Here is a 56106-nt window from a genome sequence, read left to right on the forward strand (position 1 = left end):
TCACTTTGAAGAAAGACTTCTTCAGCGGTCATAGTTTTAGTGGCAAGGGGTTTTCCGGTCAGACGTGCGACTACCTTTCGGGATTGTTCGAGAATGACTGCATCAGGTTGATTGCCATTTAGGAGACAATTTACCTCATAGACGCCTAACATTTCATCGAGGACTTGGCCGACAATGGCGTCAGACTCTTTCTCCCAGAAGGCCCGCATTTTTCTGGCTTTTGACGAGCCATACGTCTGATATTTTTGACTATGAATCTCAATCCCGTAACGGGTAAAAAACTCCTGGAATGTTGTGTCTGAATAATCCAGAACGTAACCGCTCTGCATCCCAAGAATTTTTTCAAGGTATCTTTTGTCGATCTCTGTAAGAGCGCTCATGCCGCGCCTGCCTTTTTCTTATTCTTCGATCCGGGCCTGGCGGTCATTTTGGTATAGAGATCGAACAGTTTCTCCAGCCTTTCCGTATCATTGCGGAAACGGCGGCCAATGTAGATGCGTTCCAGCACCTCATCATTACGGTCGTGCGCCTCACGCAAATCAGCGGGCATTTCTTCGGGGTCATACAGTTCCGCAATGGTCGCGGGGAAATGAGCCTCGCGTGCCAACAGGATGTCTTCAGCGCAACGGGTCAAGTCGGCTTTCATCTTGTCGGTTAATTTGGGGACAGGGAAAGTGTTCCAGCCCAATGTGTTGGAATAAGAATAATCTGTTCTCATTCTTACACAAACCGTCCCTATCCACACTATATGCAAGCGCGAAGCTATGAGAGCCATATTCCATAATTGGGCGTCATAAAGAGCAAAATTTCTATCACCGATGATAGTATCATGGCCCTCAAGCCCTATGGGTAGATAATAGCGGTTTTCCGAACTCACTCGCGCAACAACGAGGGACGATTTTTGAGCGACTGACTGTATTTGACGAAAGCGGTGGGGAAAATTCGCCGCAGGACGAGTCTCAAGCGCTTTGCTTTCGGCCCTCATTTTAGAAACAGCCTCGATGCGCTTCCCTATTTCTGGTATTTCTTCTGCACTGATCCTATCTTTGTCGTTAATCCACAGACAATATCTGCTCTCGCCACGGATAAATTCCTGGGCGCCCAGAAACCGCTTAATGTATTTCTCGGCCGACGGATATTTATTGAGAAGTTCACGCCGTTCGTCTGACGTGAAGAAGAAGTTACCTCCATCCGTTGGCTTATTCCCCCACTCCATCAAGCCTCTGCCATCTTGCGGTTTGGAAAGAGGGCTGATTATGATGTCCGAACCAGGAACTAAATAAGCGTTAATGTTCTCAACCTCCTTAACGATGGAAGTTCCGTCATCGGAAGGTCTGTAAAGACGCCGCGCTTTGGAAGCGTGATTCGAAAGGCCAATAATCGCTACAGTCACCCCCGCCTTGTTGCTTGCGAGATTAGCCCATTTGAACGAAGTGTGAGCAAAAGAAATTTCATGGCCAGTTCTGAAAATTAGCGGCCAAAGAATAGGGACTTGCTGTCCCTGGCAAATTGAATTGGTAGAGACAAAAGCAGCTCCGGCGTTGGTTTTTGTGCCATAATCGGCCGCTTTCATAAACCAGCCAGCGACATAGTCTAGAGACTTCCAGCTTTTTGTGCGATGGCCGAATATAGACTCTAGTTCGCCTTTCTGCGCCTCATCCTGCCATGTAGAACCGAGATAAGGAGGATTTCCGCAGATGTAGGTTTCCCCTCCCTCATTCTCGAAATCGATATGCGGCTGATCTAGTGGGGAATGAAATAGATCATCTGCGCTGTATTTCACTCCGGTTCCGGTCGGCGGGCAGATGCTCAGCCAGTCCAAACGAAGAGCGTTACCGCAGGTGATCCAATTTTCCGCGTTTAACGGCAAAAACTCAGCCAGAGCCAATTTCTGCCCCCGATACAAAACGTCACACTGAAATTCAGCAATGATCAGAGCAAGACGCGCAATCTCGGCCGGGAAGTCGCGCAGTTCTATTCCACGGAAATTGGTCAGGGGGATTTCTGATGGCCGGTCAGTCTCTCCACGAAGGCGGTTAATCTCTGCCTCAATGGCTCGCATCTCCTTATAAGCGATGACAAGGAAATTTCCGCTGCCACAGGCCGGATCGAACACCCTGATCCTTGCCATACGCTTGCGTAGGTTCAGGAGCATCCTGGCATTGTCGCCAGCCTCATCTAGTCGTGCCCGCAGGTCATCCAGAAAGAGAGGATTGAGCACCTTGAGGATGTTGGGAACGCTCGTATAGTGCATACCAAGAGCGCCACGTTCCTCATCATCTGCCACGGCCTGGATCATAGACCCGAAGATGTCCGGGTTGATTTTCGTCCAGTCGAGAGTGCCGATATGGATAAGATAGGAGCGGGCGATCTTGCTGAACCGAGGCACCTCAGGGCTGCCCGAAAATAGACCGCCATTAACGTAAGGGAACCTATCAGCGTAACGAGCAATGCCAGCTTTCTTTCGCTCTGCCGTAGGGGTGTTCATTGCACGGAACAGTTCGCCAATCACCTCGTGGGTGTTAGACGAATCTCGCTCGGTCATTGTATCGACCGTGTTCGTGAAAGAGTGACCATCCTGAAAAATATCCGTGTCTTCGGCAAAGAAGCAGAAGATCAGGCGAGCCATGAAATGGTTCATGTCATGTCGGCGGTCGGCAGTTCCCCAGTCGAGATTGTCCTTGAGTAATTCGACATACAGGCGATTCAGCTTGCTGGTCGCGCGAATATCGAACGAACTTTCGCGGATTTGTTTGACCGTCGTGATGCCGGCTAAGGGCAGGAACGCGCCGAAATGATTCGGGAAGTCCGTATAGGCACAGGCGACGGTCTCACCTGTATCCAATTCCTCCGCCTCGAAGGTCTCACCATCCGTCGCCAGGATGAACTTGGCTTTGGCCTTAGACGTGGCTGGGCTATCCCGGAGGGCGGTCAAAGTCCGCGTCACCTCACCGGGCTGGCAGGTCGCAATATGGATGTTATTCCGCTGGAGAACGGCGCCTGGGATGTCAGAGGCATTGGTCGAGCCTTTGGCGGCCCGGAGACGCTTGATGGTGGTATCTTTGTTGCCGAAGGCCAGGAGGAAAAGGTAAGGGAACTCTTCCGCATCAAATGGTTGCTCCGCAAGCGCGGATACGGCTTCTTCAATCTCTACGGCGTTCATCGCCTACCCAATCCCATTTCTATCTCGACAGTCACCATATGATCGGCTGACCTTACATCGGATCAGGACGCCGGGCTATGGGACGTAATCGTGTTCTGGGTTGCGGTCTGGCAGACTAATTTGCACGGGGAAGACGTAAGATCGAACGAGAAACGGCGGCTCAGAGGCCGCCTTCTGGGATGGTTGTCACATGTTGCGGTTACGAGAAGGCAGGCACAGACTCTTTCGTCAGGATCAGATACATCTCGAAGCGGCCGGGAGACATCTCCCGCTTCCCATACTCCCATCTCTGCCACGACCTGAGATGGACGCCCATCATGTCGGCGGACCCCTGTTGGGTCAGGCCCGCATCCTTCCGCGCAGCCTTGATTTCAGCAGGCGTCGGGAACGATGACTCTGCGGTCATGTCGTTCTCTTCTTCGTCTTGATGATGAACAGATCGTAGAGCGCCCTGGGCATGGGGTGCCGTCCGTATTCCCATTTCTGCCACGTCGAAAGCGTTACTGCGACCAGGGCGCCGGCCTGCTTCTGGGTCAGGTCGGCAGCCAAGCGAGACGCCCGGATTTCGCCGGGCGTCGGGGGTGTGGGGGCGAGCATCTAATAATCACACATCTCTGTGACGGGGCCGAGAAGGTCGCAATCAAGAAGAAACGGCGCGATAATCTCCTTCTCGATGATGTTATCAAGTACAAAATCCGCAACGCTCAGAAGTTCTGGTTCGGCACCATCCTTGCCCCCTGGAGACCACCGCATAGTGGGAGTTTCAATTTTGCAATCATTCCTCCGTCCTTTCAGGCTATGGAGTATTTCCGTCCACAAATCTTCGCCGCAAACCGCGTGAGGAATTACGCAGTGCAACGGTATTTTGTAAGTCCATTTCAGATCGACACCCACACGCATATTCTTCGCATTAATCTCAATTATATTCGTGGGCGTCCAGAACACCGCCTGCGATACCGTCCATTCTTCAGCGTCCGATAAAGCGTGCATGGCTTTATCCAGCGGCATCAGCATCTGGAGTTTCTTAGCCCGAACAGCAGCGGTTTCTCTTTTTGTCTCCGCCTCTTTTATTGACTTGATGATGTCGGCGTTTCTCTCCGCGAAGCAAATGTCATCGCCACCGTATTCTTGAACGAGCCAATCATAGATAGCCTCGACCTCCTGGTGCGGGCATGAGTTATTAAAGTCATCCTCCGTTGTGCCAGTGATTAAGTAGTCCAAAATGTTCAGAATTACTCCCGCATCGAGCAGGCGACGCAGGTCGCCGAGACTGTCGAACGCTGTGCTTCCGATTGTGTAATTCTCACAAAGTTTCTTACGCTCGTGATATGTCATGTCTGACAAGGACATCCAGCCCTGACTGAAATCACGATCAACGAGTCCCGTCCAGACGATGGACGCTCCAGCATCCTTGTTTTCGGCAAGTATCGTTATACGTTTTCCGCTCCAGCACAAATCCTTATCGCTATCGAACGTCACGCTTGCAAGTTTCCATCGCAGCGCATCTCTGACGACGACGGAGATGTCATCGTCGGGATCGTAGTAATCGTAGTCCTCAGGACGCCCCCCGCCGAGATTGTTGATTCTTGATTTACTCCAGTCGGACGGACGCCTTCCCTTTTTCGTCAACCACGCGCCGTAAGCGCTGGAGAAGGGGATTGCGTCGAACTGCTCGTCTGTCAGGGGGGCGAATAACCTCCTGACTTGAGCCTTCACCTCTTCACGATCTGATTTCGCAGTCACGTTCCATTCGGCGGCCTTGTCCACTGAATTTGTCATTTGTTTAGAACCTTACTTGATCCATTCAGTATGAGAGAAATTCCCATACCGCTGACATCTTAGTGTTCAGCCGCCTTTTCGGCGGGCATTGTCGGGATGGCTTCTCGCTTCCGACACTACTTATATACATCGCATGGCTACAAAATGCAAGTAGATTTGGAGTTTATTTTCAAAAAATAGCGTGTATCCAGGATAAAATCTCTAAACGATGCCAACACTCAGCAGGTAAACATGTTTACCTCATGGCGATATTGCCTGGGTATTCGGATTCCAGCGGTGATGACATGCTGCGACCTGTCCATGACATGACGTTGACGGGGTGTGTCATGGGGATGACTTGGCCCCAGTGCGTCGCTCCAGGCTGCACCATCCTGGAGTGGTTTGCTGTCCCCGACATCGCCAATCGACATTTAGTGCGCCCAGAATGCGTCGGCCTTACGTGAATATTATGTTGTTATCGAGATGAATGCCGACTTCAGCATGATGGCGGCGCGGTCCGGGACGACGAATGCTCCGGAGCCACGCGCCCGGCGGCAGCCGGGCGATCCCATCGCCTCCTTCGAGGCCCCCTTCGCCTACCGCGTAACCGCCAGCCCCCCCCCAGAGACGATTCCCACGATCTCCGGATTCCTCCAGGAGATGCTGAGGGACCTGCGAACCGAGATGCGGCAATGGATTCTCGACGATTCCGCCGAGCCATCGCAGAAAGTCGCCATGGATCAGACGGACGACGGGAAATCGGTGCGCGATTTATGAAATCGGCGGAGACATCAGGTATAGAATAGGGCTTGTGCAATCGCACCGGTGCCCCGACCGCATGACCGGCCGGGGCTCACTTGCAACGATGAGAGAAGCATCATGCAAGCCGACCTTTTTAACACGCCTGATCGCAACCCCTCAAATTCCGGGCTGACCGCTTTCGATTTCGAGGGGGTTCCCGTCCGCGTCACCGATATCCATGGAGAGGCATGGTGGCTGCTGACGGATGTGTGCCGGGTCCTGGAGATCAGCAACACAGGGAACGCCTCCGCGCGGCTTGATGGCGACCAGAAGTCCACTATCCGTATCGCGGATAGTGGCAATCTCAACGCCGATCGCGTCATCGTCAACGAATCTGGCCTCTATTCACTCGTGTTTGCCAGCCGCAAGCCGGCGGCCCAGCGGTTCAGGAAATGGGTCGCGTCGGACGTGTTGCCGGCGATCCGGAGGACCGGCTCATACCACCTCCGTCCGGCCCCAGAACCTGCACCGGCCCGCCAGATGACCATGGCCGAGATGACCCTGGCCGTGATCGGCAACCTGCAAGGCCAGGTCGCAGAACAGGCGGCCACGATCCACGCCCAGAACGCCCTGCTCGATACCAGCATGCCCAAAGCGGCGGTCTATGACCGGATCGCCGACGCGGACGGCAGCCTATGCATCTCAGACGCCGCGAAAACGCTCGGCCTCGGTCCGCAGTCGCTGTTCCGGTGGATGTCCGCGAACGCCTGGATATTCCGGCGCGGACGTGGGGCGCCCTGGCTCGGACGTGAGGAAAAGGCGGAGAATGGCACAGGCTACCTGACGCACATCGTGACCACCGTGCTGCGCCCGGACGGCCGCGAAATCGTAACGAAACAGGTCCGGGTCACCGCCAAGGGTCTCGCCCGGCTGGCCCGCCTGGTGCCTGGTGCGCGGACCCATGCTGCGCCTGTCGCGGCGACCCCGGAGCCGGTTCGGCACGGGGGGTATTTCCACGGTCGCCGCCGTGGCCATGCGGGCACGGAGCCGGAGGATATCGACGCCCTGGGCCGGCACGACGGCACCCCGCCGCTCTGGCTCAACTGACAAGTTAAGGCCCCGGTTCATCGCCGGGGCCTTTCATTCTACTGGGAACGCCCCTCCGCCTTGGATTCCGGTCCTGCTTTCGCTTGATGCTGCGCAAACGATCGATCTGCCGCCGCAATCTGCTTGTCGAGTGGCGTCTGGTCTGCCGCCCGCACCTTAGACAATGAGGTGGATGGCCCGGAAACATTGTTGGGGGCGGCCTTGGGACCAGCCTTGGGCACTGACTTCAACGGCGGCGGCTTGTTGATCGGCGCCAGCTTCTTCGGCGGCAGGGGCGGAGGCGGCTTCGGCGCCGGACCAGGTGGTGGCGGCTTGATGCTGGGCTCGTCTGGGAGCGGGATTTCCGGCTCGCCTTTGTGCGTAGTCGCTGGCGGAACCTCTTGTTTATGCGCGTCATTATCCTGTCGGTTGCATGGGCTCTTCGTCGCTGGGTTGCTGATGTTCGCCTGTGTCCGCTTCTGGACTTCCGTGCCGGCTGCATCTGCCATCGCGGACGGGAGGGTGCGGATCGATGACACAAACGACAGCAACGATGACATTATCGACATTGTGGCTTCTCCGCCGTCTTGTGCGCGTTTTCCGACTGATGCCGCGCATATGCCCGGTCCGATGACGCGATCTGCCGCTCCAGGGGCGTGGGCCGTGCCGGCGCTACCATATTGCGGGCCGGCAGCACCCCGCCCCTCGGAGGCAAAGTCGCCCTCGGCGCCGGCTGATCCAATGCGCCGCCAGGACGATCGGCCGGCGCCAGGGTGATCGCTCGCGCTGGCGGGTATGCGGGTTGACCGGATGCGACCATGGTCTTGACCGGGGGGACGCCACCGCGCGGGGGCAGGACCGTCCTTGGTGGCGGTTGATCCGGGTCGCGGCTGGCGCGCTCGGCCATGTGCTGGGCTATGGCATCACGACGGGCCTCGATATTACCAACGACATCCGATGCGCAGAATTTGAGTGCATCCCTCATCGTCTTCTCACAAAAGGCGCTCTCTGCATGTGTGATCTCGATGAATGGGAATTCGACTGACCACGCCTTACCTTCCACGTCGCGCGCGTGCTTGGGCTTCATGTTTCGATACCCGGCCAAACGGATGCCGTGCCGAAGTCCGCTGATTCGCGGATCGCCGAATCTCTGGTTCAGATCGGTAAAGAACTGGTTCAGGCCCCTGCGGTCATAAACTTGATCGTCCGTGCCACTGGCCACCCCCTGGCGCCGGAATGGCGCCTTCGGCACCCGGAACACGATCTGATGGCTGTTCCATGATGTTTTCAAGCCGAGGCATGGCCGATAACCTTGGTCGCGCCAATATTGAACCGCAGATTTAGATGGATCGGGAGACACCGCATCGTCGATCATGACGTAGAAGCTGTGACGATCCATCGGCGTGATTAAAATGTTCATGCCCTCCTTGATGGAATTCTTCATCCGGAGCATGCCGACGGCGTTCTGGAGGTCTTTGGTATTATAGAACTTCTCGACCTTCTCGCCGTCTTCGGTCCGTTTGCCGGGCAGGTAGCCTGCCTTGTTCTTGATTTTCTTGCCGTCCTCGTCGATCTTCGGCGCGGAATCGTCGGCCTTTTGCATCAGGGTCAGCCGGACCTCGCTACACCCCAGCGCATCCATCTGGCGTTTAACTTGCTGATTTATTGTCCATTCTGCCGCGAGAAGGGGGCGATCGATTTCCTTCTTGCCGACGTTCCGTTCATGGGTTTTGTCATCCGCGAAATGCTTATGAAGCCAGTCCAGGGCCGCGTTGTAGTCGCACCTCTTGGCCCATTTTACGGTGTCTATGGAGTTGCTTGCCGGGCGCAGGTTGCCGTCGCGCGATGGCAACGCTCTGTCCATCGGTAGATCACCAGCGGAAATGAGCGCAGCATGGACGCCGGCCGGATCGAGCCGGCGCAGGCGATCGACTTCTTCGCGAGTCAGGTCAGCCATAATGATCTCTCCAGGCGCGTCGATCACGCTGTCGCGGGCAGGCTGGGCACGCGGTCGCGATACAGGTGACCGAGCAGATGTCCGTTGATTCTATCATGGATTCTGGCGAGGACGGCCCAGACGACCCTCTCGGACGGGCCGGACCAGGTGCCAGCCAGGGCGTCATAGGTGACGGGTCGATTTCCGGGGAACGTAATGCCGGCCATGTATTTATTGGTCGGACGGAAATGAACTCGGCACACGAGCCAATCTCGGGCGTCGTCGTAGAGAATGAAGCCGTAATGGTCATAAGGCTCGGGCTCTGACAGGCGCCATTCGCGGCCGGACGGCACCTGTTCGATCTCGCCATCGGCCTCGCGCATCAGGAAAACCTCAAGGTCCAGGTCGGGCTTGCGGACGTCGGTCATGGTGCGTCTCCGGGAATCGTCTCGACCGAATCGAGACGTTTGCGGACGGCTGCAATCACGGATTCTGTGTGTTCTGTGCTGTCCGCAAACCACCGGTCGCCCAGGGCGTCGTAGTGAACGGACGGCAGGTCATGGAAATCGATGCCGGAGAGACATGGCGTCTTGCGGTTGAAGAAAATGCGATAGTCTCGCCAATATCTGGTGTCTTCCGGCTCGACGTGCCGCAGTTCGCGGTCGCGATCGTCCGGATCGTCGTGCCATGATCGAACAGGCGGCGGCTCGGCGTGCTTGATGACCATGCCACCGACTGCTATGAGGCGGCTGATCTTGGCTGTGTCTATTTTCGGCATCATCGCGGTCCTGTGCCTATCGTTTCGGAATTGCTTCGGGCTATTCGACCCGAGCCGAGACGATCTTGCGTCGTAATGCGATGGCGTCGCTGATCAGCGCATCGAGTCCTTGCAGCACACCCCGCTCGCAAACGACTTCGCGCTGGTTCGTGTTGATCAGAAACAGATCGTAAAGACCGCGCGGCATCGGACATGTGCCTGCTTCCCATCGTGCCCATGTTGCGAGCGAAACGAAGACGATCTCTGCCGCTTCTGTCTGTGTCAGGCCAGAGGTGGCGCGGGCCGAGCGGATGGCCTGTGGTCGCGGGTTTCCCATTGATTTTGCTTTCATAGCTCGCTAAAAACATAGCATCGATGCACCGCTTTTAGCGTGTTACAGTCGCCGGATTCCCGTCCGGCGACTGTGGTGATCAGAAGGGAAGGCTCAGGCAGTTTTCCGCTTTCTCGTCTTCGTGATGGAGGCAAGCGCAGTCCGGGCGTCGTCCGCGATGATTTTTGCGTGCATCCTCCGAGCGATGTCGGTCGCGGACAGTCCGGACGGCTCATCCGAGATGACCTCAAGCGGGATGTAGCCTGCCGCAGCGAGTTGCTTGAGGTCACCTTGCTCAATCAGGCAATCAAAGGACGCTTGAGGCGCGCGATGCCTCTGCGCAGAAATTCCAAACTTCTCGGCTCTCCTGTGAATTTTGACGAAATTCATTTTGTCGCGTCCATCAAATGCGCCATCAGTTGTTTCAACAACGAAAATAGCGCAGTCGTTCCCGTGGATAGTCAGGTAGTTTCCGTTCGACAGTCTGTTTTTATCCAGTTCAAGCATCTCATCGATTACGGATTCAAGATGCTCAACCAGATACTCAGATGCGCCGTCGTATTCACGGCTAACGTTATATTCACAGTGAATCTTGATGACATTGCGGCCACTCTTGCGGCGGAAATTACCGTCTGTTGTTTCGACTAGCCGGGCGACGTAAACGACATAGCGCCGACCAACGCGGAACGTCTGAGTGTATTCCGCGAGTTCTCGGGATAGCGCGACTGTCAGATAATTGCCGTTGAGCAGGCGTCGAGCTTCAAGATTTTGGCGATCTCGCGAATATCCGCTGTGCTGAATGCGAGCCTCAAGCTCCTTGGCATTTACGAAAACAGGCTTTGAGGATTTGGTCATTTTCTCACTCACTCCAAAGGCGAGCGGTATCGATGCACCCGCCGGATTGTGCTGCCAGGTTCCCGCCCGGCATCAGGTGCTTTTCTCACGCTGACAATACTTATATAGCAGCGTGAGTAATAAAAATCAAGAAAAACACCATATATATACTTGACAAATTCAAACAACCGAATCCGATAAGAAAATGGCAGGGTGAAACACACCGTTTATACATGCCTGGAAGGCCACCAGTTGGACGATTGGGCGTTTTTGAGCGTGGAGCGACTTTTGAGCAAAGACGTCGCATAGTGGCCTTCTACAGCAAGGCGGGGTCATGACATCACGTTTATGTGATCACTCAGCGGCGATCGGCATGGTCTCGGCCTCAGACTGCCCGGCCATCATCGCGGCCTCACGGGCGGCCTGGGCCTCAGCCTCGCGGCGACGGACCATCTCCAGGAACTCGCGGCCCGTCATGACCATCCTGGCCATGACCGCGCCCTTGCGGTTTTCCAGTTCCATCTCGTCGCGGCTCTCCGCATCCAGTTCCAGCCGGGCGCCGTTGGGCCAGGTCAGGGCGCCGTCGCGATAGGTCAGTCGGGCGCGGGTCGAGAGGTCGATGATGATGTGGGCTGCGGCGTTGATGACGATCTCGACGGCGGTGCTGGGGGTGATGTCGCCGGCCGGGTCGTGGGCCTCGCCGGAGACGGTGAGTCTAGAAAATGACATGAGGGTTGCTCCAGAAATTGGATCAGGGGGTGGCAGGACGGCCGATAATCCTGTTCGGCGACAGGGAGCGCATGAACGCGGCGATTCTGGTTTCGGCATTGAGGTGGATCGGCGTTTCGTCGATCGTGATCTCGACGACCCCATCAGGACGGCGCCAGACGACGATCAGGTGGTCACCGAGGCGCATCGTCAGCGCGTTCCCGTCTGGGCCTCGGCTCGTCTTGCTGTCCCAGTTCGGCAACTTCATGAACAGAGCGAGTTCCAGAACGGCATCGCGGGCCAGGATGTCGTGGATATCAAATGATTGAAATTCCAAGGTGAATCGGCCGTCCTGGTGGAAGACGGGCTTGAACGCGGGTTGCGGGCGGGGGGGCGGGGTCATGGCCGGCGTCCTCCGGGCATCAGCGTGGAGATTGCGCTGTTGGGGTCGGTCAGAATCTGGAACAGGTTGAATGACGCAGGAGGCATCGGATGACGGCCCGCTTCCCAGCGTTTCCACGTCGATTGCGTCACGGAGACGATGCGGCCGGCTTGGGTCTGCGTCAGCCGCGCGGATCGCCGAGCAGCCCGGATCGCGGCCGGGGGCGGCGGTGATGGCCTGGGTGGCATTTTATGTTGCCTTTTTGAGATGACATTGCTACACAGGGGTCGCTGAAGATGGCGCCCTCGGGCACCAACATCGAGACCCCAGGAACCGCAAGGTGCCCCTGGGGTTTTCGTGTTTTCAGGCCGCTGCCCTGGCGGTCTCCGCGTCCGGCTGGACAGCCTCTATTTCCGGCTGGACGATCTCGGCGATCGGATCGACGGTCTCGGCGTCCGGCGCTTCCAGCTTCTTGCGCGTCTTCTTTGGGTTTGCCTCGGCGTATGCGATTGCGCCGTTGATCAGATCCCAGACTTCGCGGGAGTTCGGCGATGCATCCTTCGATTTAACGAAATTGACGATCTGTCTGACCTCTGTCTCGAAGTCGCTGACTTCATAGACCTCGGCGACGTGCGAGGCCGTGCGCGCAGCTTTCATCTCGCTGTAAGGCCACGCGCGAGAAGGGGAACGGCATGTCCGGACGGCGCTCGTGCGCTCGTCGGCATACCAGCGGCCGGCGTCGTCGAAGGTGCCCGGCGGGTGAACCAGGCGCGCGGCACGGCGCATGTATTCGATGGCAGCGGCGACGATCGTGTCGAATTCGTCGTTTTCTTCGCGCATTTTCGCAATGCGGTAGGCGCGCGGGTCGCCTTTGAACATATTGCTCATTTGTTTACGTCCCATGGACCGCCTGGGGCATGGCCGCAGGCTTTGACACTGATGCGTCAGCCCGATGGGACATTTGCTGAAGATGGCGCCTTCAGGCTGACAATACATATATAGGGCATCACGCCCCATCGGTCAAGAAATAATCCAAGAAAATAGATAAAAGATCGTACATGTGTGCAAGTTGTATTGAATTCGAGATGACATTGTGAGGGTTGGTATTTCCGATTCCGGGAGGGCGGCAACATTTTTACAGAGAACTACAACATGTTGTCAGGTTAATACCTGATCGCGGTGGATTGGGTGGATTCCGGGGTGGCGGAGGCGTGGTGATGCGGTGTGGGCGGCTAGGGGAAAGGGTCGTTGCTGGCTGGATGTTTCGTTGATGATGGTGGGGGAGTTCATGGGGGAGGGGGCGTTTACGAGATGGACTGAAGGGGCGCAGGAAGGCGGCGAGGGGATGCCCGGCTGCCGCCGGGCTGGCGGTGATGGGGCATGCGCAAGATCGGCCAGGTGAACCTGTGAGCGACCTGACGTTGATGGATGCCGGCTAGACGATCTGATCAGCGACTGGACGATGATAAATGCATCAAGCAGCCCGGCGGAGCCGGGTATCCCGAGCCCCGCGCGAAGCGCGCCCCTTCAGAAATCCCGTCTCCGCTCCAGCCTGCCTCGTTCCGGCTCGAAGCGCCCTGCTAACCGACCTATATCCCTACTAACCGACCTGGCGCGTTGAGGTCGGTTAGTAGAAAACCGCAGTTTCCCGGCATTTCTTAGGCCGCTAACCGACCTAACCGACCTAACCGACCTCTTTTTATATATTATTCTCACGCGCGAGCATTTTCCCTTCCCGGCCGGCGCCTCCTGTTCCATTCCGGCCGATCTGTCCCAGTCATCGCATCACGTATCACCCTCCCACCAGATCACCGCAAAAATGGTCGGTTAGGTCGGTTAGGTCGGTTAGTGCCTCGTAAGTAGCGGATATGTATAGATAATGACTAACCGACCAAGCGCCCGCCAAGTCGGTTACTAGCCGACATGGTGCTGATGCAGGTCGGTTAGCGCTACTCCGCAGACACAAAAAAGGCGACCAGATCGCTCTGGCCGCCCCGTGGGTCGCGCTTGGCGTGTTGGCGTCAGCCGCTCGTCTCCGCGTCGTCATTCAGAATGTCATGCGAGATCATGTAGCACCCCACCTGCCGGCCCTTTCCGGGCAGGGTTCGCTTCATGGTGAGACCCTTTCCGGCCCCGATCTTCATAAACCCTGCATCTCTGATAGCCTTGGCTGCATCCGCGCCGCTGATGGCCGTCACCTTGAGTTCGTCCCGGATGAAGTTGTCCCAGTTAATCGCTGGAATAATGAAATCATAGAAGACGGTTTCATTGTTGGTGCCGACCTGATCGCGGTAGCCGATACAATCAACGACCGGCGAGACATAATCGTCCGCCGTCCCTTCCGACCCTCCGCCCAGCGCTGTCTCCGTCCGGCGCAGTGACTCGAAGCGCCGGAAGCCGTGACGCATCAGGAACTCACGCAACGCCTTGATCAGATTGATTTCCTCGCGCGATCCCTCACCGCCGCGCTCACGCAGCCAGTCCAAATACACCCGCCCGACGCCATCCGCAGCGGCACCTGGCTCCCACGGCAAAACTCCGAGCCAGATCGCCAGTTCGCCGGCAGCAGCAACGAGCGCGAACCGATCGGCGACCCGACTGACCTGGCCGTCGGCGGACAGTGAGACGAATTTCTCGCGGAAGTCGTGCTGGAGGCGTCCGATCACATCGAGAACATAGTCGATTCCTGACGTTTTCATCTCCTGGATAAGCTCTTCAATGAATCGTCGCCCGGCCGTTCCGTGGAATTTCTCGCATATATCGACCATGAATTTCGAGAACGATGCGGGGCTTGGGGCGTCATGGATGGTATCGAACGCTCCAAGCTCTTGGTTGCAGATAGCGTTGATGGACGGCATGCGGATATCCTGACCGCCGGTGATCATGCCGGAATCCGCCGCAATCATCTCGCTGAGGTCTTTCTCGCCGTTCGATACGAAAACGAGTTGAAACGTCTTGTTTTTCCGGAGTCCAACATCGCGTGTCGCCCGATTTTTGCCCTCGCCGTCGGCCGCCATGTAAACAATTTCGCCGATGGTCCGTCCCGGTGCGTTGGTCGCCTCGTCGAGGAACGCACATGTCCCCGAGACGCGCTCAAGCAATCCTTCCATCGAGTTTGCGGTCGATCTCCATTTCTTGACGATTGTGCTGTTCGGGTAGTTCACGTCTCCCCACACGCTTGCACCGGCAATGATGGCGGTCGTTTTCCCGCGAGATGATGCCCCGTAAAAATGAAACCCGCCCCCTGGCTGTTTGAGTATGGGCAGCAGGGGGCTGGCGAACGCGGCTGAGATCGTGAATATGAGACGGCTGTTGCCTACAGCATAAGCCGCGACACTATTCTGCCAATCCTCAAGTGTGCCCGACGGTGCGTGCAAGGACTTCAATGTCTCGGCGTCCACATTGTCGTTCTTGAATATCAGACGCTCCTCGTCGCCGCCGATGACCTCACCGCCGGGCATGACGAATGCATCAAATGCGCCGGACTGGGACACGCACCAGCCGGTCCTGTCAGTGATCTGGGTAAAGGCGGTGCATTTGATCGTCATGAAAAACGTCCTGAGCAACGTCGATGCGGCAGGGTTGTATCCGAACCCCAGCCCAGCCATGTCCGAAAACAGGTCGCTTTTCGCATTGGTTATCTCGCGTTTCGGCGCGACGAACTCCCTGACGCGCCCCTGGTCGCTGCGCCAGTTCAACAGCAGTCCGGCATCTGAAGCCGACCGGCTATCGACAGCCGCGACGATTTCGAACGGCCGCGTCGTCACCTGGACCTCGGTATCGGGCATGCCTGCTTTGTAGGCGGGGCGCAGAAAAACCAGTCCTTCAGGTGTCATTTCGTATCCGGCCGGAAAAATTGGCTTCTCCGTAACGCCGGCATCAAGCCCGACCTGGCCCGGCTCAACCGCCCCAGCGATCAGCGCCGCGACATCGACCTCGACGCCCTCCGGCGCAGGCTGATCCAGCGCCCATCCGTCAGGCAGGCCCTCCGGCAAGCTGACGATCCGAACTAGCGGGGCGGCGCCGTCGGCCGGCTGGTCCGCATCGACCATGACCGCAATCTCGCGTGCATCCCGCAGGCCAGCATCTCCGGCATCGGGCCATACGATGACCTCTCGATCGCGGAGGTGCGTCCAGTCGGTCTTTGCCAGGGAACCTGGCATGACTGACACGAAGATGACGCCATCATGCATAGCCTGGGCGGCCTTTGCGGCCCGCTCGTTGCTGACCACGATGACCGGCAGGGATGGACTCTGGGCGACCGTATCCATCCCGTAAAGCGGACGCCGGGGGAACAGTTTATTGAATGTGTCATTGTCGATGACATGCCAGCCGGCTCTGTCGTCTTTTGTGCCGTATATGACGATTTTCCGGCCTGCCTCGCATTCAGCGACGGCGAGAATCGTGTCCTGCTCTGCATTGTTGTAAACATGCAGGTCAGTCGGGGCCAGGCGCTGGAGAGTGTCTCGTGTCGGAGTGTGTCGCGCAGGAATCTGCGGAACAAGCTCGCCGGGCCGCGCCGGTTTGGGCTTCGACTTTGAAGCCTTGCCGGATTTGCCAGTCTCGGTCGGCGGCGCCGACGGAGCGGCGACAGGTAGCGGCGAGACTGTCCGGGGCGGCAGGCGGACAATATTCGTTTGCGTCGCCGGCACCTCGGTTGTCGAATATTCGCGATCGGCGGCTTCGCGGTCATACGCATCGTCGGCGCGGCGCCGGGCGCCACGGAATGGATTGCTGGTAGCAACGGGCGCCTGCACGGCGTCGATAGCAATAGAGGGCGTCATTTTCGTTTTCTCCTGCGAAATGCGCGAGAAAACGCTTGACCCTGCGACTCCGGCACCCATATCAAGGGACAAGTCCCTCGATTCTTGCTTGCGGCATGTGTTGAGCGGGTGTGGTTGTGGGTATCGGAGTCGCTGGCTTGCCCCTTCGCCGGGGTGGGTCAGCGTTTTTTGTTTGTGGGGCGAGGTTATGCGGCCGGTCCGGGCCTGGACCTGAACCGCTCGATGATGGCCTGCTCGACGTCGCTGCGGACGCACCGGTAGTCGTCACGAACCCGGCCGATCACCGCCGAGAGCGTGTTCCCGGCCCTCCATCCATCAACGACGCATTGCTGGATCGAACCAGCAATGGCATCGTCGTTGCATGGGATCGCGATGTCCGGGTTCAGGCGCGTGAATTCATCGACGCACATATTGATGACCGCATCCATCACGTCGTCGATCGTCTGCTCGTCCTCGACGGCGATGAGACTGATATCGACCTGCCAGAACCCGCCACCTGTCGCGTGGATCAAGCTAACGAGCGCATCCTCGGGCATGAACTCGCGCCAGTAGAGCGGGTCGTTCTCGTATGACTGATGATTGGGCCGACGCAGCCCGGACGCGACCGCGATGCCCAACAGGCGCCCAATGACGGCCGGCGAGGTCGGAGCGACGGGTCGAACCGACTGGGGCCTGGGGCGCGTGGCCTGGCGCCAGGTGGAGAGGTAAACGCGCGGGAGGGCGGTCAACTCATCCTCGGGGTCGATCGGGCACGGGGGCTGGCGCCGGGTGCCGTGGAACGGATTGGCGGCGCGGGTGGCAGCGTTCATAGCTGCGCGCTCCTTATATATATGTGGTGAGGTGTGGATTACGCGGGGGGGAGTTCCGCGACCCGGTGCAGTCAGGAAGCCTGACCCTGAGCGGCTTCTGTCGGCCATCCGCCCCGGCGCGTTGCTGTTCTGTCCGACAGCGCATCGAGCCATGCGTCGATATCCGCCGGGCGATACTTGACCATGTTGCCGAGTCGGATATGGGGCGGGGCGCCTGGTGGGTTGTTGGATGGCGGAATCTTGCCCAGCCTAAGCCGTTGCAAAAACGCGCGGCAGACGCCCAGCCGTTCAGCGGCTTCGGCTTCGGTCAGCAAAATGGGATTCTGAACAGCAGACATGACTCAGCGTGCCCTCGTGAGAGGTGAATGCTGGGTCGGTCACGGGGTGGCTTCTTGTCGAGCGTTTACAGCGGCTGCTACTCTGTAAACGAGGTCTCTGCCTTGTGCCCGCCACGCCCCAAGGGGGTTATCGTGACGGAGGTTTCAACCGTTTGGCTCCACAATCCTCAATTTGTAACGCGCTTGCCGGAATTTCTTCCGGGAACTGACGCGAGTCTATCCCCTATAAACCGCCCAGCGCACGCATCGGCCCGCTAGACTATCTACATATATACGTTCAGCGGGAGGGCGCGTCAAGATATTGTAGGCGAATATGGACGACTGCGCCTGACTGGGCATTACCTTGGGTGATTAGACGCCGCGCGATCCGATTCTTTGGGCAGTTAGGATATGGTCACGGAAGCCTGATGGCGGCTGGAGTTAAGGCTGTTGCCCCCGTCAACGGGGCAGCGTCCGTTTACCAAAGCATGGGCCACCAAGCCCGGCACAGGCATCCCTAGATGCACCATTTTTGCACCATGGCGGGGGTGATTTGGGGTGACAAAGGGTGACGAGGGATGACATAATAATCTGGATATTTCAACGGCATAGCCACGGAGCCCGCAGTCTTCCATGACCACATTTTGCCCTCTCACGGCGGCAACAGGGGTTCGAAGCCCCTATGGGACGCCATAGCTTTCCAAGTAAACGCAGAATTATAGCCAGAAATTACGATGGGTTAGACGCCTTCGAGGTCTGGTTGGATACGCTCTGTCCCGCGCATGGCCGCCTGTGCCCGCCGGACTTGATCGGCTGCGTTTTACACACTCCGGGATCGAGTTTTGCGTGCGCAATGTGCTCCATCGCCTCTCGTGAGAGACGGGTCTGATCAGTGGTGCGTGTCGTGGTCATGGACCGATCGGGTGCGCCTGACACGCAAGTGAAGCGGATTGCGCGTTCCTTTGGGGTTCAGCGTGTCGGCCTCAAAAAATTGAATATTTTTTGAAAAACGCTATTTCTATGTTTTTTTTGGTTAAGTAGAATATTATTCTTGACAGAATTTTCTCTGATTTTATTTGAAGGAAAAGAAAATCGATCACGGGGATCGTGCATATTTCCAATATGATTTGGCTGCGCAATAATGGGCGTGGTGCGAAGCCTTCTGGCTTCATGGAGATCATGATGAGATTCAACACGTCGAACGAACTGTTTTCGTCCGGGATTTTCAGGGTTGGTATCGCGGCCGTATTGGCGCTGGTGGTTCTTCTGATTTTGAACCCGTTCTACCAGGTGGCATCGGGCTATTGTGGCGTTCTGCTGAATTTTGGCTCGGTGCAGCCGACGCCGCTCAATCCGGGCCTGCGCTTCGCGATCCCTGTCTACCAGCAGATCGTGCTTGTCTCGACACAGCCGCAGACCGTGACCTCCGACGAGCGGGCGGCCACCCATGACCTGCAGAACGTTCATACCGCGGTTTCGGTGACCTTTCACATCAATCCGGCCGACGCGCCGGGGTTCTATCGGGATTTCCGGGCCTTCAACATTCTGGGGAGCCGTATCATCGGGCCGACGGTTTCCAACGACGTGAAGGCGGTAACCGCGAATTACAATGCCGAGGAACTGATCACGAAACGAGATATCGTTGACGGGCAGATCAAGGACCTGGTGATCAAATCGCTGCTTCCTTACCACTTGAGTATCGAGGCCGTGAATATATCGAACTTTGCCTTCTCGCAGGTTTATGAGCAGGCCATCGAAGCCAAGCAGGTGGCCCAGCAGCAGGCCCTTCAGGCACAATATACCTTGCAGCAGACCCAGATATCGGCACAGCAGCAGGTGGTCCAGGCCAAGGCGCAGGCCGATGCTGCGATCGCGACCGCGCAGGGGCAGGCGCAGGCCCTGCTGGTGACGTCGCAGGCCCAGGCCAAGGCCAATAATCTGGTCTCGCAATCGCTGACGCAGCCGCTGTTGCAGCAGAAGGCGCTGGACCGGTGGAACGGCACCATGCCGACCTATCTGAGCGCGGGTGCGCCGATACCCTTCATCGGCAGTACGATCTCGCCGTAGAAGCGATGGGCGATGCTTCGCGGCCGGGCCGGTGAGGTTGCACCCCCGGTTGCCGCAAAAGGCCGTAAACGCGCGTTTACGGCCGAGCCCTGACAAGCAAATAGAGAATTCACCTTATCTGTCAGGATATGCTTAACCATTTTCTTTCTGATAATGCATATCGTCTTTGAAATTCGCCTTCAGGGCTCTCTGTTCCAGACGCTTCAGCGTCAAGCATCTGGTATCCAATCCGACGTCCTGCAGAAATTTACGGATGATCTTCCAGGACGGTTGCGGAGTTTGCTCTTTCTGCGGTTTTTTGACATGCGCGATGGAGCATCGGGATTTCTGGGGCGGGAGCCTGGTCCGGGGTGCTGGCGGTCGGGAGCCGTCGGATGTGGGAAAGATCCACTTCCGCATTCAGAAAGACATCGCTGCATTTTCTGGTTTCGGTCGGTTCGAAGAATTTTAGTGAAGGCCGGGGTATCGGGAATGGCATTCACGTTTGTCATCGTCGCGCGATAGCCGGTCGTTTTATGGCAGGCGTGCGTCGGATTGGAGTTTCCCCGCAGCACGACACGGGGATTCGTATTCTGGACGGTCTGCGGTCCGATGCGGGATGCCATTGGATCCCGCCCGGTGTGGGGGGTGTTCAGCCGTGCATCGCCTTTTTGATTTTCTGGTCTGTCTTGTACTGGCTGAGGGCGTAGACCGACCAGATCGCGGCGGGAATCCAGCCGATGACCGTAATCTGAAGAAGCAGGCAGATGATGCCGGCAATGGGTCTGCCAATGGTGAAAAACTGAAGCCAGGGGAGAAGGAGAGCGAGAAGGAGGCGCATGTGGATGGTCTCTATGCGAAATGTTGATCAATGAGTTTCCTCGCGATACGGGGAAACCCTGGACCATGTATTCTGCGTGCGTTTCGGCCGCAAGCCAAAGGAAAGTTCCGGGGTGGCGTTGCGGCGTGACGTGTTGGGTCCTGCCACGGGGCCCCTGTGTACAATCATGTGGATAACGGGTACAATCATGGGATGGGCCGGCGGAACATGGCGCGCATCTATAATTAACCAGCCGGAAAGTAATGTCGGACATCGTGATGGTGATGGCCGTGTCTGCTTGAGGTGAAGGGGGCCAGTTCTGCCGCGCTATGGGGTGGAATGGGTATTGTTGCAGTATGGCATAGAACTGTTGGCTGGCTGAGGCGTTTTGGCTTCGGACTATACGGCTCGAAATGACGTGATCAGGCGGCTGTCGTGCGTCGCGTCTTGGGTTGTTGTTTGAATGATTTGCTGAAAGGCTCTGCCATGCTGATGAATCGATTCGCCGCTCTTGCCGTTTCCTGTGGTCTGGCGTTTTCCGTCGTGGGGGCCGCGCGGGCGCAGGGTGTGCCGGCACAGGTGCCTGCCGGGACGACGCTCTCGACCCCGCCGGCTGGCAGTGTGCCGGTGACGTCGCCGGTCGATCCGGCATCCAATCCTGCGACGCAGGGTGCGCAGATCGTCAATGGCGTGACGGGTTCGACGACTGCGGCGACGCCCGGTGTGCTGGGCGAAAACGGGTTGCCGACGCTGGCCTCGGCCAGTGCGGGCAATGTTGCCGGTCTGGTGACGTATTGCATTCACAAGAAACTCGTCTACGGCACCACGGCGCGTACCACCGCGCGGGCGCTGGTCAAGCGTGATGACGTGAAGAACGACCAGTTCTATTCGGTCGGTGGGCAGGGTCTGTTGCAGACCGGTACCAGCACGCCGTTCGATATCTCCACGCTCGACCGGTCCAAGCGGGTCGAACTGTGCAGCGATCTGGTCAAGAAGGGCCAGTCGCTGGCCGACTGATGCGGTTTTCGTGACCGGTGCATGCCGTGCGGCGCGGCATCACCGGTCATGATTTCTGGATTGCTGGCGGCCATGGCGATGGGTTTTTTTGGTGCGCGGGTGGCGGTCGCGGCGCCGCAGGTGCTGGTGCTGAATCCGGGAAATACGGAGGCGCGATTGCATGCGCGGTCGGCGCTGACGGATATTGATGACAGCTTCGCGGGCGTGTCCGGGCGGTTGCAGTATGATCTGGATCGGCAGACCTGCCATGTGAACCTGACCATGGATGTCGGGTCTCTGAAAGTCGGCAGTGCCGTCATGAAACAGGTCATGCTCTCGGGCATCATGCTGGATAGCGACGCGCATCCGACCATGCGTTATGTGGGAGAGTGCCGGCCGAGGATCGTGGGCGGTGAGGTTCATTCCCAGCTTGTCGGCACGTTGACGATGCGGGGGGAAGGCGCATCCTGTCACGTTTGAGACCCAGATGCGCTTTTCGGGGAATACGCTGCATCGGATCGTCAGCAATGCGACGTTCGATCAGCGGCTGTGGGGTGTCAGCACGCTGCTGCATTCGGTCGATCCGATGGTTCGGTCGGAGACGGTCATTACGCTCAAATAGGTGATCCGTTCAGGTGTTTTGCGTGAACGGACAGCCGTGCTCTCGAACGTATAAAAGTCTTTTTGCTTCTTTTTCTTCAGAAAAAGAAGACCCCCTTTACAGCCGCGCCATCAGCGCGGCGATCGGCATGATCAGGTGCCGATGAAGCCATCGGTGGAGCGGCTGGAAAGGCCGCGCGTAAGAATCCAGGGCAGCGGATTGAAAATCGGGTGCCGCGCAATGCCGGCCGAAATCCTTTGCGAAGGGGACGGCTGCGCCTTGCCGGACATAGCGGTGGTACAGGTCGGCATCCGCTCCCGTGCCCCAGCCGGCGGCCTGGCACAGGACGGCGGCGAAGGCCTGAGAGCGAGGAGGGAGCAGGTCGGCCGCGTTTTCGGCCTGGTCGACGGCGATGGCGCGGTAGTGGAAGCGGCGGTAGGGGGCGGCTTCGCTGGCGGCGAAGCGGGTGCGTTCGCCCTCGGTGACGAGCGGGCCGGGCAGGGCGGCGGCGGTGCGGGCCTTTCGGGTGATGGGGAGTGTCGGCTGGTTGTCGGGCGGGACGAGAACCGCGACGGTACGGCCGGCGCCCATGGAGAAGCCGCCGTGGAAGACCGCATAATCCGGATCCTGCTCGGTGCCCATGATGTCCATGCCGTGGGTGCGGGCGATGGTCGCCGCCGTGAACCATGCCTGGGCGCGACCGACTGCCGTCCAGCGATGCTGCGCGTCGTGCAGCGCGTTGCCGTAGGTTCTGGCCCAGGTGCGGAACGGGGTGGGTTTGCCGTCGATGGCGTAGCGGGGATCGTTGTCTTCGGGGAAATAACCCAGGGATTCGCTGATGCGGCCGGCGCGGACCAGTCGGCGGGCGAGGATCATCCTGATCGTATCGGGTTCGGGCGGGGCCGCCCAGGGGATGGCCGGGCCGTGCGTGGCGGGGATGTGCGCATCGACATAATGGCGGAGTTCCTCGGTCGTGAGCACCCGTTCGGCGACGTAGGCGGCATCGAAGGCGATGCCGCTGCGGCTGCCGGCGCTGGCGGCGGCGGTGTAGAGGCAATCGAAGGCCGCGACATATTGGCCGCGGGACAGGGTCAGCACGCCCTGCTCGGCGCGGAGGCGGCTGATTTCCTCCGGTGCCAGATCGTCATGGAGGGTGGGAAATCCCTTGGCGGCGTCGGCGTAATGGCGGGAGGCGGCGGCGAGGTCGCCATGCTGGATGGCCAGTTTGGCCAGCACCCAGTGCGATAGCGGGCCGGGCTGCATGGTGGCCAGCGTTTTTGCCAGATCGTAGCGGCCGCCGCGATAGGCCAGGGCGGCCAGGCAGTCGGCCTGCGCGATGTGGTTGAGTCCGCGTGCCTGAATGGCATCGACGAGAGTGACGATGGCCGGATTGGGGCGGATGGTGCGGATTGCGGTGCAGTAGGGGCAGTCATTGCCGCGAAGGCCGCGCGCCGCGTCGTGATAGCCGAGGCCGCCCCGGTCCGGTGCGTCGTAGTCGGATGCTGTGGCGGGGTCGTCGTTGACGATGTCGCCGGTGCGGGCCAGCGCATAGGCGACCAGGAGTTTCTGGCCGATTGGGTCTTCGATCAGGCGCTGGGCGCGGCGCGGGTCCGCCATGGCCCATGCGGCGATCAGTTGCAGCGAGATGACGCCGCCACTGGCGCCGCGCGCGGCCTGTTGGGCATAGAGGCCGATGGCGTGCGTGAGGTTGGCGGCTTCGATATGATCGGCACAGGGGGCGCTGGTTAGGAAGGCTTTCCAGCCGCAGGCGCTCCCGGCGGCCATCAGATAGGATCGGGCTTGTTCGCCGTAGCTGGCGACGGCGAGGGAGAGCGGATCGGGCGCGCCCTGCCGGGCAAGGGCGCGGGCCTGGGCGAAGGCGTGCGCGGCCGCCGCGCGGGCCTCGGCATTGCCGGTGGCGAAGAAACGCTCCTGTTGCAGGCGGCCGAGCATGTAAGCGGCCCAGACGGCGCGGCTCTGGCCCTGGCCGTCAGGGAGGTCGAGCACGGCCTGGAAATGTTGGCGGGCGTGCTCGGCATAATCGCCAGGGATGCCTTTGCGCACGAGGGCGTAATCGACCGCGCCGGCAGTATAGAGGCGGATCGCGGGAGGGATGCCGTCGCCCTGGTTGTAGGCAGAATCGCCATCTATCGCGTTGCGCATCATGACGATGCGGTTCTGTTGCAGGGGTGTCAGGACCTCCATGCCCGCTTCGGGCGGGAGGCTGTCGGGATCTGGGGATTGGGCGGGGCGGGGGACGGCCCTGGCGATGCGGAGGGCGTCGTCCGGGACGACGAGATGGCTGGCTTCGTAGGCGAAGGACGTGGCCGGCGTGCTTTTGAGCGTGCCTTCGCGGTCGTCGAGCAACTGGTTTGGAAAATCCATGCCGCAGGCGAGCACAAGCGAGATGCCGGCTGCGCTTGACAGTGCGAAGACCAGCGCGTGGCGGCGGATGGCGTGCGCGGCGGGCGCCTTCGGGGCAGGTGGATCAGCTCTGCCTGTCATGGGTTCCGGCATAGGCTCTGACTGTTCCCCGATCGCACCGCGCCCATCCGATGACGGCCTGTTGCCCTGCCCGCAGCAGGCCGGGCTGCGCGCGCCGCAGCCACATGCCCTGGGCATCGTAATCCAGATTATAGCCGTTCAGGCCGTCGGCTCCGGATGGGCAGGGGCTCTCGATCCGGATGGCTGGTGGGGCCTCGGCATCCGCGTTGCCGGCATTGGCCAGGACGATATCGTAGGGCGCCGTGGCCGAGGAACGGTGCAGGCTCACCGACAGCGCGGTGCGCAGGGGCTGATGGGTGATGACCGCGCGCCATGTCGACAGGCTCCAGGCCCTTCTGTCGTCGGAAGTGGGCAGGCGGAACCAGGCCCAGCCGGCCAGGCCGTGCGGCGGGGCGTGTTCGATGCGTTTCATGAAGGCGGCGATTTCGGCGGGAGGGGCCACGAGTTCGTGGCCGCTGTCGGCGCCCATGAGACGGTCCTGCTCGCTCTCGATGCCCGCGATCCGTCCGTCGGTGCCCCATGTGACGCGCGTGCCGTAGGCGGGGAGGGCCACATGCCATGGGCCGCGACGGCGCTGGGCGAAGATTCTGACCCATTCATGGGCCTTCTCGGGATTGAAGAGGCCGAATTGCGGATTCTGGACGGCGTGGATCTGCAAGACCGCGTCATCGACCCGGGCCAGCACCTCTTCCAGTTCGGGGGAGGCCAGCCAGGTCGGCAGGACCGTGATGGAAAGGGGTGTCGGCTCCAGCCGGCCGTGCAGCAGCGCCAGGAAACGCGCATAGGCCGGCAGGCGGACGGTGGCGCAATCATGGTCGATTTCGAGGCCATAGACCGTGATGCCGCGCTGCTGCCAGGCGGCTTTCACGGCGAGGATATGGGCGGCCAGTTGCTCCTCATCCCAGTCGGCCAGTTGGCCTTCGATGCGGATGACGGCGATGACTGGCATGTGTGTGCGTGCCAGCAGGAGGCTGTCGGGGGTTATGTCCACCCAGGAGCCGTGGCCGTCCAGTTCTGCCGCGAGAATGCGCCATGTGCGGATGATGGGCTGGCTGGCGGTGACGGCGGTGCTGACGGCCGGGGTCCATTGGCGTTGCCAGATATAGGCGTCACTGGGCAGCGCCCCGCCCGTGCGGGTGGTGAAGGCGGTGTGGATGCCGATCAGGCATAATAAAAATACGATTGGGATGTAGGGCTTTTTTAAAAAATCGGTCATTTCGTCTGGTCGGGGGCTCCGGAAGCGGTGGAGGGCAGGATCGCTTGCGAAGCGCGGTTGCTGGATGATCATGCCGTGACGGGTGCGCGGTCAACCGTCTTTCCTGTTGTGCTGTCCGGCTGGGGGCGCGGAACCTGGCTGGAGAGGGGGCTGTAAAAAAAACTTTGCTCCGCCGGGGAGCCTTGTGCCGGGAGCATGGGATGTTCCCTGACCGAATAAAAGCCTTCCGGCTTCTTTTCCTTCAGAAAAGGGAGAGAGCGATTGCGGTCTTTCCAATAATGTTCATCGTGAGGAATGGTGGCTTCCTTTAAAATAAAAAAGGCATCTTTCGCTGCGGCGTCGTGTTCTGTCGGGAAGTGCTGCGATGGGGGACACGAAAGCGTGATGACTGCGCTGTTCCGATAGGAGCGGCAGGCGGTATTTTTCGGGGACGCTCTGCTACTGCTATTGTCAATAGCCCGCTTTCTTGTCACGGATCTTGCGGAATGGCTCCGAAACGGGCAGGGGGCTTCGCTCTTGTCGGAGCCATCATGCATCCGTCCATTTTTCGAGAACAGCCAGAGTGACCCATCCCGCCCCTTCCTCTTCGTCTCATGGCGGTGCCGATACGCTGCGCGGCATCATGCTGGCCTTTGCCGCATTCGCCGCGTTCTCGTGCAGCGATGCCAGTGTGAAGCTGATCCGGGACGGGCTGCCGCCGTATGAGTGCGCGTTTTTCGGCTCGTTGTGCGCGCTGGTGGTGTTTCCCTTCCTGCTCGGCGGGAGGGATCGGCTGGTCGATGTGTTCACGACGCAGAACCGTAAGCTGTGGATGGTGCGCTTCATCGCCTATCCGCTGGGCATTATCGGCAGCGTTACGGCGTTCAGCCATCTGTCGATGGCCGAGGCGTTTACGCTGATCTTTCTACAGCCTTCGTTCGTGACGCTGATGTCGATCGTCTTTCTGAAGGAGCGGATCGGCTGGCCGCGCTGGCTCGCGATCGGGTTGGGCTTCATCGGCGTGCTGATCGTGCTGCGGCCCGGTCTGCGGCCGCTGTCGATCGGTCATCTGGGCGCGGTGGTGGCCGGGATGGCGGGGGCGATCTCGGTCGTGACCTTCCGGGCGTCGGGAGCCCATGAAAAGCAGATTTCGCTGTTCGGGGCCGGTATTCTCGGCGGCGTTACCATCTGCGGGCTGGTCAGCCTGCCGTCCTTTGCGCTGCCCGATGCGCATCAGCTTGCCTTGCTGGCCAGTTACGGGCTGCTGGCGGCGCTGGCGAACGTGCTGCTGATGCATTCCGCGCTCCACGCCTCGGCGGGGGCCATCGCGCCGACCCAGTACAGCCAGATGATCTGGGCGCTGGCGATCGGCCATCTGGTCTTCGGTGATTCGGCGGACATGGTGACGCTGACGGGCATTGGCCTGATCATTTGTTCCGGGTTGATCACGCTGGTGCGCGAGCAGGAAAAGCATGTGCCCGGACCGCCGCCGATCGCGGTGAGCCGTGGGCATGCGGCGTCGATGCTCGTCAACGAAGACCACGAAGAACCAGCCTGACCGCACATGCGCGCTGGTGGCGAGCTGGCACGCGTTTCCTGCGCTTCGGTGCGCGCGGCCCATTGGGGGCGCTCCGTTCCGGTGTCCGGCCCGCTGCGTGAGGGAACGGCGTGGGGACGGCCGGCGTTTGTCTGGCACGGGGACGGCGTGTTTGCGCCGGCATTCCTGTGCCGTGCTGTCCACCATCATGCGTGCAGGGGCGGGTCTGGCTGGGAGGCGTTGTCCTGAGCCGGTGACCTTCTTATGGTCCCTGACCCTCCGCCGGCCCGGATCGGCGTGGGGTGTGTGGTGGAACTCGGAACGAAAGGCTTTTCAGGCATGAAAAGATTCTTCAATACGCGCGAACGTCTGGTGCCCGAGGCGCTGGAAGGATTGTTGCGTTCGCCCGCCGGGAAGGATCTGTGCCGCCTGGACGGCTATCCCGATATCAAGGTCATCCTGCGGCGGGACTGGGAGCGGGGCGCGGGCAAGGTTGCCGTGATTTCCGGCGGCGGCTCGGGGCATGAGCCCGCCCATGCCGGCTTCGTCGGGCGCGGGATGCTGACGGCGGCGGTCTGCGGGTCGCTGTTCGCCTCGCCGGGTGTGGATGCGATTCTGGCGGGCATTCTGGCCGTGACCGGTGAGGCCGGGTGCCTGCTGGTGGTGAAGAACTATACCGGCGACCGGCTGAATTTCGGGCTGGCGGCCGAGCAGGCGCGCGCGCTGGGGCTGAAGGTGGAGATGGTGATCGTCGGTGACGATATCTCGCTGCCCGGCCATCGACAAGCGCGCGGCATCGCGGGCACGGTGATCGTACACAAGGCTGCCGGGCACATGGCCGAAAGCGGGGCGTCGCTGGAGCGGGTGGCGGCATTCGCGGCCGACGTGGCGGCGCGCACGCGCTCGATCGGTCTGTCGCTGAGCGATTGCGATACCTATGACGAGGGCCATGCCAGCCGTCTGGCGGCGGACGAGGGCGAACTGGGCCTGGGTATTCATGGCGAACCGGGGGCAAAGCGCATCGCGCTGGCCGATGCCGGCGGGTTGATGACGCTGGCGGCGGACGCCCTGCTGGCGGCTCTGCCGGAGGGCGAGGCGCGCCATGCCCTGATGCTGAACAATCTCGGTACGACGCCGGTGATCGAGATGTCGCTGCTGCTGGAAGCCTTTGCCGCTACCGCGCTGGCGCGCAGGGTGGCGCTGGTGGCCGGGCCCGCGCCGTTCATGACCGCGCTGGACATGAACGGGTTTTCTCTCACGCTGGTGGAACTGACCGACGAGATCGCGGCTTCGTTGCAGGCCGACGTGGCACCCACGGCATGGACGGGCATGGCGCCGTGGCAGGAGCCGACGGTGATTGCCGTACCGGACCTGCCGGATATTTTCGCCGCCGCGCCCTCGAACAATCCGGCGTTGCGGGATGCCGTGCAGCGTGGCGCGAAAGTGCTGCTGGAGAATGAAGAGGCGCTGAACGCGCTGGATGCGCGCATCGGTGATGGTGACGCCGGCTCCACCTTCGCCGAGACGGCGCGCGTGATCGACGGTGCGTTGGACCGGCTGCCGCTGGCCGACCCGCAGGCGCTGATGCAGACGCTGGGGCGCCTGCTGGCCCGCCATGCCGGTGGGTCGAGCGGGGCGCTGCTGTCGATCCTGTTTGCGACGGCGGGGCGGAGCGAACAGGCGCGCTGGGAAGCCGCGCTGCTGGAGGGCATTGCGGCGATGCAGCGTTATGGCGGCGCGCGGGAAGGAGACCGCACCATGCTCGATGCGCTGATCCCGGCGGTGCGGGCGCTGGATGCGGGCGCGGCGTGGGCCGAGGTGGTGCGCGCGGCGCGCGGCGGGGCCGATGCCACGGCGAAGATGGGCAAGGCGGAAGCCGGGCGGGCGTCCTACATCCCCGACGGGCAGTTGGACAATGTGTCCGATCCGGGGGCCGAAGCGATTGCGCGGCTGTTCGAGGCGTTGATACCGGGAGGGTGAGGGAAGGCGAGGGCGCTGCCGTCGACCCGCAAGGGGTCCTGGACCCCTTGACCCCATTCGGTTGTTTCAGGCGTTTTTTTCGGGGGGCCTGGTCATATCTTCGGCGAGCATGCCGAGGAGGCGGACAAGCTGGTCGAAATCGGCCTTGTCCCAGTCTTTGAACAGCCCGACGGCCATTGTCGCACGGGCGCGGTCTATCGCGCCGGTCGCGTCCTTGCCCGATGGGGTGATCGTGGCTTCGCGCACGCGGCGGTCGGTCGCGCCGCCGTGGCGGGTGACCAGGCCCAGTTCCGCCAGCCGCGCGATCTGGCGGCTGACCGTGGTGTGATCGCGGCCGATACGGCCCGCAAGATCGATCACCCCGATCGGGCCCAGGCGCTCGACCAGAACCAGGAGCGGAAACAGGGCGCGCTCAAGCGGCAGGCCGGCGGCCCCGAGCAGGGCTTGGTCGCGTTCCGGCCTGTTGATGACACCGACGATTTCGATCAACGCACGATGCAGGGCGGGGAGGCGTGTGCGTATGTGTGCATTATGCACCTTTTTATTTGACATCCCGATACGCTCCTTAATATGTGCGTGATGCACATTGTTCGTGCGGGAGGAAAGCAGAATAACTGTTTTACGCGACACGGACGTTGTGATTTGCGGCGGGGTTGACGCTTGCGGTCGATCTGGCTCGTCGTGGGGTGGCGTTTCGCCTGATCGACCAGTTGGCGGAGCCGTTCGCGGGGTCGCGCGGCATGGGCATCCAGCCGCGTAATCAGGAGGTGTTCGAGGATCTCGGCATCATCGACCGTCTGGCTGCCGCCGGAGGGCCTTATCCTGCGCAGCGCGTCTATCGCGGTGATGGCACGCGGGACGACGTGCAGGAGATCACGATCGCGTCGGCGACGGTGGACGAACCCTATCGCGCGCCGCTGATGGTGCCGCAGTTTCGGACCGAGGCGATCCTGCGCGATCGGCTCGTGGCGTTCGGTCATCGCCCGGACTATGGGACACGGCTGACGTCCTTTGCCGATGACGGCGCTGGGGTAACGGCCCATGTCGCGGGTGAGGATGGGGCGGAGGTGATCCGCTGCCGTTATCTGGTCGGTGCCGATGGGGGGCGGTCGTTCGTCCGCCACGAGATGCAGGTCGGCTTTCCGGGGAAAACCCTTGGTGTGCGGGCGATTGTTGCCGATATCGTGCTGGAGGGCCTGGATCGGGCCGTGTGGCACCGGTTCAACCATGGCGACATGACGCGGATGATGGGGTTCTGCCCGCTGCCGGGTGGCGAACTGTTCCAGCTTCAGGCGCCTGTTGCGTTCGAGGGGGATGTCGATCTTTCGGTTGGTGGTCTTCAGGCGTTCGTCGATGCGCGCTTGCCGGGGGGGGCGTGGTCCGGGTGCGGGAGGTTCGCTGGGCGTCGGCTAATGCGATGAATGCACGGCAGGCGGACCGGTATCGGGTCGGGCAGGTGTTTCTTGTGGGAGATGCCGCGCATATTCATCCGCCGACGGGGGGACAGGGGCTCAATACCAGCGTGCAGGATGCGTATAACCTGGGCTGGAAACTGGCGGCCGTGCTGGGTGGCGCGCCGGCGGCGTTGCTGGAGACCTATGAAGAAGAGCGGCGGCCGGTCGCGGCGGGGATGCTGGGTCTGGCGACCGGGTTGCTGGAGAAGGCCCGGCAGGGGGAGATGCGGCGGGGGCGGGAAGTTCATCAGCTCGATCTGGGGTGTCGCGGGTCGTCTCTTGCGCTGGATCTGGCCGGGGATGGCCGTCGCGTCGAGGCGGGTGACCGGATGCCGGATGCGGTGGTGCGGGGCGCGGGCGGGCAGGAGCGGCGGTTGTTCGACCTGCTGGCCGGGCCGCACTGGACCCTGCTCGTCGGGGAGGGGGCACCTGCGGTGGCGCCCCTGGCGGAGAAAGAGCGGCTGGAGTCCTATCTGTCCGGCGTGCTCTGAACTGATCCCGAACGAATCAAAGTTTTTTGGTTCTTTTTTCAAAAAAGAACGCCTACCCGGCGGCCAGGCTGCGTCGCAGCCGCGCCATGGCGCCGGGCAGGGCACGCACCTTGAGCACGCGCCCGGTTTCGTCATGGTCCTCGGAGAGCACGCGGGCGCTTTCGTAGATTTCGCCGATCAGCTTCTGTTTCGCGTAGGGCAGGACCAGGACGTCATCCACCATCTCGGCTTCGAAGAAGGCGATGATGGTTTCGCGCAGGGCGCTGACATCTTCCGGCGCGTGGGCGGAGAGCATGATGGCGTCGGGGTGTTTTTCCAGCAGGGCGGCGCGGCGGGTGGCGTCCACGCGGTCCATCTTGTTGAGGACCAGGCGGGAGGGCACCGTGTCGGCGCCGATTTCGCGCAGCACGCTGCGGCTGACCTCCAGTTGCGCTTCGTAGGTCGGGTCTGACGCATCGACCACGAAGAGGAGCAGGGAGGCTTCCAGTGCCTCGGAGAGGGTAGAGCGGAACGAGGCGACCAGATCGTGGGGGAGTTGCTTGATGAAGCCGACCGTGTCGGAGACGAGCACGCGGGGACGGGTTTCTGGCTGGAGGGTGCGGACCGTGGTGTCGAGGGTGGCGAAGAGCTTGTCCTGCACCAGCACCTGGCTGCCGGTGAGGGCGCGCATCAGGGAGGATTTGCCGGCGTTGGTGTAGCCGACCAGGGCCACGCGCAACTGGTCGCGGCGGGCGGAGCGGCGCTGGTCGCTGTCGCGCTGCACGGCTTCGAGCTGGGTTTTCAGTTCCGCGAGGCGGTCGCGGATCTTGCGGCGGTCGAGGTCGAGATGGCTTTCGCCGGCGCCGGGGCCCTGCTGGCGGCCGCCGCCGGTGCCGGATTCCCGCAGGCGCGGGGCGACATATTTCAGGCGCGCCATCTCCACCTGCAATTTCGCCTCGCGCGTGTTGGCGTGGCGGTGGAAGATCTCGACGATCACGCCGGTGCGGTCCAGCACCTGGGCGCCGGTGGCGCGTTCGAGATTGCGGATCTGGCTGGGAGAGAGTTCGTGATCGACGATCACGAATTCCGGCCGGGGCGGTGCGTCCGGATCGGGCTCGGGGCTGGATGGCCGGGGGGTGTCGGGGGTGGTTTCGAACCGCTTGCGGGCCTTGGTCATCGGGGGCGTGGCCATGGAGGTGACGACGCCGCTGCCGCCGGTCAGGGCCGCCAGTTCTTCCAGCTTGCCGGCGCCCAGAAGGGAGGCGGCGCCGGTGCCTTCGCGCTTCTGCGAAACCGAGCCGACGACTTCGTAGCCCAGCGTCTTGACCAGGCGACCCAGTTCTTCAAGGCTGGCTTCGTGGGCGACGTCGTCGATATCGGGGGTCTGGATGCCGACGAGGACGGCACGCGGAATGGGGGGTGTGGTTTCCATCGCGTGTTTGTAGCACGGATCGGGCTGTGGCCGGAGCCGTCGTTCTTTTTTGGAAAAAAGAACCAAAAAACTTTGATCTGGTCGGGAGCCCTGTGCTGGGGACACGCGATGGCCCTGCATGGATCAGGGGAGTGGGGTGCTCAGCCCTGCCAGGAGCGCTGTGTGGAAGGCGTTCGGGTCCTGCATCTGCGGCGAGTGGCCCAGCGTGGGGAATTCCACCAGTTTCGCGCCGGGGATGGCGGCGGCGGCGTCCTTGCCCAGTTGGGGGTAGTGGCCCAGCGTGGCGCGGATGGCGGGCGGGGCGGTGTCGCTGCCGATGGCGGTGATGTCCCTGTCGCCGATCATCAGCAGGGTGGGAACCCTGAGGTCGGGCAGGTCGTGGACCACCGGCTGGGTGAGGATCATGTCGTAGAGCAGGGCGGAGTTCCAGGCGACGTCGTCGCTGCCGGGGCCGCGATACATGCCGGCCAGCATCTGGGCCCATTTTTCGTAATCGGGGCGCCATTCATCGGCGTAATAGACTCGTTTTTCGTAAGCACGGATCTGGGCGGCGGTCTTGCCGCGTTCCGCACGGTACCAGTCGTCGACGGTGCGGTAGGGGACGCCTTTCTGTAGCCAGTCTTCCAGGCCGATCGGATCGACCAGCACCAGGTGCGTAAGCTCGCGCGGGTACATCAGGGCTAGCGGATGGCGAGCATGCCGCCGGTGGAGTGGCCGATCAGGACCGCCTTCTGCGCGCCGAGATGGGCTAGCAGGTCGTGTGTGTTGTGGGCCAGTTGCGGAAAACTGAACTGATAGGCGCGCGGTTTACTGGATTTGCAGAAGCCGATCTGGTCCGGCGCGATGACGCGGTAGCCGTGGGCGGTCAGGAAACGGATCGTGCCTTCCCAGGTCGCGGCGCAGAAATTCTTTCCATGGAGCAGGACCGCGACCTGCCCGTTTGGGTGGAGGGTCGGGACATCGAGATAGGCCATCCTCAGCGGCTGGCGCTGGGAGGTGAAGGTGAATTGCCCGGCCGGCCAGGGATAGGCGAAGCCTTGCAGTTCTGGCCCGTAGGACGGACCGCTGTTGCCGCCCGGCTCCGCCGCATGGGCCGGCGCGCCGACGGCGAGAAAGGTGCCGCACAGGGCGGCGGCTGCGATTTGGCGGACGCGGAGCGGAATGGGGGCTTATCCTTCGACGGCGGCGCCCAAGCGCAGCGCGCCGAGCTGTTCGGGCAGGGGAAGGGACAGGACGAGGAAGGGGGCGCGGGTGCCGTCGGTTCCGCCATTGAACATGGCGAGCTTTTCGATCTGCGAGCAGGGCACATAGAGCGTGCGCTTGCTGTCGATGAACAGGGCGTCGGGCGAGGTCAGGCGCGGGTCCTGCACCAGCGTCGTGCGCCGGCCGTCGGGGGAGAGGATGACGATGCGGGCGTTTTCGCCGTTGGAGAGGTAGATATTGCCCAGCGTGTCGATGCAGGTGCCCCCGATGCTGGGGATTTCGGCGGCGACCTGCACCAGGGCGGCGAGGTCGATATCCGATTTGCGGTCGTCCAGCAGGTCGGCGACGCGGATTTTCTTCAGCGGGCCGGCAGGGACGGCGAAATAGAACCATGTACCGTCGGCGTCGATTTCGATATCGTCGCTCTGCACCTGCGGGCGGTTGCCCTGGGCGTCCTGGAGGATGCGGCCGCCGCCGCCTTTGTGGATGTGGGTGGCGTCGTTGCGCAGCAGCGGGTGCGCGGAGAGGCGGCGCAGCGTGCGGCCGGTTTTCAGATTGTGGATGACGATGCCGCCCAGCCCGCTGTCGGTGGCGAATAGCAGGTCGCCATGGATGCGCAGGTCGTTGAACTGCGCGCCGGGGGGCATGATGTCCTCGGGGAAGCGCAGGACGCGCAGGACGGCGCCGGACGTCGTGTCGAGCTGCACCAGTTTCTGGGCGCCGGGTTCGGGAGATTGGCCCGGTGGGGCGCCCTGGTCGACCGCCCAGAGCGTGCCGTCGGCGAAGAGATGGATGGCGTTGACCATCACGAAGGCGGCGCTGCCGTCCTGGCCCGGTTTCCAGGCATTCCAGCTTCCTCCGGGGAAGGGATGGACCGTGCCGTCAGGCGCGACCCGGCCGACCGAAAATGTGGCTTCGTTGCCGGGAAAGCGGGGCATGCCGAGAAAGATCGTCTCGTCCGGCGTGACCGCTACGCCGCTGCACAGGAAGGGCGCAATGGCGGCGACGGAGAGGACAGGGGCCGCCGCCGTCGCTGCCACGGCCGGCCGTGACAGCGGGATGGTGGCGGCGGCGGCAAGCAGCGTTCTGCGGGTCAGGCCCTCGATTTCCGGTTTCATGGCGCGTGCTGCTCCCTTCGCTTGAGCTGGTCGGGGAACGGTTCACCGCCAGGGCGACCGGGTCAAGGGATCGGCTTGGGGCCTGACCGAAATATGTGCTGAAGAGGACGCCGCCGCCAGCACGCGTCTTTGGTCGGGCTTTCAGGGAATATAGCGCTGGGCCCGCAGGATTTCGAATAGGTAGAAGAAGGATTTCGGCGTGGTCTGGTAGGCGGTGAAGCCGAGGGTGTGGCTCTTGCTCATGTCGGTCACGCATTCGATCGGGCGGCCGAGTTCGGCGCCGGTGTGCCAGGGGAGGGCCAGGCGATCGAGCGCGTTTTCGCGCAGTCCGTGCCGGGCCGCGATGTCGGCCCAGAGGGGGGCGTCGGCGGACAGGACGTTCTCAAGCGACGTGGCGTGGCCGGGATAGGGGGCGGCCCAGTGGATCTGGCTGGCCAGTTGGCGGGCATCGGTCACGTCGGTCAGGCCGCTCCATTGCGTGGGCGAGCCGGGGAAGACGAACGGTCGGCCGGTTTCGCGGCAGATGCTGGCATAGACGGCCAGGGTGGAGCCCATGTTCATCACGTTGCCGATGGCGTGGCCGATGATCGTGTGGGGGCGGTGGACGGTCCAGCCTTCCGCGACCAGGCGGTTGGCCAGGTTCTGGCCGACGATTCCGGTGGCGTCGACGATCAGGGCTGTGTGAGGAATGGAACTCTCCATAACAGGAAAACAGTTTTCGCAAATTTTTGTGCGTGGATACAAAGGACAATCCGGTACTATTTCGTGCCCTGGGTACCAGAAGGTTCCCATAGGGAAGGGTCATCATGTCGCTTACTCCGTTGCCCGATGTGTATCGTCAGGCCCCTTCGATGAAGGCTGCGCGCCGCGACGGCTGTTGCGGCTGTTCAGCGGCAAATGGGTGACGATGATTCTGCACACGCTGCATCTGCTGGGGGGGAGGGGCGCGTCGCGGCCCGGCGCGCTGTTGCGCAGTATTCCCTGCCTGTCGAAGAAGATGATGACGCACACGCTGCGGGAACTGGAAGAGATGGAGCTGGTGGCACGCGAGGTGCATCAGGTGATGCCGCCGGTGGCCGAATATCGGCTGACGGCGCTGGGCCGGAAAATGGTCGAGCCGGTGGAGACGCTCTATCACTGGGGGGCGGAACATGCCGCCGTGCTTGACCGGGGGGATGCCCATGTGACGCGCGTCCGCAAGGGAGCGCAGGGGGCTGTTTGAAGGCTGCATGGACGGTTTCGAGGTATTCGCTGCCGGTGTGGGCTGGTGCTCTCCGTTCGTAAACGAAACTTTGCAAGCATCTTCGGCGTTCAGGAAACATCCCTGAAGCCTAGTCAGGGTGTTCCGGTTGGTGATGCTGGTATTTCGACCCGGTGGAGGTTGGTAACTGAATGGTGAATTTCGGGATTTTCCACACTGGATTGTGAGCGTAATTTATCCGGAAAACATATAATTGTTATTTCTTTTTTTAGAGAAAATCCGACAAAAGCGGATGGTCACTCTCTTTGTAGAGGGCGGTTGAATTGTTTTGTGACCGTTGGAGAGTTGGGTCATGATTGTGCGCCGGCTTTGCTCCCGTGGGTTTTCCCGATCCGGGATTGTTTCCCCGCTTGCAGGGGTTTTCGAGAAGTCTGTGCGGTTCGCTTCCCGTTGTGGGCGGCCAGCATGAGGGCGGGGTTCGCGGAACAGGAATCTCACGGCCCGTGCTTCGCCCGGTAGGTGGTTGTCGGCGGAAGCGCCCATCCCTGGGGTGGTTTCCTGCCTCTCAGAGACAGGACGGCGCGTGGCGGAATGAATGCGCGGTTGTTCTGTGATGCCTGACAATAATAAAGAAAAAGATCTGGCTATGTATATGTCCTCTGGGTTTTCGTCATTGTCCCGTTTGCAGAAAGGTGGACGGGTTCTGTTGCCCGCTCTTGCCGGCGTGGTGTTCGTCATGCCTGCCCACGCGGCGCCGGGAGACGCCGAGATCGTGACCACCCGTAGTCAGCTTGCTCAGGCGACAGCGGGAACTGGTGCGACGGCTGCGACCCCGCCTGCGACCTCGATCGGTGCGGCAACGACACCGGCTCCGGCCGTCACGCCGGTCGTGCCGAGCCGGGATTCATTCTGGCATGCACCGCCCCAGCAATTGCCGCCGCAGACCAGCCGGCCGGAACTGTATGGCCAGCCGCAATCGCTGATGCTGCATCCGCTGACGCCGATTCAGTTGCATCAGGGGCCGTGGGGGGTGTTCAACGCGAATACCGGGGCGGCTTCCGGCTTCGGCACGGTGGGATATTACGCGGTGGCGCGTTGGGCCGAGGATTGGTCGAGCCTTCGCGACAAGCGCAATCGCCATGATTTTCTCGATCCGCTGAAATATATCGCGCTCAATGACAGTGGCTCGATCTACCTGACGCTGAGCGGCAATTTCCGGCATCACGGTTTCTGGGAGCAGCATCCCGCCCTGGGGGCGGTGGGGAAGAGCCATACCTATCTGTCCAACCTGCGAACCAATCTCGGCGCGGACCTGCATCTGGGCGAGCATGTGCGTTTCTATGGCGAACTGATGAGCGGCCAGGCGACCGGTGGCAACAAATTCGGCTATAATGCCCGCTGGCGGAACCGGGTCGATGCGCAGCAGGCATTCGTGGAAGTGCGTGGGCATATGCTGGGGGCGACGATGGGGGCCATGATCGGCCGCATGACGTTCCTTGACGTGCCGCCCAATATCTCGGCGGGCAGTGTCTATCCGTCCATTCCGTATTCATGGAACGGGTTGCGTGGCTACAGCGTCTGGAAACGGTTCCGCGTCGATCTGTTCGACCTGTCTCTGACCAACTACGAATATCGGGCGTTTCATGATCAGGTCGGATGGAAGACCCGGCTGTTTGGCGCCTATACGTCTTACGCGATCCCCGAATTCAAGACGTTCGGCAAAAAGAGCCAGATTTTCGTCGATACCTATTATCTCGGCTATCTGCTGGCCAGCAGCCCGATCACGGCGACGAAGGGCATTGTCGCGGGTTCGACGCATCGTGACACGCCGGGTATGCGCGTGTGGGGTAATGCCGGGCCGATCGAATTCTCCGCCGGCGGCATGTGGCAGGGGGGGAATTTCCAGGCGACGAAGAACGGCCCGACGCGGCCGGTGTCGGCCTATTCGTTCAATGCCTCGGTAGCGTGGCGGTTCGCGAACTGGTGGGGGCGGCCCGCGATCGGAATCCAGGCCGACGATATTTCGGGTGGGGATACCCGCAAGAGTGCGACCAGTACCTGGGGGACCTTCCTCTCGCCCTTCGTGCCCAGCGCGTACTATCTGGACCTGGCGCAGAACTTCAACCTGCAGAACGTGATTGATGTGGGACCGCTGGTGACGATGTCGCCCACCATCAATACGTCGCTGCTGCTGAGGGTGCCGGTGCTGTGGCGGAATTCGATCCACGATACGATCTATTTTCCCGGTGCCGTGAATTATGCCTATCGCCCGTCGGGCGGTTATAGCGGCGTGCTGCCCCAGGGGAGCTTCACCTGGCGGGCAACGCGACATGTGACCTTCAGCGTCGACGGGCAATATACGGCGCTGTCGCGTGGATTGCGGGATGCCGGTGCGAAGCCGGGCGCCTATTTCCAGACCAATCTGGAACTCACGTTCTGAATGGTGCAGGATTGCATGCCGCCGGGATGAGCCGGCGGCATGCTCGTGGGCCCGCGCGCCTGGCGGGCTCGATTCCCGAGAGCGGATCGACCTTACTCTTATGATAACGCAGCCGTGAGGTTCCTCTTGACGGGGAAGCTCTGGATGCCCGTTATCACAGGCATCGGGCCGGAAATGGCCCGCTGGAAGGAAAACGACTTATGGCATACGCAACGACCAACCCCTATACCGGCGAAGTGCTGGCCACGTTCCCGGATGCCACGGATAACGAGGTGCGTCAGGCGATTGACGACGCCCACGCGGCATTCTTGGACTGGCGCGACACGCCGTTTGCGACCCGTGCCGCCGTGATGACGAAGGCGGCCCAGATCCTGCGGGCCGAAGCCGATGATTTCGCGCGCCTGCTGACGCTGGAAATGGGCAAGCTGTTTGCCGAGGCCAAGGCCGAGGTCGAGCTGTCGGCGGCGATCTTCGATTATTATGCCGAGCATGCCGAGAGCCTGCTGGCGCCGGAGAAACTGCCGGTGTCGGACCCGCGCTCGGGCGATGCGGTGCTGGTGCATCAGCCGCTGGGCGTGCTGCTGGCGATCGAGCCGTGGAATTTCCCCTATTATCAGATCGCGCGCATCATCGCGCCGCAGCTTTCGGCCGGTAATACCGTGCTGCTGAAGCATGCCTCGAACGTGCCGCAGAGTGCGGCGATCTTCCAGACGCTGATGAAGCGTGCGGGCCTGCCGGACGGCGCGTTCCGCAACCTGTACCCCACCCGTGGGCAGGTCGAGATGATCCTGAACGATCCGCGCGTGTGCGGTGCGGCCCTGACGGGCTCGGAAGGGGCCGGCTCGGTGATCGCGTCGCAGGCCGGCAAGGCGCTGAAGAAGACGACCATGGAGCTTGGCGGCGCCGACGCCTTCGTGGTGCTGGAAGACGCCGATCTGGAGAAAACCGCGAAATGGGCGGTGTTCGGCCGGCACTGGAATGCCGGGCAGGTGTGCGTGTCGTCCAAGCGCGTGATCGTGGTCGATGCGGTCTATGACCGGTTCATGGAACTCTACACCGCCGGTGTGGCGGCGTTGAAGGCCGGCGACCCGATGGACCCCGAGACCACGCTGGCACCGCTGTCGTCGCAGGGGGCGGCCCAGGAGATCCGCGAGAACATCGCCAAGGCCGTGGCGCATGGCGCGACGGCAACCGAGGTCGGGCCCCGCGTGCCCGAGACCGGTGCCTTCGTGCAGCCGACGATCCTGACCGGCATGACGGGCGACAACCCTGCCCGCCTGTGGGAGTTCTTCGGCCCGGTGTCGATGATCTTCCGTGCCCGTGACGAGGCCGACGCGATTCGCATCGCCAACGACACGCCGTATGGACTGGGTGGCTCGGTCTTCACCAAGGACACCGCGCGCGGTGTCGAGGTGGCGAAGAAGATCCATACCGGCATGGTGTTCGTGAACCATCCGACGATGGTCAAGGCCGACCTGCCCTTTGGCGGCGTTGGGCGCTCGGGCTACGGCCGCGAGCTGATCGGGTTGGGAATCAAGGAGTTCGTCAACCACAAGCTGATCGACGTCGTCGATATCGACGCGCCGTTCTGATTGCCTGACCGGGGCGCCGGCCGGTCCTGCGGGATTGGCCGGCGATCCGTCGGATGGGGGGTTGCAATGCCCTTTCAGGCCCGTTATACGCTCGCCTCGTTGCCGGTGTAGCTCAGTTGGTAGAGCACGTCATTCGTAATGATGGGGTCGGGAGTTCGAATCTCTTCACCGGCACCACTTCAGTCTTCCGTCGATCGTTCCTGTCGGTCGTTGCTATGGGCTGGGTGGTTTGGCAGTGTGCCGCATGTCCCGTTTGTGGGGGCAGCCGCTGGTATTTTCCTTCACGATGAGCGAATGGGTTGCCTGATCGGCTGATGGCTGGGGCGACGATGCTCAAGAGATCGTTATCTCGGCGAGACGTTCCTGTCATTTTGTCCCCTCGTCCGAGTGTTATCCAAATATTCTGATTTTCCTGCGATGATCAGGGGCCTGCCGGGCGGGTCATGCGGTGGTCCGGCCGTTATTCGCGATGGAAATTCTCCCCCTCCGCCTGTCTTCCGGCTCTCGTCATGGCAGCAATATGCTGGATGACTATCGCCGATCCGATTTTGATTTATAGTACGGCGAGTCATGAGCGAGACGATGTCAGCGCGGACTTCACGCATGCTCCGTCGGGCCGCTTGGCCACGTCGGACAGCCGACCTGCGCCATGTCCGGACGATCGATGATCTGGTGGAATGTCCCGGATGCGGCCTGTTTCAGCGCCGCCCCCCGTTGCAGGCCGGCGAGTTGGCCGCCTGCTCGCGGTGTGGGCAGACGCTGGAGTGGCGGCGCCGGACCTCGCCGCTCCAGACGCCACTCGCTTTCTGCATCAGTTCCTGCGCGCTGTATCTGGCGGCTCTGGCGTCGTCCCTGATGACGCTGGACGTGTATGGGCGCGAACGTACGGTGGACCTGCTCACCGGCCCCATGGAACTGCTGCATGAGGGATGGGGGGAAGCCGGGCTCCTGGTCGGGCTGGTGACCATCGCGGCGCCGGCGGTGGTGATCGGGATGATGTTCGCCATCCTCTACGCCGCCAGCCGGCGGCAGATGCCTGACTGGGCGCCGCACCTGCTGATCTGGTACGAGAAGATGCGGCCCTGGTCGATGATCGAGGTCTATGTTCTGGGTATTTTCGTTGCCTATACCAAGCTGACGGATCTGGCCCATGTCGATGTCGGCCCCGCCGTCTATCTGATATCGGCCCTGATGCTGACCATGGCGGCCACGGATTCGACCCTCGATACCGAACGGATCTGGCGGCACCGGCGCGTGGATGCCATCACCCGGCAGGAGGATGGGGAGCGTGTGGCGGTCAGCCATGTGCATATCGACGAGATTCCGCTGCCGCCGGTCGATCATCTGGTGGCCTGCCCGTCCTGCGGGCTGGTGGGGGAACTGGGGGCGCCGGTCAGCAACCTGCGCTGCGTCGGTGTCTGTCCGCGCTGCGGCCACAAGGTCTGGCGACGGGCGCCCGACACGCTGGCGCGGACCAGCGCCTTTCTGCTGTCGGCCGTCATCTTCTATTTTCCGGCCAATCTCTACCCGGTCATGACCTTCTTCAAGATGGGCGGCGGAGGTGGCCATACGATCATCGAAGGGGCCATCGAACTGTGGCAAGACGGGATGATCCCGCTTTCCTTGCTGGTGTTCTTTGCCAGCATCCTGGTGCCGATGCTCAAGATCCTCAGTCTGAGTTGGATGGTGATCGGCACCTGGAGCGGGTCGTCCTTCGCGCTGGTCAAGCGCACGCGGCTGTTCCGCGTGGTGGATGTGATCGGCCGGTGGTCGATGATCGACGTCTTCATGGTGTCGATCCTGGTGGCGGTCGTCCGGTTCAATTCGCTGGCGAGCGTCACGGCCAATGCCGGGATGGTGGCCTTTGCCTCGGTGGTGGTGCTGACCCTGTTCGCGGCATGGAGCTTCGACCCCAGGGTGATGTGGGATGCGGCTGGCCTGAACGGGCCGTCGCTCGATGGCGTGGCGTCCGCCGCCGTGCGTGCGCGGACCGGCCGGCGCGCGGCAGAAACTGACAGGATGGAGCCGAGGCAGGCGTGACCGACGACCCCCAAGATCATTCCGACGATCGTGCCGCGGCTTCGCCGCCCGAGGCTTCGGCGCGCCGATATCGTTTCTCGATCGTCTGGCTGGTGCCGATCGTGGCGGTGGCCATCGCCGGCTATCTGGGCTGGCGCGGCATCATGGGGCGCGGCCCGGACATCACGATCATCTTCGACACGGCGGACGGGCTGACCAGCGGCCAGACCCAGGTGAAGAACAAGGCCGTGCCCCTGGGTACGGTGCAGGACGTGACGCTGACGCCCGATATGCGCCATGTCGAGGTGAAGGTGCGCATGAGCGCCAATGCATCGCCGATGCTGACGGACCACGCGCGCTTCTGGGTGGTGCGGCCGCGCCTGAACGGTGCCAGCGTCACCGGGCTCGAAACCCTGATGACCGGGGCCTATATTGCGATGGACCCGGGGGTGCCGGGGGGCGCCAGCGCAAGCAAATTCAAGGGATTGGAGGCGCCTCCGGGAATGCGCTCGGACCAGCCCGGCAACACTTATACGCTGATTAGCCCCTCGCTGGGGTCGATCGGACAAGGGGCGCCGGTCTTCTTCCGCGACATCGATGTGGGTGAGGTGCTGGGCTACACCATGCCGCCGGGAGGCGAGGGGCCGATCCTGATCCAGGTCTTTATCCGCAAGCCCTATGACAGCTATCTGCGCACCGATACGCGCTTTTGGAACGTGTCGGGCGTGCAGGTCGGGTTGGGTGCCGGCGGGCTGAAGGTGAAGCTGCAATCGATCCAGGCCCTGTTCTCGGGCGGGGTCGCGTTCGGCCTGCCGGACAAGCGGGAGGGGACCTCCGCGCCGACCGCGCCCAAGAATTCGGTCTTCCGGCTGTATGAGAGCAATGAGGCGGCGGATAATGCGGGCTATCGCGAGCGTGTGTCGCTGGTCACGTATCTGACCAGTTCGGTCTCGGGCCTGACGACCGGGGCGCAGGTGACGATGTTCGGCATTCAGGTGGGCACCGTGACCAGCGTGAAGTTGATGCTGGACCAGAAGGATGGGACCGCCCGGGTGCGGGTGGGGATGGAGATCCAGCCCGAGCGCATCCTGCCGTTGAGCGAAATTCATCGCGATACCATGAGTGCGACCATTCAGGCGTTGGTGGATAACGGGCTTCGGGCCTCGGTCGATAGTGCCAGCCTGCTGACCGGCGAATCGATGATCGGCCTGAATTTCGTCAAGAAGGCCACCCCGGCCGTCGTGACGACGGAGGGTACGGCGCTGGTCATCCCCAGCAAGGCCGGCGGCATGAGTGGCATCATGGATTCGCTTTCCACCGTTGCCGACAAGATCGCTGCGATGCCGTTGACCCAGGTGGGCGATAATCTGAACAACCTGCTGGCGCATTCCGACGCACGGATCAATTCGCCGGAAGTGAAGCAGGCCATCGTTGCGCTGCGCGATTCGCTGCGGAGCATCCAGGGGCTGGCGAGCGACGCCCGCACCGGCATGCATCCGCTGTTCCAGCGCCTGCCGCAGATGAGCGCGCAACTGGACAGCACCCTGAAGAATGCGAACAAGCTGATGGGGAGTTATGGCGGCGATACCGACTTCCACCGCGATCTGCAGCAGATGCTGGTGCAGCTCAACGAGGCCGCGCGGTCGCTGCGCTTCCTGACCGATTTCCTCAACCGCCATCCCTCGGCGCTGATTACGGGACGCTAGCCTATGAGACTGTCAGGGCATCCTTCCCGCCCGTTTGCCTCGCGCCGGGCGGTTCTGCTGGGGGCTGGCGGCCTGTTTGCCGTCGCCGCCGCCGGCCCGCTGGCCGCGTGTTCGTCGGACCCGAACCTCTATGCCCTCGTGCCGTGGCCCGGTGCCGCCCAGGCGGGTGGACCGGCGGTGATCGAGGTGCGGACGCCTTCGGTGGCGACGTCGCTGGACCGCGAGCGCATCGTGCGCAGCGAGGGCGATTATCGCCTGAAGACCGCGAGCGGCGATGCCTGGAGCGAGGCGCTGCCGAGCATGATAGGTCACGTACTGACTGCCGACCTTCAGCAGCGCCTGCCGGGCAGCACCATCTTCGCCCAGAACGACGCGGTGGCGACCACGGCGCTGGCGGTGGTCGAACTGACGCTGACACGCTTTTCACGCGATGCCAGCGGGCAGGCGGTGCTGGGCGGCAGTCTGGCTGTCCATTGGCTTGGGCATGACGGTGGGGCGTCGGACGTGCTGGCGCTGAACCTGCCGGTCGGCGGTTCGGGGACGGCCGGTCTGGTGGCGGCGCTGTGTGCGTTGCTGGGGCAGGTGGCGGATCGTGCGGCGGCGCATCTGCGGGCGCTTGGGCCTGTGGCGCCACCCGCCTGACGGTCAGGCCAGGGCGCTGCCCTGCACCCCGATTATTGAAAAACGATTGGGTTTCCAAAGGGCTTGGCCCTTTGGTGGGTCAAGGGCAAAGCCCTTGGAACGAAAAAGGGGCGCCTCGCAGCGCCCCTTTTCGTATCCGGATGGTCGGGTTGCCTAGAGCTTTTCGACCTGGCTGTATTCGAGATCGACCGGAGTCGAGCGGCCGAAGATCGAGACGCTGACCTTGAGGCGCGCCTTTTCCTCGTCCACTTCCTCGATCGTGCCGTTGAAGGAAGTGAACGGGCCGTCGGACACGCGCACCTGTTCGCCGATCTCGAAGGTGATGGAGGGGCGGGGACGCTCCACGCCTTCCTGCGCCTGCTTCATGATCCGCTCGGCTTCGGCCGCGGGGATCGGCGAGGGACGGGTCTTGGTGCCCAGGAAGCCGGTGACCTTGGGCGTGTCCTTGACCAGATGCCAAGCTTCGTCGGTCAGTTCCATGTTGACCAGCACGTAGCCGGGGAAGAACTTCCGCTCGGAACTGACCTTCTGGCCGCGACGGACCTCGACCACCTCTTCGGAGGGGACCAGGATGTCACCGAAATGGTCGGACAGACCCTTCTGAGCCGCCTGCTCCTTGATGTGCTGGGCGATCTTCTTTTCGAAGCCTGAATAGACGTGAACGACGTACCAACGTTTTGCCATGGTCGTTCCTCAGCCTCCCAGCCCAAAAAGTTCACGTACGCCCAGGCCGATGATCTGGTCGACGACAAAGAAGAAAACCGACGTCATGGTGGCCATTGCCAGCACGGCACCTGTCGTCACCAGCGTGGCGCGACGTGTGGGCCATGTGACCTTGCTCGCCTCGGCGCGGACATCTTGCACAAATTTCGCGGGACTGACCGACACGAAACACCCTTCTCGAACCACCACGCCGCTGTCCGGACCGGAGCGCGGACGAGGCCGGAAACACCCAAATACTGCATGTCGGGGGCACCGTCACGGTCCGGGCGGGAAAACTCCCGACCGGGGCGAGTGGCAGGGGTGGAGGGTCTCGAACCCACAACCTCCGGTTTTGGAGACCGGCGCTCTAGCCAATTGAGCTACACCCCTGCAAGCCGCCTGCGGCGCCGACCAACGGAATAGCGGAAAGCTGTTCCCCTGGCCACCCGTGCGAACCCGGCGCAGGCAGCGGAAAAAAGTATGCCCAGCGGGTAAAGTCAAGAGGGGGGAGGCGATTCGTTCTTCCCGGTGTTGATTCATGCCCTTGCGGGATGGCGGAGAGGGCTTGCCGGAGAGGCGGGTTCGGCGGTATGGAAGAGCCATATGGGCGGGCGTAGCATAGTGGTAATGCAGTAGCCTTCCAAGCTTCTGAGGAGGGTTCGATTCCCTTCGCCCGCTCCATTCTCCCGAATTCTCCGCGCATGATCCGATCGTCTTCCGTCAAGCCGCATCTGGTGCTGGCTGCCTGCTGCCTCAGCCTTTTTCTGGTGATGATGGACGTGACCATCGTCAACGTGGCGCTGCCGGCGATTCGCGCCGGGCTGGGGGGCGGACTGTCGACCCTGCAATGGGTGGTGGATGCCTACACGCTGGTGGTCGCGACGCTGCTGGTGCTGGCGGGATCGACCGCCGACTGGATCGGGCGGCGGCTGGTGTTCACTTCGGGAATCGTCGTCTTCTGCCTTGGCTCGCTTCTGTGCGGGCTGGCGGCCGGTGCGTGGGCGCTGGTGCTGGCGCGCGGGTTCCAGGGGCTGGGCGGGGCGATGCTGAATCCGGTGGCGCTTTCGATCATTGCCAATGTCTTCGTCGAGCCCGCGGCACGGGCGCGGGCGATCGGCGTGTGGGGCGCGATGTCGGGGCTGGCGCTGGCGCTGGGGCCGCTGATCGGCGGCATGTTGACGACGCTGGTGGGCTGGCGTGCCGTGTTTCTGGTCAATCTGCCTGTGGGGGCGTTGGCGCTGGTATTGAGCCTGCGGGTGATTCCCGAATCGCGGGCGGTTCATGTGCGGCCGATCGACCGGGCGGGGCAGGCGCTGGTGGCCCTGATCCTGGCGGCCGCGACCGCCGCCCTGATCGAAGCGCGGGATTATGGATGGGATGCGCCGGTGATTCGCGCGGGGCTGGCGATTGCGGCGGTGGGGCTGGTGGTGCTGTACCGGGTGGAACGGCGCAGCGCGCATCCGCTTCTGGACCTGCGGTTTTTTCGTGCGTTGCCTTTTTCCGGAGCGATCGTGATCGCGGTCTTCGCGTTTGCGATCTTCAGTTCGTTCCTGTTCCTGAACACGCTTTATCTTCAGGAATCGCGCGGCCTGTCCGCCATGCGGGCAGGGTTGTACACGCTGCCCTTCGCGCTGGGGGTCGTGGTGTGCGCGCCGCTGTCGGGGCGGCTGGTGGGGGCGCGTGGCGCGCGGTTGCCGCTGATGCTTTCGGCGTGCGGGCTTGGGAGTGGGGCGCTGCTGCTGACGGGGCTGACGCCGGCGACGCCGCCTGGGGTGCTGCTGCTCTCATACAGCCTTTGCGGCTGTGGCTTCGGGTTGTGCAACGCGCCGATCACCAACAGCGCCGTTTCGGGGATGCCGCGCGATCAGGCGGGGCTGGCGGCGGCACTGGCCTCGACCAGCCGGCAGGTCGGCGCGCTGTTGGGTGTGGCGCTGTCGGGGACGATGATGGGCGCGGTGCTGACCCGCGCGGCGGGGAGCGGCGCCGCGCTGGCGCTGGCGACGCACCGGATCTGGTGGCTGCTGGTGGCGCTCTCCTGCGCGGTGGGCGCGCTGGGGTTTTTCACGACCGGGGGACGGGCGCGGGCCAGTGCGCAGGCGGCGCGGGCGCTGTTCGACGATGCGCCCGCGCCTGTGCCCGTGGCGGGTTACAGGACCGACAGCACGCCGCCATCGACATAGAGCGTCTGGCCGTTGACGAAGGATGAGGCGTCCGAGGCCAGGAAGATGGCGGCGCCCTGGAGTTCCTCCACCTTGCCCCAGCGACCGGCGGGCGTGCGCTTCGTCAGCCAGGCGTTGAATTCCGGGTCTTCGACCAGGGCGCGGTTCAGGGGCGTTTCGAAATAGCCGGGGCCGATGGCGTTGATCTGCATGCCGTGGCGTGCCCAGTCGGCGCACATGCCGCGGGTGAGGTTCTTCACCGCGCCCTTGGTGGCGGTGTAGGGCGCGATGCCGGGGCGGGCCAGTTCGCACTGTACGCTGCCGATATTGATGATCTTGCCCATGCCGCGCGGGATCATGTGCCGGGCGACCGCCGTGCCGACGAAAAATACGCTGTCGAGATTGGTGCGGATGATCTCGGACCAGTCCTCGGGCGGGAAGGCGTCGAGCGGAGCGCGGCGCTGGATGCCGGCATTGTTGATCAGGATGCGGATCGGCCCGTCTTCGGCCTCGATCGCGCCGACTGCATCCTCGACCGCCTGGCGGTCGGTGACGTCGAAGGGGCGGGTCAGGATGGTGCGGGTGGCGCCCTGCGGCGTGGTGTCGCGCAGGCGGGCGGCGGCTTCCTCCAGCTTCGTCGCATCGCGCCCGTTCAGGATGACGTGAGCGCCGGCATCGGCCAGGCCGGCCGCGATGGCGTAGCCGATTCCACCACTGGAGCCGGTGACGAGGGCCAGCCGGCCGGTCAGGTCGAAAAGGGGCGAAGCGGGCATGGGTGTTTCCTTCTTTCCTGCTCGGATGCGTCCGTCGCTGGGCGGGCGCATCGTGCGTTTGATGATATATGTGGCTTTGGTCGCCGGGCGAGGTGACTATAAGCGCGTCGCGGATGGATAACGCACCAACGCGCGGAGTGGTCGCGATGCGCAGGGGCATGGGCGGAGATGGCAGGCAGGCGGATGACGGGCGAGGAAGCGACGGGCAGCGCGCGGCGGACGACGGAGCCCGACGCCGCGGCGGTCGTGGCGCGCGCCGGCGTGCGGCCGACCATCATCGACGTATCCGTGCGGGCCGGCGTGTCGCGGATGACGGTGTCGCGCGCGCTGCGCGCCCCGCATCTGGTGCGGCCCGATACGCGCGAGGCGATCGCGCGGGCGATCGACGAACTGGGCTATGTGCCTGATCGGGCGGCCGAGGCGCTTTCGACCCGGCGCAGCGGATTCGTCGGCCTCGTGGTGCCGACGCTGACCAATACCAATTTCGCCGATGCGGCACGCGGCCTGACCGACATCATCCGTCGGGAAGGTTATGAGTTGCTGATCGGGTATACCGACTATGACGAAAACGCAATGCTGAGGCATGTGCGGGACATGCTGGGGCGGCGGGCCGAGGCGCTGGTGCTGCCGGCGGGGCCGCGTGGGCCGGCGTTGCGGGCGCTGCTGGCGGGCGAGACGATTCCCATCGTGCAGATGGCGGGGCTGGTGGCCGACCCGGTGCACCCCATGGTCGGGTACTCCAACCACGAGGCCGGACGACTGGCCGCCCGCCACCTGATCGCGCTGGGCCATACCCGAATCGGGGTGCTGGCGGCGGAAGGCGACGGCCTGTCCTGCGACCATCGTGGCGGGAGGCGGCTGGAGGGTTTCGTGGAGGTGCTGCGCGAGGAGGGACTGGGGGAGGACCTGGTAGAGCGGATGGGCAAGCCGCCGGTCTCGTTTACCCAGGGTGGGCAGGCCATGGGTGCGCTGCTGGACCGGGCGCCGGACCTGCATGCCGTCTTCGCCGTGTCCGATCTGGTGGGCGTGGGGGCTTTGATGGAGTGCCGGCGCCGGGGTGTGCGGGTGCCGGAGGACGTGTCGCTGATGGGGTTTGGCGGGTTCGAGATCGGCGGCGCCGTGGTGCCCGCGCTGACGACGGTGGCGGTCGATTACCGTGCCATCGGCGAGCGGACGGGGACCATGGTACTGGACCTGCTGGCGGGCCGGCTCGACGTGCCGCGCATCGTCGATCTGGGCGTGACGCTGATGCAGCGCGAGACGACGGCCTTCCGCCCCGCGCTGCTCTCGGTGCCGGCCTGACGCGCGTGTTGCGCGTGGCGGATCAGCATGCTAGAGGCGCGCCATCGGCTTGGACTTCGTGCCGGGCCGTTGGCGCGCTGCAATGACCTAAAGACACTGGGATGGAAAGACCGACCGTGGTTTCGGGTGGAACGACAACAATACCGATCGCCTCCGTTGCCAATGGCCTGCCCGGTCGTTACGCGACGGCCCTCTACGATTTCGCCGCCGAACGCTGGCTGCTTGATGACGTGCTGGACCATGCGGCGGCGCTGCGGCGCCTGATCGCGGAAAGCGCCGAGCTGCGCGCCGTCCTGACGAATCGCACGCTGGATATCGCCGTGTCGACGAAGGCGCTGGACGCCGTGCTGGAAGCCCAGGGCTTCGGGTGGGTCATCCGCAATTTCGTCGGCGTGGTCGCCCGCAACCGCCGGCTGCCCCGCCTGGCTGAGATCCTGGACGCCGTGGCGGCGATCGCGGCGGCCCGCCGTGGCGAGGCCGTGGCCGAGATCGTCTCGGCCCAGCCGCTGACGGACGTGCAGCGCATACAGATTCAGGGCCGCCTCGCCGAGGCCGGCTATTCCAAGGTCAATATTCAGGAGCGCGTTGACGCGGCTCTGCTGGGCGGTCTGGTCGTGCGCGTCGGCGCCCGGCTTTATGACACCAGCCTCAATTCCCGCCTGACCCGCCTGCACCACGCCATGAAGGGAGCCGCGTGATGGAAATCCGTCCCGCTGAGATTTCGGATATCCTCAAGCAGCAGATCGCCTCGTTCGACACGAGTGCCGAGGTCGCCGAGACCGGCACGATCCTGTCGGTCGGCGACGGCATCGCCCGCGTCTATGGCTTGCAGAACGTGCAGGCCGGCGAGATGGTCGAGTTCCCGGCCTCCGGCCAGCAGGGCATGGCGCTGAACCTCGAGAACGACAATGTCGGCGTCGTGATCTTCGGCGACGACTCCGAGATGCGCGAAGGCGACACCGTTGCCCGCACAGGCAAGGTGGTCGAGGTTCCGACCGGCAAGGCCCTGCTGGGCCGCGTGGTCGATGGCCTGGGCAACCCGATCGACGGCAAGGGGCCGCTGGTCGGCGACGTGATCATGAAGCGCGCCGACATCAAGGCGCCCGGCATCATGCCGCGCCAGTCGGTCGGCGAGCCGATGCAGACCGGGATCAAGGCGATCGACGCCCTGGTGCCGATCGGGCGCGGGCAGCGCGAACTGGTCATCGGCGACCGCCAGACCGGCAAGACCGCCATCCTGATCGACACCATCGTCGCGCAGAAGCCGGTCAACGCGCTGGGCGACGACAAGAAGTCGCTGTACTGCATCTATGTCGCCATCGGGCAGAAGCGCTCGACCGTGGCGCAGCTTGTGCGCACGCTGGAAGAGGCCGGTGCGATGGAATATTCCATCGTCGTCGCCGCCACGGCGTCCGACCCGGCGCCGATGCAGTATCTGGCCCCGTACGCCGCCTGCGCCATGGGCGAGTATTTCCGCGACAACGGCATGCATGCGCTGATCGTCTATGACGATCTGTCCAAGCAGGCCGTGGCCTATCGCCAGATGTCGCTGCTGCTGCGCCGTCCGCCGGGCCGTGAAGCCTATCCGGGCGACGTGTTCTACCTGCATTCGCGCCTGCTGGAACGCGCGGCGAAGATGTCGGACGAATATGGCGCGGGTTCGCTGACGGCGCTGCCGGTCATCGAGACGCAGGCCGGCGACGTGGCGGCCTACATTCCGACCAACGTGATCTCGATCACCGACGGCCAGGTGTTCCTGGAGACCGACCTGTTCTATCGCGGCATCCGTCCGGCGGTGAACGTGGGCGGCTCGGTGTCGCGCGTCGGTTCGGCCGCGCAGATCAAGGCGATGAAGCAGGTTGCCGGCAAGATCAAGCTGGAGCTGGCGCAGTATCGTGAAATGGCGGCGTTCTCGCAGTTCGCCTCGGACCTCGATCCGGCGACGCAGAAGCAGCTTGCCCGTGGTGCGCGTCTGGTCGAACTGCTGAAGCAGCCCGAGACCTCGCCGCTGCCGGTCGAGGAGCAGGTGTGCGTGCTGTTTGCCGGCACGCGCGGCTTCATCGACAATGTGCCGGTGGAGAAGGTGACGGCCTTCGAGCGCCAGTTTCGGACCGAGCTGCATGCGGCTGGCCAGGACATCCTGGAGTCGATCCGTACCGAGCGGCAGATCACCAAGGACAACGAGGTCCGTCTGACCGACTTCCTGACGGCCTTCAGCCGTCAGTTCGCCGGCTGAAGGCGGACAGGCACCCATGGCATCCCTGAAGGACCTTCGCGCGCGGATCGGCAGCGTCAAATCGACGCGGAAGATTACCAGCGCCATGAAGATGGTGGCGGCGGCCAAGCTGCGCCGGGCCCAGACCCGCGCCGAAGCCGCCCGCCCCTATGCGGCGGCGATGCGCCGGATGCTGGCTGAACTGGGTGCCGGCACGCGCGGCCAGAGCGGCCTGCCGACCCTGCTGGCCGGCACGGGCAACGACCGGGTTCACCTGCTGATCCCGATCACCAGCGACCGTGGGCTGGCGGGTGGCTTCAACGCCAACGTCAACCGCAAGACGCGCGACCTGATCGGCCAGTTGCAGGCCGAGGGCAAGACCGTTCGCCTGCTGCCGGTCGGCCGCAAGGGCGGCGATTATCTGATGCGCGAATTCTCCGACCTGATCCTGGATAAAATCCATGGATCGGGCGGCAAGGAGATTCCGTTCTCGGCCGCTGCCGAACTGGGCGAGCGGATCGCCGCGATGGCGGAGAAGGGCGAATTCGACGTTTGCACGCTGGTGTATAACCGCTTCCAGAACGTGATGTCGCAGACGCCCACCACGATGCAGCTGATTCCGCTGGCGCTGCCGGCGAATGACGTGGCGGCCTCGGCCGACGCGCCGGTTTACGAATTCGAGCCGGGCGAGGAAGAGCTGCTGTCCAGCCTGCTGCCGCGCAACCTCCAGGTGCAGATCTATGCGACGCTGCTGGAGAGTGCCGCGGGCGAGCAGGGCGCACGCATGACGGCGATGGACAATGCCACGCGCAACGCGGGCAAAGCCATCGACCGGCTGACGCTGAAATACAACCGTACCCGCCAGACCAACATCACCAACGAACTGATCGAGATCATCTCGGGCGCCCAGGCGCTCTGAGCAACGATCCGCTTCCCTCGCCGCAGGAGCTGACCCCATGTCGGAAACCAAAGTGAATGAGGCTCCTGCCGCCACGCAGGGCCAGTCCAGCAACATCGTCGGCCGCGTGACGCAGGTGCGCGGCGCCGTTGTGGACGTGCAGTTCGAAGGCACGCTGCCGCATATTCTCGACGCGCTGCATGTCACCTTCAACGGCCAGACGGTCGTGCTGGAAGTGGCGCAGGAAATCGGCGAGCACGAAGTGCGCTGCATCGCCATGGACTCGACCGACGGGCTGACCCGTGGCGCCGAGGTCGTGGCGACGGGCAACCAGATCACGGTGCCGGTCGGCCCCGGCACGCTGGGCCGCATCCTGAACGTGATCGGCGAGCCGATCGACGAGCGTGGCCCGGTGCCCGCGACCAAGCGCTACCCGATCCATCGCAAGGCGCCGTCGTTCGAAGAGCAGGCGGCCGCGACCGAGATCCTGGTCACGGGCATCAAGGTCGTCGACCTGCTGTGCCCGTACCTGAAGGGCGGCAAGATCGGCCTGTTCGGCGGCGCCGGCGTGGGCAAGACCGTCATCATCCAGGAACTGATCAACAACATCGCCAAGGCGCATGGCGGCGTGTCGGTGTTTGCCGGCGTCGGCGAGCGGACCCGCGAGGGCAACGACCTGTATTACGAAATGCAGGACGCGGGCGTGATCAAGCTGGGCGAGAACACCACCGAGGGTTCCAAGGTGGCGCTGGTCTATGGCCAGATGAACGAGCCGCCGGGCGCGCGTGCGCGCATCGCGCTGTCGGGCCTGTCGCTGGCCGAGTATTTCCGTGACGAGGAAGGGCAGGACGTTCTGTTCTTCGTCGACAACATCTTCCGTTTCACGCAGGCGGGTGCCGAGGTTTCGGCGCTGCTGGGCCGTATCCCCTCCGCCGTGGGCTACCAGCCGACGCTGGCGACCGAGATGGGCGCGCTTCAGGAGCGCATCACCTCGACCAAGAAGGGCTCGATCACCTCGGTGCAGGCCGTTTACGTGCCGGCCGACGATCTGACCGATCCGGCGCCTGCCGCGACCTTCGCGCATCTGGACGCCACGACGGTGCTGAACCGTTCGATCGCGGAAATGGGCATCTATCCGGCCGTCGATCCGCTGGATTCGACCTCGCGTTCGCTGGACCCGAAGATCGTCGGCGAAGAGCATTATCAGGTGGCGCGCGACGTGCAGCGCATCCTGCAGACCTACAAGTCTTTGCAGGACATCATCGCCATTCTGGGCATGGACGAGCTGTCGGAAGACGACAAGCAACTGGTGGCGCGTGCGCGCCGCATCCAGCGCTTCCTGTCGCAGCCCTTCCATGTGGCCGAAGTCTTTACCGGCGCGCCGGGCAAGCTGGTTTCGCTGGAAGACACCGTGCGGTCGTTCAAGGCGATCGTGGCCGGCGAGTATGACCACCTGCCCGAAGGTGCGTTCTACATGGTCGGCTCGATCGAAGAAGCGGTCGCGAAGGCCGAGAAGATGAAGGAATCGGCCTGAACGGCCGGCTCCCGCGCAAGGAAGACAGCCCATGTCGATTGAGGTCGAGATCGTCAGTCCCGAGAAGGTTCTCTTCTCGCGCGCTGTCGAGATGGCGGTGATTCCGGGCCTGGAGGGCGATATCGCCGCCATGCCCGATCGCGCGCCGATGATGCTGCTGCTGCGCGGCGGTGTGGTCGAACTGTATGAAAATGGCGTGGTGACGGAACGGTTTTTCGTCGCCGGCGGGTTTGCCGACATGACGGCGACCCGCTGCACCATTCTGGCCGATCAGGCGACGGCGCTGGCCGACCTGTCGGTGGCCGATGCGCAGAAGCGGCTTGCCGGGCTGGAGGCATCTTACGACGCCGCCGACAAGATGAACGTGCCGGCGCTGGACCTGCTGATGGCGAAGATGCAGTCCGCGCGGGCTGAAATCGAAGCCGCCGGCGGCGAGGCCGTGAAGGCCGCCTGAGACTTTCGGCCGCAGACTGGTTTCATGTGGAACGCCCCCGGCTCCTGCGAGTCGGGGGCGTTTTGCGTTCTTGGCCGATCTGTTCAGGAGCCTTTATCGCCGCGCGTTGCGAGGCTCCTGAACGGATAAAAGTCTTTTTGCTTCTTTTTCTTCAGAAAAAGAAGGCTCTCAACCGCGCCCGCGATAGCCCGGCACGCCCTGGTCGGGAATCCACACATCGGCCGGCGGGGCGCCGGTCTGCCAGAACACGTCGATGGGCATGCCGCCGCGCGGATACCAGTAGGCGCCGATGCGCAGCCAGACCGGGGATAGCAGATCGACCAGCGTGGTGGCGATCTGGACCGAGCAGGCCTCGTGGAACGCGCCGTGGTTGCGGAAGCTGGTCAGGAACAGCTTGAGCGACTTGCTCTCCACGATCCACTGGTCGGGCACGTAGTCGATGACCAGGTGCGCGAAATCCGGCTGGCCGGTGACGGGGCAGAGCGACGTGAATTCCGGCGCGGTGAAGCGGACGAGGTAACGCCGGTCGCGATGGGGGGCGGGGACGCGCTCCAGCGTCGCGTCCTCGGGGCTGGCGGGCTGGGCGGCGGCGCGGCCCAGTTGCGTGAGGGCCTGGGTGCCGTCGTCGGGCGGGGTGGATGCGCTCACGTTCCGTGATCCTTGCTGCGGGGCTGTGGAGAGGGGTGATGCCGGAGCCGCCTTTGCCGCGTCAAGCGGCGGTTTTCTCCCTTGGGTGCTTTCGCACCGGTGGAACCCCATGATAACAGGACAACATGGCGCGTGCACTCAAAGCGGGTTTTCCCGCCCCTGTCCTGATGACCTCCACCGACGAACTGGTTGCGGTTGTCGAACGATTGCGGCGGGAGCCGTTCGTGACGATCGATACCGAGTTCGTCCGCGAACGGACCTACTGGCCGGAACTGTGTCTGGTGCAGTTGGCCGGTGAACACGACGTGGTGGTGGTGGACACGCTGGCGCCCGGACTGGACCTGTCGGCGCTGGGCGCACTGCTGGACGATCCGGCGGTGACCAAGGTGTTTCATGCCGCGCGGCAGGACCTGGAAATCTTCCTGCATCTGTTCGGCCGGTTGCCGGCGGCGCTGTACGATACCCAGGTGGCGGCGATGGTCGCCGGCTATGGCGACCAGGTGGGGTATGACAATCTGGTCTCGTCGCTGACGGGCGCGCATATCGACAAGGCGCACCGCTTCTCCGACTGGTCCGCCCGGCCGCTGTCGCCGGCGCAGATTGCCTATGCCGCCGCCGACGTGACGTATCTGCGCACCGTCTACCAGCTTCTGCGCGAGCGGCTGGAGACGGAAGGGCGCACGGAATGGGTGGCGGCCGAACTGGCGGTGCTGACCCGGCCCGAGACGTTCCGCCCCGATCCGGAGACCCTGTGGGAAAAGATGCGTCCGCGCACCAGCAACCGGCGGATGCTGGGCATTCTGCGGGCCATTACCGCATGGCGCGAACTGGAAGCCCAGCGGGTGAACGTGCCGCGCC

At 62.6% G+C, this 56106-nt stretch carries 54 protein-coding genes, 3 tRNA genes and 1 pseudogene (2 of these 58 running past the window's edge); 26 read left to right on the forward strand and 32 right to left on the reverse strand.

What is annotated here, in order from left to right; genetic code table 11:
- The 4 genes from HLH25_RS09120 to HLH25_RS09135 all read right to left on the reverse strand — a co-directional run.
- Positions 1-380, reverse strand: partial view of a hypothetical protein gene (locus HLH25_RS09120; RefSeq protein WP_182973771.1) — the start only. The gene continues 454 nt to the left of window position 1, outside the view; the window shows 380 of its 834 coding nt (coding positions 1-380); the start codon lies at positions 378-380; its stop codon lies beyond the left edge, outside the window.
- Positions 377-3163: a class I SAM-dependent DNA methyltransferase gene (locus HLH25_RS09125; RefSeq protein ID WP_182973772.1), complete on the reverse strand. Its 2787-nt coding sequence runs from the start codon at positions 3161-3163 to the stop codon at positions 377-379. Before HLH25_RS09125 ends, HLH25_RS09120 begins: the two co-directional genes overlap by 4 nt.
- Before the next feature lie 402 nt (positions 3164-3565).
- The gene (locus tag HLH25_RS09130) at positions 3566-3760 is read right to left on the reverse strand and encodes a helix-turn-helix domain-containing protein (protein ID WP_182973773.1); all 195 of its coding nucleotides are present in this window, start codon (positions 3758-3760) and stop codon (positions 3566-3568) included.
- Entirely contained in the window at positions 3761-4930 is a 1170-nt protein-coding gene (locus HLH25_RS09135; protein ID WP_220791747.1) for a hypothetical protein, read from the reverse strand.
- A gap of 474 nt (positions 4931-5404) precedes the next feature.
- Here HLH25_RS09135 and HLH25_RS09140 point away from each other — a divergent pair, with 474 nt between their 5' ends.
- Together HLH25_RS09140 and HLH25_RS09145 are read left to right on the forward strand one after the other, a co-directional pair.
- Complete coding sequence (locus tag HLH25_RS09140; RefSeq protein ID WP_182973775.1) at positions 5405-5698, forward strand: hypothetical protein; 294 nt, start codon at positions 5405-5407, stop codon at positions 5696-5698.
- A 102-nt stretch (positions 5699-5800) separates the two neighbouring features.
- Positions 5801-6769, forward strand: a complete 969-nt coding sequence (locus HLH25_RS09145; RefSeq protein WP_182973776.1) for a phage antirepressor KilAC domain-containing protein — start codon at positions 5801-5803, stop codon at positions 6767-6769.
- Between the two features lie 38 nt (positions 6770-6807).
- On the opposite strand, the gene HLH25_RS19995 is transcribed toward HLH25_RS09145, so the two are convergent.
- The 13 genes from HLH25_RS19995 to HLH25_RS09205 all read right to left on the reverse strand — a co-directional run bounded on the left by HLH25_RS19995 (position 6808) and on the right by HLH25_RS09205 (position 17603).
- Entirely contained in the window at positions 6808-7317 is a 510-nt protein-coding gene (locus HLH25_RS19995) for a hypothetical protein (protein ID WP_220791748.1), read from the reverse strand.
- Positions 7308-8705, reverse strand: coding sequence for a DNA-primase RepB domain-containing protein (locus tag HLH25_RS09150; RefSeq protein WP_182973777.1), 1398 nt, complete (start codon positions 8703-8705; stop codon positions 7308-7310). Before HLH25_RS09150 ends, HLH25_RS19995 begins: the two co-directional genes overlap by 10 nt.
- Before the next feature lie 23 nt (positions 8706-8728).
- The gene (locus HLH25_RS09155; protein ID WP_182973778.1) at positions 8729-9112 is read right to left on the reverse strand and encodes a hypothetical protein; all 384 of its coding nucleotides are present in this window, start codon (positions 9110-9112) and stop codon (positions 8729-8731) included.
- Positions 9109-9465, reverse strand: a complete 357-nt coding sequence (locus HLH25_RS09160) for a hypothetical protein (protein WP_182973779.1) — start codon at positions 9463-9465, stop codon at positions 9109-9111. Before HLH25_RS09160 ends, HLH25_RS09155 begins: the two co-directional genes overlap by 4 nt.
- 37 nt (positions 9466-9502) lie before the next feature.
- Positions 9503-9649 carry a hypothetical protein gene (locus tag HLH25_RS20240; RefSeq protein ID WP_246401812.1) on the reverse strand — a complete coding sequence of 49 codons (147 nt, stop codon included), beginning with the start codon at positions 9647-9649 and terminating at the stop codon, positions 9503-9505.
- A gap of 237 nt (positions 9650-9886) precedes the next feature.
- The gene (locus HLH25_RS09170) at positions 9887-10627 is read right to left on the reverse strand and encodes a hypothetical protein (protein WP_182973781.1); all 741 of its coding nucleotides are present in this window, start codon (positions 10625-10627) and stop codon (positions 9887-9889) included.
- Positions 10628-10960: 333 nt separating this feature from the next.
- Entirely contained in the window at positions 10961-11335 is a 375-nt protein-coding gene (locus tag HLH25_RS09175; protein WP_182973782.1) for a hypothetical protein, read from the reverse strand.
- A gap of 22 nt (positions 11336-11357) precedes the next feature.
- Positions 11358-11717 carry a hypothetical protein gene (locus tag HLH25_RS09180; RefSeq protein WP_182973783.1) on the reverse strand — a complete coding sequence of 120 codons (360 nt, stop codon included), beginning with the start codon at positions 11715-11717 and terminating at the stop codon, positions 11358-11360.
- Entirely contained in the window at positions 11714-11944 is a 231-nt protein-coding gene (locus tag HLH25_RS20760) for a helix-turn-helix domain-containing protein (RefSeq protein ID WP_182973784.1), read from the reverse strand. Before HLH25_RS20760 ends, HLH25_RS09180 begins: the two co-directional genes overlap by 4 nt.
- 115 nt (positions 11945-12059) lie before the next feature.
- A complete protein-coding gene (locus HLH25_RS09190; RefSeq protein ID WP_182973785.1) occupies positions 12060-12584 on the reverse strand; it encodes a hypothetical protein in 525 nt (174 codons plus the stop codon).
- 1133 nt (positions 12585-13717) lie between these two features.
- Positions 13718-16480, reverse strand: a complete 2763-nt coding sequence (locus tag HLH25_RS09195; protein WP_182973786.1) for a DUF927 domain-containing protein — start codon at positions 16478-16480, stop codon at positions 13718-13720.
- Between the two features lie 185 nt (positions 16481-16665).
- Positions 16666-17289: a hypothetical protein gene (locus HLH25_RS09200; protein WP_182973787.1), complete on the reverse strand. Its 624-nt coding sequence runs from the start codon at positions 17287-17289 to the stop codon at positions 16666-16668.
- A gap of 71 nt (positions 17290-17360) precedes the next feature.
- Entirely contained in the window at positions 17361-17603 is a 243-nt protein-coding gene (locus HLH25_RS09205) for a helix-turn-helix domain-containing protein (RefSeq protein ID WP_182973788.1), read from the reverse strand.
- A 1182-nt stretch (positions 17604-18785) separates the two neighbouring features.
- Between HLH25_RS09205 and HLH25_RS09210 the strand changes: the two genes are divergently transcribed.
- Positions 18786-19673, forward strand: coding sequence for a prohibitin family protein (locus HLH25_RS09210; protein ID WP_220791750.1), 888 nt, complete (start codon positions 18786-18788; stop codon positions 19671-19673).
- 631 nt (positions 19674-20304) lie between these two features.
- Here the strand turns inward: HLH25_RS09210 and HLH25_RS09215 are convergent.
- On the reverse strand, positions 20305-20493 hold the full coding sequence (locus tag HLH25_RS09215; protein WP_114729090.1) for a YqaE/Pmp3 family membrane protein: 189 nt from the start codon (positions 20491-20493) through the stop codon (positions 20305-20307).
- 465 nt (positions 20494-20958) lie between these two features.
- Between HLH25_RS09215 and HLH25_RS09220 the strand changes: the two genes are divergently transcribed.
- The 3 genes from HLH25_RS09220 to HLH25_RS20505 are packed head-to-tail and all read left to right on the forward strand — an operon-like array spanning position 20959 to position 22090.
- Positions 20959-21489, forward strand: coding sequence for a DUF2501 domain-containing protein (locus HLH25_RS09220; RefSeq protein ID WP_182973790.1), 531 nt, complete (start codon positions 20959-20961; stop codon positions 21487-21489).
- A gap of 48 nt (positions 21490-21537) precedes the next feature.
- Positions 21538-21948 (forward strand): YceI family protein, encoded by a 411-nt coding sequence (locus HLH25_RS09225; protein WP_246401814.1) that lies wholly within the window; start codon positions 21538-21540, stop codon positions 21946-21948.
- 7 nt (positions 21949-21955) lie between these two features.
- Positions 21956-22090 carry a hypothetical protein gene (locus HLH25_RS20505; protein ID WP_259654860.1) on the forward strand — a complete coding sequence of 45 codons (135 nt, stop codon included), beginning with the start codon at positions 21956-21958 and terminating at the stop codon, positions 22088-22090.
- 96 nt (positions 22091-22186) lie between these two features.
- On the opposite strand, the gene HLH25_RS09230 is transcribed toward HLH25_RS20505, so the two are convergent.
- The 3 genes from HLH25_RS09230 to HLH25_RS09240 form a co-directional block, all read right to left on the reverse strand.
- Entirely contained in the window at positions 22187-24574 is a 2388-nt protein-coding gene (locus tag HLH25_RS09230) for a hypothetical protein (RefSeq protein WP_182973791.1), read from the reverse strand.
- Entirely contained in the window at positions 24558-25790 is a 1233-nt protein-coding gene (locus HLH25_RS09235) for a DUF3142 domain-containing protein (RefSeq protein ID WP_182973792.1), read from the reverse strand. Before HLH25_RS09235 ends, HLH25_RS09230 begins: the two co-directional genes overlap by 17 nt.
- 68 nt (positions 25791-25858) lie before the next feature.
- Complete coding sequence (locus HLH25_RS09240; protein WP_182973793.1) at positions 25859-26326, reverse strand: hypothetical protein; 468 nt, start codon at positions 26324-26326, stop codon at positions 25859-25861.
- Between the two features lie 26 nt (positions 26327-26352).
- Here HLH25_RS09240 and HLH25_RS09245 point away from each other — a divergent pair, with 26 nt between their 5' ends.
- Both HLH25_RS09245 and HLH25_RS09250 read left to right on the forward strand, forming a co-directional pair.
- The gene (locus tag HLH25_RS09245) at positions 26353-27327 is read left to right on the forward strand and encodes a DMT family transporter (protein WP_310889080.1); all 975 of its coding nucleotides are present in this window, start codon (positions 26353-26355) and stop codon (positions 27325-27327) included.
- 318 nt (positions 27328-27645) lie between these two features.
- Complete coding sequence (locus tag HLH25_RS09250; protein ID WP_182973794.1) at positions 27646-29286, forward strand: dihydroxyacetone kinase subunit DhaK; 1641 nt, start codon at positions 27646-27648, stop codon at positions 29284-29286.
- A 66-nt stretch (positions 29287-29352) separates the two neighbouring features.
- Here the strand turns inward: HLH25_RS09250 and HLH25_RS09255 are convergent, their stop codons facing one another.
- On the reverse strand, positions 29353-29838 hold the full coding sequence (locus tag HLH25_RS09255; protein WP_182973795.1) for a MarR family winged helix-turn-helix transcriptional regulator: 486 nt from the start codon (positions 29836-29838) through the stop codon (positions 29353-29355).
- 101 nt (positions 29839-29939) lie between these two features.
- Between HLH25_RS09255 and HLH25_RS20510 the strand changes: the two genes are divergently transcribed.
- Together HLH25_RS20510 and HLH25_RS20515 are read left to right on the forward strand one after the other, a co-directional pair.
- On the forward strand, positions 29940-30707 hold the full coding sequence (locus tag HLH25_RS20510) for an FAD-dependent monooxygenase (protein ID WP_182973796.1): 768 nt from the start codon (positions 29940-29942) through the stop codon (positions 30705-30707).
- Positions 30704-31231 carry an FAD-dependent monooxygenase gene (locus HLH25_RS20515; RefSeq protein ID WP_182973797.1) on the forward strand — a complete coding sequence of 176 codons (528 nt, stop codon included), beginning with the start codon at positions 30704-30706 and terminating at the stop codon, positions 31229-31231. Before HLH25_RS20510 ends, HLH25_RS20515 begins: the two co-directional genes overlap by 4 nt.
- Before the next feature lie 52 nt (positions 31232-31283).
- Here HLH25_RS20515 and hflX read toward each other — a convergent pair whose 3' ends face one another.
- The 5 genes and pseudogenes from hflX to HLH25_RS09285 form a co-directional block, all read right to left on the reverse strand.
- Entirely contained in the window at positions 31284-32642 is a 1359-nt protein-coding gene (gene hflX / locus HLH25_RS09270; protein ID WP_182973798.1) for a GTPase HflX, read from the reverse strand.
- Between the two features lie 123 nt (positions 32643-32765).
- Positions 32766-33317, reverse strand: coding sequence for an alpha/beta fold hydrolase (locus tag HLH25_RS20250; protein WP_246401816.1), 552 nt, complete (start codon positions 33315-33317; stop codon positions 32766-32768).
- Positions 33318-33322: 5 nt separating this feature from the next.
- Positions 33323-33616 carry an alpha/beta fold hydrolase gene (locus tag HLH25_RS20255; RefSeq protein ID WP_246401818.1) on the reverse strand — a complete coding sequence of 98 codons (294 nt, stop codon included), beginning with the start codon at positions 33614-33616 and terminating at the stop codon, positions 33323-33325.
- Between the two features lie 195 nt (positions 33617-33811).
- On the reverse strand, positions 33812-34963 hold the full coding sequence (locus tag HLH25_RS09280) for an SMP-30/gluconolactonase/LRE family protein (RefSeq protein WP_246401820.1): 1152 nt from the start codon (positions 34961-34963) through the stop codon (positions 33812-33814).
- Between the two features lie 141 nt (positions 34964-35104).
- Positions 35105-35575 (reverse strand): annotated as a pseudogene (locus tag HLH25_RS09285) (NAD-dependent dehydratase); the annotation flags it as partial.
- A gap of 295 nt (positions 35576-35870) precedes the next feature.
- Between HLH25_RS09285 and HLH25_RS09290 the strand changes: the two are divergent.
- From HLH25_RS09290 to HLH25_RS09320, 7 genes are all read left to right on the forward strand, one after another.
- A complete protein-coding gene (locus HLH25_RS09290) occupies positions 35871-36185 on the forward strand; it encodes a winged helix-turn-helix transcriptional regulator (protein ID WP_246401832.1) in 315 nt (104 codons plus the stop codon).
- Positions 36186-36810: 625 nt separating this feature from the next.
- Complete coding sequence (locus HLH25_RS09295; RefSeq protein ID WP_375288967.1) at positions 36811-38604, forward strand: alginate export family protein; 1794 nt, start codon at positions 36811-36813, stop codon at positions 38602-38604.
- A 200-nt stretch (positions 38605-38804) separates the two neighbouring features.
- Positions 38805-40196, forward strand: a complete 1392-nt coding sequence (locus HLH25_RS09300; protein ID WP_182973800.1) for an NAD-dependent succinate-semialdehyde dehydrogenase — start codon at positions 38805-38807, stop codon at positions 40194-40196.
- Between the two features lie 101 nt (positions 40197-40297).
- Positions 40298-40373 (forward strand) — tRNA-Thr (locus tag HLH25_RS09305).
- 426 nt (positions 40374-40799) lie between these two features.
- Positions 40800-42236: a paraquat-inducible protein A gene (locus tag HLH25_RS09310; RefSeq protein WP_246401822.1), complete on the forward strand. Its 1437-nt coding sequence runs from the start codon at positions 40800-40802 to the stop codon at positions 42234-42236.
- Positions 42233-43921, forward strand: a complete 1689-nt coding sequence (locus HLH25_RS09315) for a PqiB family protein (protein ID WP_182973802.1) — start codon at positions 42233-42235, stop codon at positions 43919-43921. Before HLH25_RS09310 ends, HLH25_RS09315 begins: the two co-directional genes overlap by 4 nt.
- 3 nt (positions 43922-43924) lie before the next feature.
- The gene (locus tag HLH25_RS09320) at positions 43925-44563 is read left to right on the forward strand and encodes a PqiC family protein (protein WP_182973803.1); all 639 of its coding nucleotides are present in this window, start codon (positions 43925-43927) and stop codon (positions 44561-44563) included.
- A gap of 153 nt (positions 44564-44716) precedes the next feature.
- On the opposite strand, the gene nusG is transcribed toward HLH25_RS09320, so the two are convergent.
- The 3 genes from nusG to HLH25_RS09335 all read right to left on the reverse strand — a co-directional run bounded on the left by nusG (position 44717) and on the right by HLH25_RS09335 (position 45655).
- Positions 44717-45247, reverse strand: a complete 531-nt coding sequence (gene nusG / locus HLH25_RS09325) for a transcription termination/antitermination protein NusG (protein WP_114729055.1) — start codon at positions 45245-45247, stop codon at positions 44717-44719.
- Between the two features lie 9 nt (positions 45248-45256).
- Entirely contained in the window at positions 45257-45451 is a 195-nt protein-coding gene (gene secE, locus HLH25_RS09330) for a preprotein translocase subunit SecE (protein WP_114729053.1), read from the reverse strand.
- Between the two features lie 127 nt (positions 45452-45578).
- Positions 45579-45655 (reverse strand) — tRNA-Trp (locus HLH25_RS09335).
- 217 nt (positions 45656-45872) lie between these two features.
- On the opposite strand from HLH25_RS09335, the gene HLH25_RS09340 reads away from it, so the two are divergent.
- Together HLH25_RS09340 and HLH25_RS09345 are read left to right on the forward strand one after the other, a co-directional pair.
- A tRNA-Gly gene (locus HLH25_RS09340) sits at positions 45873-45946 on the forward strand.
- A gap of 20 nt (positions 45947-45966) precedes the next feature.
- Positions 45967-47445, forward strand: coding sequence for an MFS transporter (locus HLH25_RS09345; RefSeq protein ID WP_182973804.1), 1479 nt, complete (start codon positions 45967-45969; stop codon positions 47443-47445).
- Here the strand turns inward: HLH25_RS09345 and HLH25_RS09350 are convergent.
- Complete coding sequence (locus HLH25_RS09350; protein WP_182973805.1) at positions 47412-48197, reverse strand: SDR family oxidoreductase; 786 nt, start codon at positions 48195-48197, stop codon at positions 47412-47414. The two genes, HLH25_RS09345 and HLH25_RS09350, sit on opposite strands and share 34 nt — an antisense overlap.
- A 168-nt stretch (positions 48198-48365) precedes the next feature.
- On the opposite strand from HLH25_RS09350, the gene HLH25_RS09355 reads away from it, so the two are divergent.
- The 6 genes from HLH25_RS09355 to atpC all read left to right on the forward strand — a co-directional run bounded on the left by HLH25_RS09355 (position 48366) and on the right by atpC (position 54600).
- The gene (locus tag HLH25_RS09355; RefSeq protein ID WP_246401824.1) at positions 48366-49499 is read left to right on the forward strand and encodes a LacI family DNA-binding transcriptional regulator; all 1134 of its coding nucleotides are present in this window, start codon (positions 48366-48368) and stop codon (positions 49497-49499) included.
- A 101-nt stretch (positions 49500-49600) separates the two neighbouring features.
- Positions 49601-50197, forward strand: coding sequence for an ATP synthase F1 subunit delta (gene atpH, locus HLH25_RS09360; protein WP_114729045.1), 597 nt, complete (start codon positions 49601-49603; stop codon positions 50195-50197).
- A complete protein-coding gene (gene atpA, locus HLH25_RS09365) occupies positions 50197-51735 on the forward strand; it encodes a F0F1 ATP synthase subunit alpha (RefSeq protein WP_182973806.1) in 1539 nt (512 codons plus the stop codon). Before atpH ends, atpA begins: the two co-directional genes overlap by 1 nt.
- A 16-nt stretch (positions 51736-51751) precedes the next feature.
- Positions 51752-52633, forward strand: a complete 882-nt coding sequence (locus HLH25_RS09370) for a F0F1 ATP synthase subunit gamma (RefSeq protein WP_182973807.1) — start codon at positions 51752-51754, stop codon at positions 52631-52633.
- Positions 52634-52670: 37 nt separating this feature from the next.
- Positions 52671-54146 carry a F0F1 ATP synthase subunit beta gene (gene atpD, locus HLH25_RS09375; protein WP_182973808.1) on the forward strand — a complete coding sequence of 492 codons (1476 nt, stop codon included), beginning with the start codon at positions 52671-52673 and terminating at the stop codon, positions 54144-54146.
- A 31-nt stretch (positions 54147-54177) separates the two neighbouring features.
- Complete coding sequence (gene atpC, locus HLH25_RS09380; RefSeq protein ID WP_114729037.1) at positions 54178-54600, forward strand: ATP synthase F1 subunit epsilon; 423 nt, start codon at positions 54178-54180, stop codon at positions 54598-54600.
- A 168-nt stretch (positions 54601-54768) separates the two neighbouring features.
- Here the strand turns inward: atpC and queF are convergent, their stop codons facing one another.
- Positions 54769-55248: a preQ(1) synthase gene (gene queF / locus HLH25_RS09385; RefSeq protein WP_310889081.1), complete on the reverse strand. Its 480-nt coding sequence runs from the start codon at positions 55246-55248 to the stop codon at positions 54769-54771.
- Positions 55249-55373: 125 nt separating this feature from the next.
- On the opposite strand from queF, the gene rnd reads away from it, so the two are divergent.
- Positions 55374-56106, forward strand: partial view of a ribonuclease D gene (gene rnd, locus HLH25_RS09390; protein ID WP_182973810.1) — the 5' portion only. The gene runs 449 nt beyond the window's last position; only the first 733 of its 1182 coding nucleotides appear in the window; the start codon lies at positions 55374-55376; its stop codon lies beyond the right edge, outside the window.

The organism is Gluconacetobacter dulcium (assembly GCF_014174165.1).
Lineage (GTDB): Bacteria > Pseudomonadota > Alphaproteobacteria > Acetobacterales > Acetobacteraceae > Gluconacetobacter > Gluconacetobacter dulcium.

What these genes read in the sequence shown, in the direction of transcription:
- atpC (WP_114729037.1), top strand. Translation starts at nt 54,178, where the DNA reads ATGTCGATTGAGGTCGAGATCGTCAGTCCCGAGAAGGTTCTCTTCTCG.
- HLH25_RS09130 (WP_182973773.1), bottom strand. Translation starts at nt 3,760, where the DNA reads ATGCTCGCCCCCACACCCCCGACGCCCGGCGAAATCCGGGCGTCTCGC.
- HLH25_RS09240 (WP_182973793.1), bottom strand. Translation starts at nt 26,326, where the DNA reads ATGCATGATGGCTCCGACAAGAGCGAAGCCCCCTGCCCGTTTCGGAGC.
- nusG (WP_114729055.1), bottom strand. Translation starts at nt 45,247, where the DNA reads ATGGCAAAACGTTGGTACGTCGTTCACGTCTATTCAGGCTTCGAAAAG.
- HLH25_RS09180 (WP_182973783.1), bottom strand. Translation starts at nt 11,717, where the DNA reads ATGACCCCGCCCCCCCGCCCGCAACCCGCGTTCAAGCCCGTCTTCCAC.
- HLH25_RS20255 (WP_246401818.1), bottom strand. Translation starts at nt 33,616, where the DNA reads ATGGCCTATCTCGATGTCCCGACCCTCCACCCAAACGGGCAGGTCGCG.
- HLH25_RS09370 (WP_182973807.1), top strand. Translation starts at nt 51,752, where the DNA reads ATGGCATCCCTGAAGGACCTTCGCGCGCGGATCGGCAGCGTCAAATCG.
- HLH25_RS20760 (WP_182973784.1), bottom strand. Translation starts at nt 11,944, where the DNA reads ATGCCACCCAGGCCATCACCGCCGCCCCCGGCCGCGATCCGGGCTGCT.
- atpD (WP_182973808.1), top strand. Translation starts at nt 52,671, where the DNA reads ATGTCGGAAACCAAAGTGAATGAGGCTCCTGCCGCCACGCAGGGCCAG.
- HLH25_RS09250 (WP_182973794.1), top strand. Translation starts at nt 27,646, where the DNA reads ATGAAAAGATTCTTCAATACGCGCGAACGTCTGGTGCCCGAGGCGCTG.
- hflX (WP_182973798.1), bottom strand. Translation starts at nt 32,642, where the DNA reads ATGGAAACCACACCCCCCATTCCGCGTGCCGTCCTCGTCGGCATCCAG.
- HLH25_RS19995 (WP_220791748.1), bottom strand. Translation starts at nt 7,317, where the DNA reads ATGTCGATAATGTCATCGTTGCTGTCGTTTGTGTCATCGATCCGCACC.
- HLH25_RS09210 (WP_220791750.1), top strand. Translation starts at nt 18,786, where the DNA reads ATGATGAGATTCAACACGTCGAACGAACTGTTTTCGTCCGGGATTTTC.
- HLH25_RS09195 (WP_182973786.1), bottom strand. Translation starts at nt 16,480, where the DNA reads ATGACGCCCTCTATTGCTATCGACGCCGTGCAGGCGCCCGTTGCTACC.
- HLH25_RS09190 (WP_182973785.1), bottom strand. Translation starts at nt 12,584, where the DNA reads ATGAGCAATATGTTCAAAGGCGACCCGCGCGCCTACCGCATTGCGAAA.
- atpH (WP_114729045.1), top strand. Translation starts at nt 49,601, where the DNA reads ATGGAAAGACCGACCGTGGTTTCGGGTGGAACGACAACAATACCGATC.
- HLH25_RS09320 (WP_182973803.1), top strand. Translation starts at nt 43,925, where the DNA reads ATGAGACTGTCAGGGCATCCTTCCCGCCCGTTTGCCTCGCGCCGGGCG.
- HLH25_RS09355 (WP_246401824.1), top strand. Translation starts at nt 48,366, where the DNA reads ATGGCAGGCAGGCGGATGACGGGCGAGGAAGCGACGGGCAGCGCGCGG.
- HLH25_RS09345 (WP_182973804.1), top strand. Translation starts at nt 45,967, where the DNA reads ATGATCCGATCGTCTTCCGTCAAGCCGCATCTGGTGCTGGCTGCCTGC.
- HLH25_RS09280 (WP_246401820.1), bottom strand. Translation starts at nt 34,963, where the DNA reads ATGAAACCGGAAATCGAGGGCCTGACCCGCAGAACGCTGCTTGCCGCC.
- HLH25_RS09255 (WP_182973795.1), bottom strand. Translation starts at nt 29,838, where the DNA reads ATGTCAAATAAAAAGGTGCATAATGCACACATACGCACACGCCTCCCC.
- HLH25_RS09140 (WP_182973775.1), top strand. Translation starts at nt 5,405, where the DNA reads ATGAATGCCGACTTCAGCATGATGGCGGCGCGGTCCGGGACGACGAAT.
- HLH25_RS09290 (WP_246401832.1), top strand. Translation starts at nt 35,871, where the DNA reads ATGATTCTGCACACGCTGCATCTGCTGGGGGGGAGGGGCGCGTCGCGG.
- HLH25_RS09155 (WP_182973778.1), bottom strand. Translation starts at nt 9,112, where the DNA reads ATGACCGACGTCCGCAAGCCCGACCTGGACCTTGAGGTTTTCCTGATG.
- HLH25_RS09310 (WP_246401822.1), top strand. Translation starts at nt 40,800, where the DNA reads ATGCTCCGTCGGGCCGCTTGGCCACGTCGGACAGCCGACCTGCGCCAT.
- atpA (WP_182973806.1), top strand. Translation starts at nt 50,197, where the DNA reads ATGGAAATCCGTCCCGCTGAGATTTCGGATATCCTCAAGCAGCAGATC.
- HLH25_RS09200 (WP_182973787.1), bottom strand. Translation starts at nt 17,289, where the DNA reads ATGAACGCTGCCACCCGCGCCGCCAATCCGTTCCACGGCACCCGGCGC.
- HLH25_RS20505 (WP_259654860.1), top strand. Translation starts at nt 21,956, where the DNA reads ATGCGCTTTTCGGGGAATACGCTGCATCGGATCGTCAGCAATGCGACG.
- HLH25_RS09125 (WP_182973772.1), bottom strand. Translation starts at nt 3,163, where the DNA reads ATGAACGCCGTAGAGATTGAAGAAGCCGTATCCGCGCTTGCGGAGCAA.
- HLH25_RS09235 (WP_182973792.1), bottom strand. Translation starts at nt 25,790, where the DNA reads ATGACCGATTTTTTAAAAAAGCCCTACATCCCAATCGTATTTTTATTA.
- HLH25_RS20240 (WP_246401812.1), bottom strand. Translation starts at nt 9,649, where the DNA reads ATGCCGCGCGGTCTTTACGATCTGTTTCTGATCAACACGAACCAGCGC.
- HLH25_RS09230 (WP_182973791.1), bottom strand. Translation starts at nt 24,574, where the DNA reads ATGACAGGCAGAGCTGATCCACCTGCCCCGAAGGCGCCCGCCGCGCAC.
- HLH25_RS09220 (WP_182973790.1), top strand. Translation starts at nt 20,959, where the DNA reads ATGCTGATGAATCGATTCGCCGCTCTTGCCGTTTCCTGTGGTCTGGCG.
- HLH25_RS09170 (WP_182973781.1), bottom strand. Translation starts at nt 10,627, where the DNA reads ATGACCAAATCCTCAAAGCCTGTTTTCGTAAATGCCAAGGAGCTTGAG.
- HLH25_RS09225 (WP_246401814.1), top strand. Translation starts at nt 21,538, where the DNA reads ATGATTTCTGGATTGCTGGCGGCCATGGCGATGGGTTTTTTTGGTGCG.
- HLH25_RS09160 (WP_182973779.1), bottom strand. Translation starts at nt 9,465, where the DNA reads ATGATGCCGAAAATAGACACAGCCAAGATCAGCCGCCTCATAGCAGTC.
- HLH25_RS20515 (WP_182973797.1), top strand. Translation starts at nt 30,704, where the DNA reads ATGAATGCACGGCAGGCGGACCGGTATCGGGTCGGGCAGGTGTTTCTT.
- HLH25_RS20250 (WP_246401816.1), bottom strand. Translation starts at nt 33,317, where the DNA reads ATGTACCCGCGCGAGCTTACGCACCTGGTGCTGGTCGATCCGATCGGC.
- HLH25_RS09175 (WP_182973782.1), bottom strand. Translation starts at nt 11,335, where the DNA reads ATGTCATTTTCTAGACTCACCGTCTCCGGCGAGGCCCACGACCCGGCC.
- HLH25_RS09295 (WP_375288967.1), top strand. Translation starts at nt 36,811, where the DNA reads ATGTATATGTCCTCTGGGTTTTCGTCATTGTCCCGTTTGCAGAAAGGT.
- HLH25_RS09215 (WP_114729090.1), bottom strand. Translation starts at nt 20,493, where the DNA reads ATGCGCCTCCTTCTCGCTCTCCTTCTCCCCTGGCTTCAGTTTTTCACC.
- HLH25_RS09150 (WP_182973777.1), bottom strand. Translation starts at nt 8,705, where the DNA reads ATGGCTGACCTGACTCGCGAAGAAGTCGATCGCCTGCGCCGGCTCGAT.
- HLH25_RS09145 (WP_182973776.1), top strand. Translation starts at nt 5,801, where the DNA reads ATGCAAGCCGACCTTTTTAACACGCCTGATCGCAACCCCTCAAATTCC.
- HLH25_RS09300 (WP_182973800.1), top strand. Translation starts at nt 38,805, where the DNA reads ATGGCATACGCAACGACCAACCCCTATACCGGCGAAGTGCTGGCCACG.
- HLH25_RS09350 (WP_182973805.1), bottom strand. Translation starts at nt 48,197, where the DNA reads ATGCCCGCTTCGCCCCTTTTCGACCTGACCGGCCGGCTGGCCCTCGTC.